The sequence below is a fragment of the Dactylosporangium sp. NPDC049525 genome (assembly GCF_040676755.1).
GTDB lineage: Bacteria > Actinomycetota > Actinomycetes > Mycobacteriales > Micromonosporaceae > Dactylosporangium.
This window is the reverse complement of record NZ_JBFAPO010000012.1, coordinates 169,992-217,246: the sequence shown is the minus strand read 5'-3', so window position 1 is coordinate 217,246 and position 47,255 is coordinate 169,992. Positions and strand designations below refer to the sequence as shown.

Below are 47,255 nucleotides of genomic sequence, written 5' to 3'. Positions count from 1 at the left end.
GTGAACGCCGCGGCGAGGCGCAGCGCCGCCTGCCGGGTCGCGTTGGCCTCGGCCGCGGCGGCGGTGCCGGCAGCGCGGGCGCGGTCCAGGACGTCGAGGAGATCGACGGCCTCGTCGCAGAACGCGACCTCGGCGCGCAGCCGCGGCTGCCGGGCGAGGCGTTCGCGGGTGCCGCGCAGGATCGTGGCGACCTTCGTCGCCGACGTCGGTTCGGTGACCAGGCTCAGCAGGTACTGCACGAAGTCGTCGGACGTCTTGAACTTGAAGTGGTGCTCGATGCCGCCCTCGGCGGCGTTGATCCGCAGGATGGCGGTGAACAGGCCCGGGTCGAGGCCGCGGTCGTGCAGCGCCTGCGCCCACCGGTCCTGTTTCGTGGTGACGAGGGCCTCGGCGGTGGCGGGCAGCGCCTCGACGGCGCGGACGAACTCCTTGAAGTCGGCGCCGGCGAACGGGAGGCTCTCCACGTCGGGGCCGGGGGTGAACGCGTACCAGCTCTGCTTCAGCCGGTCGTGTCCGGCGGTCGGGTCGGCGGGCTGGACGCGGTCGGTCCACTCGTAGACGGCGCCGGTGACGAGCCGCCGGCCGGTCGGGTCGGTCCACTCCACGACGACGTGGCCAGTGTCGGCGCCGAGGATGCAGTCCTCCAGGTGCCGGCCGGTCGTCGCGGTGGCGAGGAAGTCCCGCCGGTCCGGCCGGATCAGGGCGCAGACCAGGGCGATCAGCGTCGACTTGCCGCCGCCGTTGCGCATCCACAGGATCGTGTCGAGGGGTTTGCCGTCCCGGCCGGTGAGGTCGAGCCACACGTCGCGGAACCGCGCCGCGGGCGAGCCGACCCGGTCGAGGTAGATGCGGCGGATCTGCCACAGCCGAGCGGGCGCCACCATCAGCCCACCTCCACAGACCGGCGCACCGCGCGCAGTGCCTCCAGTGCTTCACCACCGGCCACGTCCGCGACCAGCAGCCGGAAACGGTCGGTGAGCTGGTACGACGTCGCCCCCATCTGCGGTAGCTGCCGGGCCGCGCCGCGCTCGACCAGCCAGCCGAGGACCTCGAGGACGGCGAACTGGGTGCAGCCGCGGGCCGGGCCCGGCAGGCGGTCCTTGGGTTTGAACGCGGCGGTGCGCCGGTACACCTCGGCGGCCTTGCGAGCCTGCCCGTCGACGGTGTCGGGGTCGCCGGGCAGGGCGAGGACCCGGTCGATCGCGTCGCGGATGAACCGGTCCAGCGCCGCGACCTCGACGAGTTTCACGTCGGTGCCGTCGAGGTCGACGTCGTGCGGGAACGCATACGCGGCGATGCCGAGCACGACGAGGCCGGCGATGAGCTTGTCGTCGGCGGCCATGCTGCCGCCGCGCAGGTCCGCCATCCGCAACGCGAAGACGCTGCCCGGCTGGGTGCTCAGGACCAGGCCGGTGCGGGCCGGCGCGCCGAGCACGACAAGGCCGAGGCCGCCGGCGACGGTGTCGACGGCGTCGCGGAAGCCGGTGTTGGTCCGGTACCGCTCCAGCAGCTGCCCGTAGGCGTTGCCGTCGGTCGGCCGGGCGCCGGTGCGCAGCCCGAACGCGACCAGCTCGGCGGCCGCCCACACGTCCTCGATCGGGACCGTCACGCCTCGTGCCCTCCTTCGTAGCTGACCAGCAGGTCGTCGCCCCACGCGAGGGGATGCTCGAGGCGGCCGCCGGAGCGCTCCGCCGACAGCGCCGACACCAGGGCGGTGAGGTCGGCGCCGCCGTCCGTGTCGGGTTCCTTGTCTGGTTCTTTGTCTGGTTCTTTGTCTGGTTCCTTGTCGGGGTCGGCGACGTCCGGCGCGTAGGACCACAGGGCGGTCAGCAGCACCAGCTCCCGCAGGTCGTCGCCGCCGTGCACGGTGGCGCCCAGCAGGTCGGACAGCGCCACCGGCCCGTCCGATGCGCGGCGCAGGATGCGGGTCGCCTCGGCCACCACCGCCGGTGGGTACGCCTGCAGGTCCACGCCCTCGACCTCGCCGGGCGTCTCGGGCTCCACGTCGTCGGGTTCGGCCGCGCGGGGCGGGGCGAGCAGCATGTCGACCAGCGAGTCCAGCTGCAGCAGCCGCGGTACCCGCAGGCCGAGCACCCTGTCACCGAACGCCTCGGCGACGACCCGGGCGTCGTCGGCGGGCGCGTCGAGCACCGGGTGGAACAGCTCCGGCTCGATGTTGAGCAGCCGCAGGTGGACCCGGCGGGCGAACACCTGGCTGAGCTGCGCCTGCAGGAACACGCCCCGGGCGCCGGCGACCCGCTCGGCGAGGTCCAGGTGCACCCGGCGGATGCGGCGCAGGGTCTCCACCAGGTCGCCGGATGCCTGCCGCACGGCGCTGTCGGTCTCGGTGTCGATGCCGGCCGCGACGTGGTTGAGCACCTCGGCGTCGGCGGCGATGCGGGCCTCGACGTGGTCGCGGGCACGGGCGAGGCGGTGCGGTACATCGGTGATCCAGTCGAACGCGCGCACGTCGCGGCGGGTGGCGTCGAGGACGTCGGCGAGCGAGGCGGACATCGCCACGGACACCCGCTCCGCCTGGGTCGCGGTCCGGGCCGCGGCCTCGAAACGCCGGTCCCGCAGCTGCCGCTGCAGCACCACCGAGAACGCGGCCTCGGCGTCGTCGACGTCCAGGTCGAGGCCGTTGAGATACAGCATCACCGCCTGGTGCGAGGCGAGCACGACCGCGCCGTCGGGGCCGTCCTGCAGCTGCAGCAGCTTGAACGCGTACTCCTCGCGGCGCGGCGGTGACTGCAGCGCGTCGACGAACGCGTAGACGAACGCACCCTGGTTGTCCGTGTCGTTGAGCAGCCCTTTGACGACCCAGCGGGCCGCGTCCTGGTGGTCGTCGCCGGTACCGTCGGGATGCATGACAGCGGCAAGCTCCGCGGTCGACTCGATCAGCTCGGCGAGGGTGACCTGCCGGGCGAACCCCATCGACGCGACCGCGATGTCGACCGCGGCGAGGGCCAGCTGGCGCAGGTCATATGCCTGGTGGACGCCGGTGTGGGCGGCGTTGCGGACCAGCCGCGCGACCGGGTCGGTGAGGATCAGCGCCCGCCAGCGGGCCCGCATCGACGCGTCGGCGGCGGGCGAGCGGACCTCCGGCTGCGCGGAGCTGCCGGCCGGGCCGCTGTCGAACAGGTCCGGCTGCCATTCCTGCGCCACGCTGTGCTGCTCCCCCGGGTCTGTTCCGCTGCGGTCCGCTCCGCCACGGTCCGCTTCGTTGCGGTCCGCTTCGCTGTGATCGGCAAGGATATCGGCCGAAACCGGTGGTCGTCACATCGTGGCCCGGTCCCGGCACGTCCGGGGGACGGCGCGCGTAGCCTGCGGGGTGTGCTCGCCGTCCTGTTCATCGCCGTGGCATACACGGTGCTGATCGCCCTGCACGCGTGGATGATCCGGCACCACCGCGTCGAGGGCGCCTACGAGCCGCGGGCCGCCCGGTGGCTCGCGTCCCGGTTCGGCCCGCTGCCGCCGCCGCGCCCGGCGGGCACCTTTCTGGCCCGCCAGGAGGCGAAGGCGTTCGACCGGTTGCTGACCGGCGACCTGGACCCGGCCGACTACCGGGCGCTGATGGCGGCCGTCGCCGCCCAGGACGCGCTCGAGCGGCCGCTGCGGGTCCCGTTCCCGCGCCGCTGACTCAGCCCGGCGGTCCGAGCTGGATCGCGCCCTGACCGACGTCTGTGGTCGCAGTCACAGTGCCGTCGGGGCGCAGGGTGAGGACCTTGCCGTCCTGCGGGGCCAGCAGCGCACTGTCGCTGATCCACACCGCGTCGTGCGGGAACGGCTGGCTCTGCCCGGTGGCGACGTCGTAGAGCCGCCCGGTCGGCGCCCCGCCGGGCGGGCCCGCGATGACGTGACGCCCGTCGGGAGACCAGGAGTACGGGCCGAACGGCACCGCGGTGACCGGCAGCGACCGGGTCGGTGCGCCGGTCTCGACGTTGAAGAACTGCAGCCGGCTGACCCGCTCCTCCGCCTCGCCGCCGGAACGGTCGGCAATGGGCACGGACACCTCCCGCCCGTCCCGCGTCCAGGTGAAGATGCACTCGCTGCAGTCGTACCGGTCGACGTCGATCCAGTGCTTGCCGATCGTGCCGGTGTGCGCGTCGATGACGGCGAACCCGACCTTGAACGGCTCCTTCTGGGTGATCCCGGCGGCCAGCCGGTCCCCGGCCGGTGACCAGCTGTAGAAGCCGATGATGCCGTCGGGGTCCACGGTCACCGGGTTCGTGCCGCGCACGTCGGTGATCTGTACCGAGGACGGCCCGTCGAGGATCAGGACCCGGTTGCCGGCCGGCGCCGGCGTCACCGGCTGCTGCATGCTGATGTATTCGCCGGTCGCCCGGTCGAGGACCTGGTCGCCGATGCCGGTGACGACCCAGCCGCCGGGCAGCCCGGGCGTCGCCGTGGAACTGGGGGGCATTGATCTGGGGGCGGAGGCGGCCGGAGGGCCGGAGGCGGCAGGCATCGGGGACGGTGCCGTGCCGCCCGGCCAAGACAGCACGACCCACGGCAGGGCGACGGCCACCACCGCCAGGACCGCGCCGGCGGCGACGCCGAGCCGGCGGGTCCGGCGGATGCGCCGGCCCTTGGCCATGCTCCGCGCGGCGAGCCCGGCCGACGGGCCTCGCAGCTCACCGGCCATCTCGTCGATCGTCTCGTGGAGCAACTGCTCGAAGCGCATCAGTGCCGTCCTTCCACGAGCTCGGGTGACCAGTCGAGCTGCGGCACCAGCTCCCGTAGTTTCGCCAGGCCCCGGGATGCCTGGCTGGCGACAGTGCCCTGGCGGCAGGACAGCACCGCGGCGGTCTCCTCGACGCTCATGTCCTCGAAGTACCGCAGGATCAGCACGGCCCGCTGGCGCGGTGGCAGCGCCTTCAGTGCGTCGCGCAGCAGCAGCCGCAGCGCGGTGTCGGCCTCCATGTACGGGTGGCCGGCCCGCTCCGGTGGCTCCGCCACGGTGACCTCGGCCTGCCGGCGCCGGCTGCGCCACCCCGACGCGAACTCGTTGTAGATCATCCTGCGGAGGTAGGGCTCCGGCTCGTCGATGCGCCGCCACCGGGCGAACGCCTTGGCCAGGGCGGTCTGCACCAGGTCCTCGGCGGCGTGCCGGTCCCCCGTCAGCGCGTACGCGGTCTTGAGCAGCGCATGCGCACGCTGCTCGACGAAGGCCGAGAACTCGGCCTCCTCGGGTGTCTGCACGGCGGGCACCTCCTTCACCCTCCCTGACGCCGAGGGCGGCGGAAACTTTGCACGCCGTTCAGAGGTCGGTGGTGCGGACCCACTCGGGCAGCGGCTCCCGGTGGGTGAGCCAGGCCGGCGGGATCGCGGCGCGACCCGCCGCCGCGGCGACCACGCCGCCGACGATCGCGGCGGTGGTGTCGATGTCGCCGCCCGCCTCCACGCAGGCGAGGATCGCGGCGCGGTAGTCGGCCAGGTGGGTCGCGGCGGCCCACAGCGCGAACGGGACCGTGTCCTGGGCGAGGACCTGCGAGCCGTTGCCGAGCGTGTAGGCGGCCTCGGCCACACTCGCGCCGAGCAGGTCCCGGGCCCGTTCCAGGCCGGTCTTCACCTGGCTGTCGACCTGGTAGGCGAGGACCGCGTCGAACAGCTCGACCGGCTCCAGCGGCGCCTCCACGAGCCGGGCCCAGCCTGCCTCGGCGGCCGCGACGGCGACGGCGACCGCGCCAAGGATGCCCTCGCTGTGCGCGTGGGTGACCTCGGCGGTCCGCATCGCGTCGAGCGCGGCGCTGCGGGAGTCCCCGGCGTGGAACGCGCCGAGCGGGGCGACCCGCATCGCGGCGCCGTTGCCCATCGAGCCGAGCCCGTCGAACACGGCACGGGCCGCCTCCCGCCACGGCACGCCGTCGCGGATCTGGTGCAGGATGACCACGGCGCCGCCGCCGTAGCCACGGTAGGGCTCGCAGCGGCGGGCGAACGCGGCGGCGAGGCGGTCCCGGTCGATGCGGCCGTGGACGGCGAGCTCGTCGACGATCGAGCAGGCCATCTCGGTGTCGTCGGTCCACGGCCAGGCGCCGGGCGGCTCGCCCGCTTCGGTGATGTGGGAGACGGTGGTGCCCGGCACGAAGAACTGGGCGCCGACCGCGTCGCCGACGGACAACCCGTCAAGGCTTTCGCAACAGAGGTCGAGTGAGGTCATGTCGACCGCCATGATGCCACTGCTGTACCCGCTGTGACAGGGTGGTCCGATGTCCGAGGTCACCGCCGACGGCCGTCCCGTCGGTCTGTACGCGGTGCTGCCTGCCACCGGCGAGCCCGCGTTCGTGCACGCCAACGTCCCGGCGGGCGCGACGATCCTGGACCTGAGCGGCTGCGGCGGCCGGTTCGCGGACCCGCTCGTCGAGCTCGGCCATCCGGTCGTCGTCGCGGACGACGCCGCCGCGATCCTCGCCCAGGTGCGCGGCGCGCGGACCGTGCTCGCCGACCTCTCGACGCTCGACCTGGGCGAGCGTTTTGCGGTGGTGCTGGTCGCGAGCACCCGGGTCAACGCGGCCGATGTCGCGGTGCGGACGACACTGCTCGATGCGTGCCGGCGCCATGTGACCGCGGACGGCCAGGTCGTCATGCACTGGCTGCCGCCGTCGTGGTTTGCCAGGGCAGCGTCGTACACGGGCCGGGCCTGGCCGGTCGAGGTCACGTTCGAGGTCGAGTCCTTCGACGGGACGGTGCTGCACAGCCGCGGGACCTACCGCACGGACAGCGCGAGCTGGGAGCAGCGCGCGTCGGTGCGCCGCCTGAGCCGCGCCGACCTGCACGCCGCTCTGGCCGGTGCCGGGCTGCGCTTCGACCGGCACCTGCGGGGCGGCCGACAGTTCTTCTCCGCGGTGCCGGTCGGCCCGTAGCGGCGTGTGCGGTCTCAGCGTCCCGCAAGCGGCTTGAGCGTTCGCACGACGGTGGCGGCGTCGGTACCCCCGCTGTGCGAAGACTAAATCGCAATCGGCGGCGCCGGGAAGAGTTTCAGCGTCTCCACGGCGAGCCGGCTCAGCACCTCGTCCTGCTGGTGCTCGGTCAGGCCGGTGAGCGGCTGCGAGGCGTCGTTGAACGCCTGGAATTGGGCGAGCTCCGGAATCTGCGCGAACACGCTCGGACCGACGATCACCGGCCAGATCCGGCAGCCGTCGGCGCGGGCCGCGGCGAGCAGCTTCGGCAGCTCGACCTCGGTGATGAACGTCGAGGCCAGGAAGTGCTTCGTGATCAGCAGGATCGCCGCGCCGGCCCGCTCGAGCGCCGCCTCGATCTCGTCGCGCCACAGGTCACCGGGGTTGAGGTTGGTGTCGGCCCACACGTCGACGAACTGGCGGGTCTCCAGCGGGGTGAGCTGCAGGCGCAGCCGCCGCAGCCATTCGGCGTCGGCGTGGCTGTAGCTGACGAAGATCTGCGACCGGCTCATGACCTCACGCTTCCCGGACGCCTCGATGAGCTCCTCACGCCGCCGCTGGCGCAGGTAGAACAGGAACAGCGGGTCCTCCACGACGAGCTGGCGGGCCTGCACGTCCAGGAACAGGTGCTGCTGCAGCCGCTGGCCGACGTCACCGTCGAACCCGTCAGGGAACGCGTCGAGCAGGCAGCTCTTGATGTCCCGGCCCAGGAGCCGGTCGGTGCGTTCGACTGCGTCCAGCGACAGCGCGCCGTCGGTCTTCGCCAGGTGCAGCAGCAGGTCGATGCAGACCCGCCGCTTGGCGCCGTCGAGGCTGCAGAAGGTCCGGACGACCTCCTTGTGCGTGGAGCTGAGCGTGTTGTCGACGTAGACCAGCGCCCGCTCGATCCCCTCGGCGATGACCGTGGGCTGCTCGGCGGTCCGGTCGACCTTGCTGAGGAACGCCATGTGCAGGCAGAGCATCTGGGCGATGTTGAGGCTGCCGGCGGCCTCCCGCACGATCGCGTCGGCCTGCGCGAACGAGACGTTGAGCGCCTGCTCCCCCTGCCGGATCATGCGCAGCACCAGCTCGTCGCTCACCTTGGGAATCCGGAAGATCCGGATGCGGGTGGCGAGGTCGTAGCTGAAGCGGACCAGGTTCCGCCCCGTCTCCGGGATGCCGATGATGATCAGCCGCCGGTCCTCGGCGGCGCGGTCCGCCAGGTGCTTGAGGTAGTCGGTGAGCCTGTCGCGCAGGTCCCGGGGCAGCCGGTGGAAGTCGTCGACGGTGACGATGCCCGTGTGGTCGCCCGCGAGGATCTCCCGCAGCCGCGGATGGTCGTCGTCGCCGCGCCCGGACAGCTGCTCGACCTGATGCCCCTCCCGCCGCGCCTCGTCGAGGCACCTGGCGACCAGCGTCGTCTTGCCGATGCCGGTCGGCCCCTCGATCACGATGCCAAGGCCCGGCTGCCGCAATGCCATCTGCAGCAGCGCGTAGTCGGGCGGCTCGACGAAGGTGTACGTGGGCACCCCGTTCTGCCGGAACACCGTGCCCAGCTGGTACTCCGGCGTGTCGACCCGCAGCGGCGGCGGGCCCCGTACCACGTCGGGCTCCGGCTCGATGTCCGGCAGCCGGTCCGGGTCGGCGCCGGGCAGCCAGGTCAGCGCCTGCCCGGCGATGCGCCGCACGAGCAGGTCGGGCGCGCCGGCGGCCAGGTCGGCGACGACGGCCAGGATCGCCTCGTCGTGCGCCGCCACCGCGCACAGCGCCCGGATCGCCGCCTCCCGCACCTCGCTGTGCACGTCGCGGACGTTGTCGGTCAGCACCCGCAGCACCTCGGGGTCCCCGGCGTGCCGGGCCACCAGCCTGGTCGCCGCGCTGCGCACCGCGGCGACGGCGTCGCCGCGCGCGAGCCAGACGACGGCGGCATGCGCGTCGGTGCCGGCCGCCCACCACTCGTCGAGCAGGCGGCCGGCGGCGATCCGAACGGCCGGGTTGGCGTGCCCGGCGTGCCCGATCAGGATGACCTGGAGCTGGCTGCCCGCACCGAACGTGCGGGCGACCGTCGCGCCGACGGCACTGATCACCGCGGCGCGCGAGTCCTTGCGCAGCACGTCGAGCAGGAGGTCGAGGGTCGCACGCTCGGCGGACAGCGACACCAGCAGCGTCGCCGCCGCCGCCCTGATACCGGCCGGGCGGTCGTCGGTCAGGTGACGGCGGACCGCGTCGGCCGGGGGCAGGTCGCCGCGCAGCTCCGCGGGCAGGCCGACCATGGCGTCCACGATCAGGGCGAAGACCGTCGGGTCGGATTCGACGCCGAGCCGGTCGGCGAGGAGCGGGACCAGCTCGGGCCAGCCGTCGGCGTGCTCTATGAGAATCCGCAGCGCCACCGCGCGGATCGGGGCGTCCCGGTCGTGCATGGCCCGGGCGACCAGCAACCGGCGGACGGCCCCGGTGCCGCCGTGCGCCCGGAATGCCTCGACCGCGGCGAGCCTGACCGCGGCGACGGTGTCCGTGGCGGCCGCCCGGTCGAGCAGGTCGTGCACCCGCGCGTCGGTGCCGAGACGAGGACCCACGCCCTTGACCACGGCCAGGCGCACCAGCGGGTCGCTGTCGTCCCGCGCCGCGGCGGCCAGCACCGGCAGCGTCGCGTCCGGGTCGTGCCAGGTCTGGGTGAGGCGGTCGGCGGCGGCCAGCCGGACCTCGGCGGGAGCGTACTGGAGGCAGTACTCCAGCAGCGTCCGGACCTCCGCGTCGGCGGGAAAGAGCTCGTCGGCCACCGTGATCGCGGCTCGCCGCACGGCCGGGGACTCGTCCTGGGATCGGGCCCGGGCGGCGAGCACCTCGCGGACCGCCGGGACGGCACGTTCGTGCAGCATCCGTGCCACGGCGGCGACGATCCCGGCATCGGTGTCCGTGCGGAGCTGGTCGAGCAGGACCTCCTGGAGGTTCACGGCACTGCCACCGCCGTCCCGGCGAGGGCCGTCAGGGCGGCCAGCCGGACCCGGCCGACGGGTTCACCGGCGAGCCGTTCGAGCAGCAGGCGATCGAGGTGCCCGCCGGCCATCAGGGGGCGCAGCGCCGTGGCGGCGGCCGCCATGACCTCCGCGCTGGGGTCGTGGGTGATCCGCTCGGTGAGCAATGCCTGGATCTCGTCCCGGTCGATGCTCGGGTCGAGCGCGGCGACGGCGGCAGTTCGTACACCGGGATCCAAGTCACCGGTGATGACCTGCATGAGCAGGCGGCGGGCCGGCAGGTCCGCGGCGAACCGCGCGCCCAGCACCCGAACGGCCGCCGCTCGCACCGCCGCGGCACCGTCGCTGTGCGCGGTCGCGACCAGCACGTCGCGGAGCTGGGCGCTGCCACCGGCGGCGGTGCCGAGCGCCTCGACCGCCGCCAGCCGGACCGCGGCGCGTTCGTCGAGGCGGGCCAGCGCGTACAGCCGGGCCCGGGTCCGCGCCGGCAGGCCGCTGTCGGTCGGGAAGCTGCCGGTCCGGCCCACCGCCGCGGCGAGCTCGGCCAGCCCGCTGACCGCGGCCAGCGCCGCGTCGGTGTCGTCGCCGGTCACCTCGAACAGCTCCTCGACCGTCTCGGAGCGGGTCGCGAGGATCGCGGCGAGCCGGGCCGCCGGCGCGGCGACCGGAGCCCAGCTGAGGTGCCGGCCGCGGCGGCGGTACCAGCGCAGGTAGGTCTCGGCTCCTGGCCAGCCGGGACCGATCTCCCGGGCAGCGGGCAACATCTCCTGCTCGATCAGGGCGACGGTGTCGTCGTCGTCGATGGACACGCAGTGCTCGATCAGCAGGATGACCTGACGGAGCAGTTCCTGCGCCACCTTCTGATCGCCCCTGCGGATGTCGCCGAGGCACTGCACCGCGAGCACGAGGTTCCGCGGCGGCTTGTCGAACGCACCGGACGGCCATGGACGGTTGACACCGGTCGCCAGCAGTTCGATGAGGTCGTCGGCATGCCGATAGGCCAGCATGCCGACGACCAGCCGGAGCACCTCGTGCCACGAGACGTCATTTCCGTGCCTGGTGAACAGCTCGGTGAGGTCGGTCTCTGCAAACGTCCGCTGCGTGAGCCGACGGACGATTGCGGTGGCGGCGAAGTACTCCAGAAACACCCGATGGACGAATCCGTAGAGATCGGGACCGAACCTGCTGAGGATGAAGTTGCGCTCCCGGAACTGGCTGATGATCGCCCGGGCAGCAGTAGTCGCCGTTTGCCGGTCCAGCCCGAACTGCTCGGTCAGATAGCCTTCGACGACGTCGTGCAGGGCGTCGGCTGGGATGAAGTTGGCGAGTCCGAACGGGCTGTTCTGCATCGACTGAGCGACCAGCTCGAGTATCTCCAGCTTGTCGGCCACATCGATGTTGGGCAGGACGCCGGAGAGGGTCTCCACCATGTGCCGATTGACGTCCCACCGCTCGACCAGCACCTGCACGGTGTGCTGGTAGAGCCGCGCGCGGGACCTCGGGAGGTCCTGCCGTCTTCCGATGAGCGCCAGCACCGTCAGCAGCATCGGGTTGCCGGCCAGCTCGCGTAACGATGGAGTGGTCGTCGTCGCCTGCAGCAGCCGCCTCCGGCGGACGGAGGCACCAGCCGGGTCGTCGTGCATGGCGAGGGCATACCAGCCGGTGACGAACGCGTCGATCTGACGGTCGTCGAAGTCCTGGAGCACGACGTGGACAAATCCGGCCGACCTGAGCGCCTGGGGCGAATATCCGACGATCCTCGACGTGACGACGGCCCTCACCCGCGGGAACTCGGCCGAGAACGCCGCTATCTGCTCGGTGATCTCGCTGCGCCGTCGCGGGTCGAACACCTCGTCAAGACCGTCGAAGATGACCAGGGCGGAGTTCGCGGACGCCAGGTAGGCCAGCAGCGTGGCCCGCTCGAACCCGAGCCCGTCGACGCGGGCGAGGTGGTCGAAGTAGTCGACGAAGGTGTTGCACCTGCCGCCGGCGCGCAGTTCCGCGTAGGTGCGCAGCTCCACCAGCAGCGGCAGGTGACCGTCGAGCGCAGCAAGCCGGTCGTCAGCCGGGGCGCCGTCGTAGGCGAGGGACAACGCCACGTACCGCGCCAACGTCGACTTGCCCGAGCCGGGATCCCCGAGCACGACCACCGCCCTGTTGCCGGCGGCCGTGAGCACGTCGAAGAGGCCGGCCGTGCCAGTGTCGCCCTCGCGCCGGATCCTCGGCTCGACGAAGACCGACCCGAGCCGCAACGCGGGCACGGCCGCGTCGTCCAGCGGCGCGAGCACCTCCAGGTCCAGGCCGCTGTAGCGCTGGTGGAGCCGGTCGTAGTAGCCCTGCCGCGTGTCCGGGCTCAACGCGGCGCTGGGGCCGGTCGACCGGCTCATGTCTACGAGGGTGTTCGCGACCGCGGCGGTGACGAGCCCGCCCAGATCACTCGGTCCGCTGAAGAAGGAACATACGTGCCGGTCGGCCAGCTCGGCGCGGAACGCATCGATGCGCATCGCATCGTCGTCCCGGTCGAAGAACCTCCGCGGCCACGGCGCATCCTCGTCCAGCAGGAAGATCAGGCAGGGTTTGCCGGCCGCCACCGCGGCGCGGTATTCAAGTTCGGTGTTCGAGCGGTCCTGCCCGGGCGCCACCACTCCGTATCTCCAGGCGAAGATGCCGATGTAGAGATCGGACTCCGCCGCTTCACGCACACCGTGCTCGAGCGCAGCAGGATCTTGCGGGGCGAATTGCTCGAGCATGACGGCGTTCACGTGCAGCCGGCGCAGTGCGAGCAGCACCGCCGACCGGCATTCCACAAGATCCTCGTACGTTGACGAGACGTAGGCTGTGGTCACTGCATTCCCGCCGACGCAGTATCTGGGGACACCGGAATAGTAACTACGCGGTGACTTCCAGCGTCGCCTTGGCAGCGTGTTTGCTGGTGAGACCGGCCAGTTCGACGGTGGTGGTGCCGCGCTTGAGGGTGCCGGTCGGCACGGCCCACTCGACCGTGCCGCCGGCGACAGTCTGGCCAAGGGCCGCCGGCATGACCGAGGGCCGGCCTGATCGTGGCGGGTGCCGACGAGTTTGTCAGTTGGGGCGAATCAGGCTCATGCCTCCGTTGGTGACCAGCGATGCGTGCACGTCGACGACGTCGACGCGGGTGGTCCCGGACGCGATTTCGAATCCGACACGTTGGGGGAAGTGGCCGTAGAGCCGGAAGCAGAGTTCCAGCGGCCGCCAGGGGGCAGTGAGTGAAGCACCTTTGCTGCTGCTGGCGGTGCTCTGTCCGAGCTGTCTTGCGGTCATGGTGACGCTGCTGGAGGCGGTGTGCGCCGAGACCCGGGCGCTGACGCACACATCGGTATCGTTCGGCAGTTCGATGCTCTGATATACGGCGCCTCCGACGCCGGACACGGCGCCGGACTGGCCGCCCTCATATGCGGCGCTGCCAGTAACGAGGCCGAGGAAGGCCGGCGCGGCAGTGTTCCAGAGGTGGGTGGCGCCGTTCATGCCGGACTGCGCGTCCAGCACCGGATGAAGGTCGACTGCATCGACGAGCAGCGGAGGTGTACCGGCCGCCGGAACGATCTCGACGCGCACCTTGTCGTACAGCTTCACGCTGCTCGCACAGGCCTCGACCTGGGTCCAGTTGTTCCCGCCGGGCAGCGACGTGAAGTCCTTCTGGCTCGTCGTGACGATCGGGAACGGGAAGTGGTTGGTAATCAGCGAGACGACCAGCGATCCGCCGGCGCCGGTGCTGTTGCCGTACGAGGCGACGTATGCCGAGGCGCAGTAGTCCTCGAACCCCGAAGGGCTGACCGTGAACTCCTGGTACACCGGTGCGCCGGTGACCGCGCCGAATCTGGCCCCCTCGAACGGATCGTTGCCGGTGACCCCGGCTCCGTAGGTGGTCAGGGTGCCGCCGGTGCCGACCGACCAGTCGGTGCCGCCGATATTGAACCCGCCGTTCTTCGCCTTGCTGGCGTGCATGTCCACCGCGTCGATTCCCATGGCTGGACCATTGACGCCGGGATAGAACTGCGTGCGCACCGTTGTGTGTGCACCGGTCGCCGTGACGCAGGCGCTGATCGGGGTCCAGCCGTTGTTGCCGGGGACGCCTACGAGTTGCTTGCTGGAGCTTTCGGTGACACCGCCGATGAGATGGACCGTCAGCGTGATGGAGCCGTTGCCGGCACCTGCGGTAACGACCTCGGCGCTCGCACAGAACGTGTCTCCAGCCGCGACAGCGACAGCCTTGTCCTGATAGATCCCGCCGCCGCTGAGGGTGGTGCTGATGGAACCGTACGTGGGGCCCTCGTACGCGGTGGTGGCTGTTTCGCCGTTGCCGTACTGGTAGGCGGTGGTCCCGGGCATCTGCTGCCAGTACGCGATCCCTGGCCACGCCGCGGTCGCAAGGGACGGTGTCGCCACGGCGACGGCCGCGGTGACCGTGACCATGAGCGCCGGTAGCACGGCCTTGCGCTGCCATGTTCCGCTGCGACCGCGGTCGCGTTGAGCCTCTGCTGTTCTTGGCACGACTCCCCCTTTGCACTGGAACCTGCGGTTCAGGTACGGAAAAGGTCTTTCCACCGTCCGTGGAATCGGCGATCTCTTTCCGGCTGCCGGGAGGATGCTCTGATTCTCAGAACAGGCATGATCGACGCGCGCACGGCGGCGCGTCCAGGACGATGGGGCTCGACTCCGCTCAATTCGCGGCGTTCGACTCGCATGAATTGTTTGCGGCGGCCGAAAGCGTCGTCAAGGACGTCGACGCATACACTTCTGTATAGGGAGGCAACCGAGTGGACCCAGGCGTCGACGATCCCGATCCGCGCGATGCGACGTGGGCGCTGGAACACCTCCGGTCGCCGGAGCGGCACCGAGCGGATCCGTTGACTCAAGGCCTGCTTGTCGCGGGCCTGCAAGCCATTTCAGCGACGCTCAAGACTCGGCATGCGGACCGTGAGACCCCGCTGCTGGACGTCGTCTGGCCGAGCCGCGACAGCATCATCGCCTGCTACAACGCGCGCAGGCCGGCAGCAGAGCACGTCACCTACGCCGTGCTCGCATATCGGTGGCGGACAATGGCGGACTTCTACGCCGACCTGTTCGCGTGGGCACTGCACCCCGCTCAGTACCTGGGTCACCGCAGCATTGCGCAAGTTTCGGCGCCCTCGGTCATGACGTCCGGCGACCTGTCGTCGACGGCCGCGGCGGTCGCCTATGAGGAGATCACCGGTATCCTGCGCGGACCGGTTTTCAGGATGAAGTTGTTGATCAGCCTCATGGACCCGGTCAGCCCTGTTTTCCATGGTGCGCTGGAGCGGTACTACACCGCGGCGACCGACTGGTGGAGCACGACCTATCGGGCGATCCTGGCCGCGGCGGGCCTGGAGTTGCGAGCCGACATGCCGCTGTCGGCCTTCTCGGCACTGATGACCGCTATGGCCGAAGGACTGGCACTGCGATTTGTGGCGCGCCCGCAGGAGTTCGATCACCAGCTGGAGAGCGTGGCACGGACGCTTGCTGTCGGTGCGATGGCCCTGATACACGGATCGACCGCTGAGCCTGGCGACGGCAGAAGTCTCGCGGAGTACTTTCAGCAACGGTTCGCCTCCTGAGAAGCTGGCCTGAACTTTCGTCTCACGCGGCATCGAGCAGGCGACACAGTCCACGCGGACCGGAGGGTCAGTGGCGGTCTGCACCAGCTCGACGATGCCGGCGGCCCTCGTGAGCTTCCTGCGATAAGTCAGACCATTGATCACCACAGAATTCCCTACACCAGCGGGAGCTGGCGCCGATCAGCTGAACAGGGTTCCCGAGTGAGGGTGGCGGTTATGGGAACGAAATCGATCGACGCGGCATTCGACAATCGCTCGCTGTCGAGCAAGATCGCAACGGCGGTGCTCGTGGCTACGCTGGCGGGGCTTGTCGTCGGGGTCGTTGCCGTGCGGGCCATGAGCACGATGAGCACGGAGTCCGCGCACGCGCAGCACACGACCATCGAGTCGCTGAGCGAGTCGGGGCGCTTCGCCAAGAACATCGAGGCGTACAGCGGCGGACTGTCCGCGCTGAGGTTGTATCCGGCCATCGCGGACCGGATCAAGCAGGGCCTGGTGACGAACAAGCAGGCGGTTGACGAGTCGCTGAAGAGCCTCGCCACGGACCTTGCCGGCACGCCGGGCGGTCCCGCGATCGTGGCCAAGGCGGAGAAGGACTGGAACGCCTACATCGCCTTCCTGGCGGTCGATCGCTCCACCGCCGCGCCCGCGGACCTCAACGCCGCGGTCCAGGAGTACGACGCGCTCTACGGCGCGCTCATCGCCGACCAGACCGCGCTGCAGAAGCTCGCCACAACGCAGGCCGAGGCGAGCATCAAGGACGGCAAGGACAGCTCCAGCACCGCGACCCGGACCGTCGTCATCGTGCTCGCCATCGGCATCCTGCTGAGCCTGCTGCTTGGATTGCGGGTCGCCCGCCGGGTACGCCGTGCCGTTCAAGGTGTGCTGCACGTCGCCGACGGTCTGGCCGACGGTGACCTGACCCGCTCCTCGGGCGTCACGACCCGCGACGAGGTCGGGCTGATGGCCGCCTCACTCGACCGGGGCATCGCCCGGCTGCGCGAGGACCTGGTGCAGCTGGCCGGCAACGCCACCACGTTGCAGACCGCGGCGACGCAGCTGAAGACCGCATCCCAGACCGTCGACGCCAACGCCGCCGAGGCGTCCGCGCAAGCCGGTACCGTCGCTGCCGCCGCGAGCGTCGTGTCGGACAACCTGCAGATCGTCTCGACCGGCTCGGAGGAGATGGGCGCCTCGATCCGGGAGATCAGCACCTCGACCTCCGAGGCGACCACCGTCGCCGCGCAGGCGGTCAACGTGGCCGCCACGACCAACGCGACCGTGGCCCGGCTCGGCGAGTCGTCGACCGAGATCGCCACCGTGGTCAAGGTCATCACCGCGATCGCCGAACAGACCAACCTGCTGGCCCTCAACGCGACCATCGAGGCCGCCCGCGCCGGCGAGGCCGGCAAGGGCTTCGCCGTCGTCGCCAGCGAAGTCAAGGACCTCGCCCAGGAGACGGCCAAGGCCACTGAGGACATCGTCGCGCGGGTCGAGACCATCCAGTCCGACACCGACAGCGCAGTCACCGCGATCGGTGAAATCACCACGATCATCGAGCGGATCAACAGCATCCAGCTCGCGATCGCCTCCGCCGTCGAGGAGCAGTCGGCTACCACACACGAGATGAACCGCACCCTCACCCACGCGGCCGAGGGCGCCGGCAACATCGCCGCCACGATCTCCGGAGTATCCGACGCCGCCCGACGGACCACCGACACGGTCGGCGACACCCGCAACGCCGCCGACGAACTGGCCGGGATGGCCTCCCAGATGCAACTCCTGGTGTCGCGGTTCCGCTACTGACAACCGCACATCAGGCGGCCTTCGACCCCGAACTCTCCAAACGGCGGCGTACCGTGCAGCGGCGACGGCGGCGTTTGGAAGGATGGCCACGTGGCCGAGCTCTTCATCAGTTACGCCCGCGCCGACGCGCCATACGTACAACGGTTGGCGTCGACCCTCGCGGCGGCCGGGTTCGACGTGTGGCACGACGCGGATCTGCGTCCGGCCGACAGTTGGTCGTCGATGATCCGTGAACAGCTCGACGCCTGCACCGCGGTGCTCGTCGTCATGTCGCCGGACGGCGAGGCGTCGAAATGGGTCGAGCGGGAGCTCAACTACGCCGAGAAGCGGGGAAAGCCGATCGTTCCGCTGCTGCTGGCCGGCGATGTGTACTTCCGGCTCAGCGACCTCCACTTCGAGGACGTCCGGGACGGTGGGCCGCCGTCGGCGAAGCTGGTGGACCGGCTGCGCCGCCTCCTCCCAGGCTCCACGGCGCCGCTGGACGTAGGGTTGGTCCACGCTCTGCCCGGGCACACGAGCCGGATACGCTCGGTCGCCTACTCGCCCGACGGGCGGTTCCTCGCCACCGCGAGCGCCGATGGGACCATCCGGATCTGGGAGTCCGGCACGGGTAGGCACCGACGGACGCTCGAAGGCAACCGGGGACCGGTATTCGGCGTCGCCTACAGCCCTGACGGCGGGCAGCTGGTCAGCGGCGGCGACGACCACACCGTCCGGCTCTGGGATCCGGCCACCGGCAAGCAGCAACGGTCGGAGTCCTGTGGCTCGCCCGTGGTGTCGGTGGCGTGGGATCCGGTGCAACCATTGATTGCGGCTGCCTCCGATTCGGCGGCGGTCAGCGTCCTGCACTCGTCGGACCTGTCGAGATACCGCTCGCTGACCGGCCACACCGACTGGGCCCGCGCGGTCGCCTTCTCGCCCAAGGGTGATCTGTTGGCCACCGGCGGAGACGACGGAACCGTGCGTACCTGGCACGCCCGCGGCGGGGACCACCTGTCCACGCACACCAGCCACACGGGATCGGTGCGGGCACTGGCCTTCTCGGTGTCCGGTGACGCCATCGCCTCAGCCGGCTACGACCGCACCATCCGGATCTTGCACGCCCGGATGGGATCGGTACTGCGCACCCTGGACGGACACTCGGCGCTGATCCGGTCCCTGTCGTTCGCGCCTGACGGGATCCACCTGGCCAGTGCGGGCGAGGACGGCGAGCTGCGGATCTGGAACCTCCAGACCGGACTGTGCCGGGCCGTCGTCAACGCACAGCAGCGGCTCTACGCCGTCGCGTTCGCCCCCGGCGGCGACCATCTCGCCACCGGTGGACTGGACATGACCGTGCGGATCTGGCGGATGGCGGTCGACGCCCGCCGGTGAGCGGCACCGACCTCAGAGGAGTTTGTCCAGGGTCAGCGGGAGGTCGCGGATACGCCGGCCGGTGGCGTGGAACACGGCGTTGGCGATCGCCGGAGCCACACCGATGAGGCCGACCTCGCCGACGCCCTTGACGCCGACCGGGTTGAAGCGGTCGGGCGCGCCGACGAAGGTCACGTCGAGGTCGGGTACGTCGGCGTTGACGGCGATGAGGTAGTCGCCGAAGGTGGCGTTGGCGATCCGGCCCGTCGCCGGGTCGGTGACGGTCTCCTCCAGCAGGGCCATGCCGATGCCGCCGACCGTGCCGCCGATGATCTGGCTGCGGGCCGTCTTGGCGTTGAGGATGCGGCCGGCGTCGACGACTGAGACGAGCCGGGCCACGTGGATGCGTCCGAGGTCGGCGTCGACGTGGACCTCGGCGAACCGGGCGGCGAACGGGCCGGCCGGGGCCAGGCCGAGCTCCTCCGGCTTGGCCGGCACCGCCGATCCGTCCGCCGTCAGGTCGGGCCGGTCGTGGCGTTCGAGGATCTGGCCGTACGACTCGGAGATGGAAGGATCGTCGCGGCGCTGCAGCCGCCCGTCCACGGCGACCACGTCGGCTGCGGTGAGGCCGCGCAGCGGCGAGGCGATGTCGTCGGCAACGAGGTCGAGGAACGCCTGGATGAGGTTGATGGCGGCGGCGTGGATCGCGCTGCCGAGCGAGGCGGTCATGCCGGAGCCGCCCTGCGGCGGCGCCGCCGGCAGGTCCGTGTCGCCGAGGCCCATGCGGACCTGGTCGACCCGCAGCCCGAGGCGTTCCGCCGACAGCTGGGTCATCACGGTGTACGTGCCGGTGCCGATGTCGGTGGCGGCGCTACGCACGAAGGCGCGGCCGTCCCGGTCGATGGTGGCGCGGGCGTCGCATGGCTGCTGGAACCAGAAGAAGCTGACGCCGGCCATGCCGTAGCCGATCAGCGTGTCGCCGCGGCGTGCGGAGCGGGGTGTGGGGTCGCGGTTCCACCAGCCGAACCGTTCGGCGCCGAGTTCGTAGCACTCCCGCAGTGCCTTGCTCGACCACGGCAGCCGCAGCTGTGGATGCTCGTCGGCGTGGTTGCGCAGCCGCAGCTCCAGCGGGTCGACGCCGAGGGAGTAGGCGAGTTCGTCGAGGGCGCATTCGAGAGCGAAGTGGCCCTGCGCGTCGCCGGGGCCACGCATCGACGACGGTACCGGGATGTTGAGCCGGCGCAGCGAGTCGCGGGTGGTGACGTTCGGGCAGGCGTAGCCGACCGCGGAGACGGCGGTGACGGGCTCGGGGAGGTTGTCGTCGTCGACGGCTGCGGTCTGCACCGAGTGGTGCTCGATGGCGGTGAGCGTGCCGTCGCGGCGGGCGCCGATGCGGACCCGCTGCACCGTCGCCGTTCGGTGGCCGATGCCGGTGAACATCTGTGGGCGGGTCAGCACGAGCTTCACCGGGCGGCCGACGACGCGGGCGGCCATGGCGGTCAGGACGACGTGCGGCCAGACACGCAGGCCGGCACCGAACCCGCCGCCCACGAACGGGGCGAGGACCCGCACGTCGCGCTCCGGCACGCTGAACGCGGCGGCGAGGGTCGCGCGGGTCGAGTCGGGCCACTGGGTCGCGTCGTGGACGGTGAGCCGGTCGCCGTCCCACGCGGCGACGGTCGCGAACAGGCCCATCGGGTTGTTCGTCTCGTCGGGCGTGGTGTACTCGGCGTCGACGATCACGTCGGCGGCGGTGAGGCCGGCGGCCGAGTCGCCGCGGGTCTGGTCGGTGCCGTAGGGGTTCTCGACGGTGACGGCGCGCGGGTCGTCGAGGTCCAGCACGGCGTCGGCGCGCTCGTAGGTGACGTCGACCAGGCGGGCCGCCGCGGTCGCCTGTTCGGCCGTGTCGGCGACGACCAGTGCGACGTACTGTCCATGGTGGACGATCGTCCGGTGTTGCAGCGGCTGGGGCGGCTGCGACCAGAGGCCGGTGTCCGGCCCGCGCTGGACGCGCGGCGCGTTGTCAGGCGTGACGACGGCGACGACGCCGGGCTCCGCCTCGGCCCGGGACGTGTCGATCCCGGTGATGCGGCCCGCCGCGATGGTGCTGCGGACCAGGACGGCGTGGGCGAGACCCGGATAGGTGACGTCGTTGGAATACTGCGCCCGGCCGGACACCTTCTGCCAGCCGTCGACCCGGTCGATGCCGGCGCCGACGGCGGCGCGTTCGATGGTGGTCACGTCGCCGCTCCCGAGGTCTGGATCAACGCCCGGACGAGGGTCCGCTTGGCCAGCTCGACCTTGAACTCGGTGCCGGGCACGGTGAACGGCCGCTGGACCGCGGCGTCGGCGGCGGCGCGGAAGGTCGCCTCGCCGATCGGTGCGTCGCGCAGGACGTCCTCGGCGTCCCACGCTCGCCAGGGCACGGTGCCGACGCCGCCGAGGGCGATGCGGGCCGAGACGACGAGCCCGTCCTCGACGACGGTCGCGACCGCGGCCGAGGTGAGTGCGAACTCGTACGAGGCGCGGTCGCGGACCTTGAGGTACGTGGTACGGGCCCGCTCCGGCAGCAGCGGGATCTCGACCTCCGCGATCAACTCGCCGTGCTGCAGCACGTTCTCGCGGTCCGGCGTCTCCCCCGGCTGGCGGTACAGCTCGGTGATCGGCACGGTCCGCGGGCCCTGCGCCGAGCGCAGGTGCACGATGGCCCCGAGGGCCGTCAGCGGCACGGCCAGGTCCGATGCGTGCAGCGCGATGCACGACGGCGACGCGCCGAGAATGGCGTGCATGCGGGCGACGCCCTCCACGGCGGCGCAGCCGCTGCCCGGCATCCGCTTGTTGCAGTGCTCGACGGCGAGGTCCCGGAAGTACCGGCACCGGGTGCGCTGCAGCAGGTTCCCGCCGATCGTGGCCATGTTGCGCAGCTGCGGCGAGGCGCCGAGCAGCAGCGCGTCGCGCACCATCGGCAGCAGCCGGCCGACGCTGGCGTCGGCGGCCATCTGCGCCATGGTCGTGGTCGCGCCGACCCACAACGCGCCGCCGTCGACGCGTATACCGGACAGCGGCAGGCGGCTGATGTCGACCAGCCGGCGGGGCGAGACGACGCCGTCCTTGAGCACCAGGTCGAGCTGGGTCGTGCCGCCGGCGAGGTAGGCGGCCTCGGGATCGGCGCTGACCTCTGCGATCGCGGCCGTCGGGTCGGCCGCGAGCGTGTACGCGAACGTCATCGGTCGGCCATCTCCCGGATCGCGGCGACGATGTTGGGGTAGGCGCCGCAGCGGCACAGGTTGCCGCTCATGAACTCCCGGATCTCCTCATCGGTGCCGGCCCGGCCCTCGTCCAGCAGGGCGAGGGCGGACATCACCTGCCCGGGTGTGCAGTATCCGCACTGGAACGCATCGTGGCGCACGAACGCCTCCTGCATCGGGTGTCCGCCGCCGAGCCCCTCGACGGTGAGGACCTCCCGCTCGCTGGCCTGCGCGGCGAGGGTCAGGCAGGACAGCACCCGCCGTCCGTCGACGAGGACCGTGCACGCCCCGCAGGTGCCCTGGTCGCAGCCTTTTTTCGGCCCGGTCAGCCCGAGCCGGTCCCGCAGCGCGTCGAGCAGCGTGACCCCGGCGTCGAGTCGTAGCTGCTCGGGCCGCCCGTTGATGGTGGCGTCCACCGTGATCTCGTTCAGCACCGGGCGGGGCTACCCGGGGCCGTTCCCGGTAAACGCCCGGGTGTGGGTCACCGGCCGGCAGCCGCGGGGGCGACGCATGTCGGCAGCGACCGTGCCATCGACACCGGACTCCAGGCAAGCGCTTCCTGGAGTGTTGCGCCGTGGAACCTACGCGGTCAGCGCTATGTACTTCTCCTCGAGGTACTCCAGGATGCCTTCGGAGCCGCCCTCGCGGCCGAGACCGCTCTGCTTGACGCCGCCGAACGGCGCGGCCGGGTCGCTGACGACGCCCCGGTTGACGGCGATCATGCCGGCCTCCAGACGGCGGGCCACCCGGATCGCCTCGCGTTCCTCGCCGAAGACGTACGCCATCAGCCCGTACTCGGAGTCGTTCGCCATCCGCACGGCCTCGTCCACGTCGTCGAAGCGCACCACCGCCGCGACCGGGCCGAAGATCTCGGTCGTGTTGACCGTCGAGCCGTGCTGCACGCCGGTCAGCAGGGTGGCGTCGTAGAAGGCGCCGTGCTGCGACGCCCGGCCGCCGCGCAGCAGCGTCGCGCCCTCCGCCACCGCGGTCTCGACGAGGGCCGCCACCTTGTCGCGCTCCTGCACCGAGACCAGGGCGCCGAGGTCGTGTGAGCGGTCGAGCCCGGGTCCGAGCGAGATGGCGCCCAACGCGGCGTCGAGGCGCGCGACGAACTCGTCGTGGACGGAGCCGTGCACATACAGGCGGTTGGCCGCCGTGCAGGCCGCGCCGCCGTTGCGCATCTTGGCCTGCAGCGTGCCCTCGACCGCCGCGGTCACGTCGGCGCCGGGCAGCACGATCAGCGGTGCGTTGCCGCCGAGTTCCATCGACGTGCTGACGACCCGGTCGGCGCAGGCGTGCAGCAGTTGGCGGCCGACCTCGGTGGAGCCGGTGAAGGACACCTTCCGGACCTCGGGGCGGTCGATCATCTGTTGCACCAGTGCGCCGGTCGGCACGGGTGTGACCAGGTTGACGACACCGCGCGGCACGCCGGCGCGGGACAGCACGTCCACGACGTACGCCGCGGTGAGGGGCGTTTCGCGGGCCGGTTTGAGGATGGTGGTGCAGCCCGCCGCGAGGGCCGGGGCGAGTTTGCGGGTCGCCATCGCGGCGGGAAAGTTCCACGGCGTGATGAGCAGCGACACCCCGATCGGCTGGCGGTCCACGATGATCCGCTTGTCGCCGGCGGGTGAGAGCCGGTAGTCGCCGGGTACCCGTACCGCCTCCTCGGCGAACCAGCGGAAGAACTCCTTCGCATAGTTCGCCTCACCCACGGCGTCCGCCCAGGACTTGCCGTTCTCGCGCACGACGACCTCGGCGAGGTCGACGACTTCGGCGCTGAGCAGCTCGTACGCGGCGCGCAGCACCTCACTGCGTTCCCGCGGTGCGGTGGCCGCCCAGGCGGCCTGCGCGGCGGCGGCCGCGTCGACGGCGTCCATGCAGTCCTGCCCGCTCGCGGCCGCGAAGCGCGCGACGGTGGACAGGTCGGCGGGGTCGACGACGTCGAAGCGGCGGCCGTCGGATCCGGGCCGCCACTGCCCGTCGATGAACAGGTCGGCGTGCATGTTCATCCTGAAACCCTCCGCGGCGAGAATGACGACGACAGGCCGGTCACGCTTGAGCATCTTGTCGTACCGTCATACAATTTTGCAATGCCTGACGATGACGTGCCGAGCGCCGGTCTCGCGGCGGCCCAGCCCGACGGCTTCGACCGCCTGTTGCGCGGGGCGATCGACCTCCACGTCCACGGCCGGCCCGATCTGTCGCCCGGTCTGCCCAACCGCGGCAACGACCTCGACGTGGCCCGGCTGGCCCGGGCGTACGGGATGTCGGGCTGGGTCCTGAAGTCGCATCTGTGGGCGACGACGGACCGGGCCCGGTCGCTGCGGGAGTCGATGGCCGGCACCGGGTTCACCGTGCACGGCAGCATCACCCTCAATCCTCCGGCCGGCGGCCTGGAACCCGCCGTCGTCGAGCTCGCGGCCGCGCACGGCGCCCGAGTGGTGTTCCTGCCGACCTGGGGTTCCGCCGCCGACCTCGGCCGCGGCGGATACATCCCCACGCTGCTGGGCCGGATCGCGCCGTCCTTCGGCGAGTACGCCGCCCGGACGCCCATCGCCCTCTGCGAGCCGGACGGGAGCCTGTCCGGCCGCACGCGGGCGGTGATCGACGCCTGCCGGGCGCTCGGTCTCGCGCTGGCGACCGGGCACGCCTCGGTCGAGGAGAGCCGGGCGGTCGCGGCGTACTGTGCCGAGGTCGGGCAGCGGCTGCTCGTCACCCACCCGCTGCACTACACGACGGACCCCGCCGTGCTGCGGGAGCTCGCCGACACGGGCGCCTACCTTGAGTTCTGCAACGCGCCGCTGGTGCATCCGGACGGGCACCTGACCGTCCGGGACGTGCACGAGGCGCTGTCCGCGGTCGGCCCCGAACGGGCGGTCCTCACCACGGACGTGTTCTCACGATGGGTGCCGCCCGAGCCGGAGTGCCTGCGCATGTTCGTCGAACAGCTCGCCTATCTCGGCTGGACCGCCGAGCAGATCGGCACCATGGTGTCCGTCAACCCCCGCTCCTTCCTGGGAGAGCCCGCATGAGAATCGACGACGTCGACCCCGCGACCATGACCGGCGAGCAGCGGGAGCTGTACGACATCTACACCACCGGGGTCCGGGTGGCGCCGGGGAGCCCGTTCACCCTCGTGGACACCGCCGGCCGGCTCCTGGGCCCGCCCGCGATCTGGATCATCAATCCGGTGTTCGGCAAGGCGCTCCAGCAGATCGGCAGCGCCGTCCGGTTCGGCTCACAGCTGCCGGCCCGGGCCCGCGAGATCGCGATCCTGCTCGTCGGTCACCACCACGACAGCGCCTTCGAGCTGTACGCGCACGAGCGCGCCGGTGCGGCCGCCGGCCTGACCGAGGCCGATCTGGCCGCCCTGGCCGAGCGGAAGGAGCCGGCCGGGCTGTCCGAGATGGAGGCGTGCGTCCTGCGGACGACCGTGCGCATCCTGGACGCCGGCACGCTGGACGACGACGAGTTCCGCGCCGCGGCCACCACGCTCGGCGAGCCGGGGCTGCTCGAACTGACCACGATCGTGGGCTACTACAACATGGTCGCGTGGCAGCTCGCGATCTTCGACGTCCAACCGCCGGCATCCGCGTGAGCTACTCGATCTGGATCCTCGAGTACGGCTACGTCGAGCGGTTCCCGGCGAGCAACCTGTTCGCCGCGCAGCCCAACGAGGGGCACCGGCGGATGCCGTACTGCTTCGGGCTGGTGCGGTCGGCGGATCGGTGCATCCTGGTGGACACCGGCTTCGCCGACCCGGCCGTCCAGGAGCGGCTCACCGCCAAATACGGGGAGACCCGGTGGTGCACGCCGGTGGACGCGCTCGCCCGCGTGGGCGTGCGGGCCGAGCAGGTCGACACGATCCTGCTGACCCACAACCACTTCGACCACGCCGGCTGCGTCGACGCCTTCCCCGGCGCGCACGTCCACATTCAGCGGCGCGAGATCGAGTCGTACGTCGCGGCGGCCGCCCGGCCCGCTCGCTTCGAGTTCCTGACCAGGTCGTGCCAGGCCGATCTGCCGCAGCAGCTGGCGGCCCGCCGGGCGACGCTGGTCGACGGGTTCGCCGAGGTCGCGCCGGGCATCGAGCTGCGGCCGGCCCACGACACCCACACCGCCGGCTCCCAGGTCGTCGCGGTCACCAACGCCGATGACGGCACCTGGGTGTTCGCCGGCGACAACGTCTACAGCTACGAGAACCTCGACGGCCTGCGCGGCGACGGTGTGCTCGCGCCGATCGCGATGACCACCGGCAGCGCGGCGACCTGGCTCGACTTCACCGACGGGATGCTCGCCGGCGTCGGCGGGGACAGCCGGCGGATCCTGCCCTTCCACGAGGCGGGCGTCTGGGACCGGTTCCCCTCCGCGACGTGGGACGACGGGCTGCACGTCGCGGAGGTGTCACTGGCCGGCGGGCACGTCAGCGCTGTGTCCGCAGACCGAACCGGGCGGTGAACCGGGTCGCCAGCGCATAGGCGAGGTGACCGGCCGGCCACTGCGTCACGTTGTGCCCGGCCGGGTCGTGGTAGTAGTTGTGGCAGCCGGAGTTCATCGCCGACGCGCTGGTCGCCAGCCGCCGGTCGACCCACTCGACGAACCGGCGGGCCGCCGCCGGCACCGTGTCGATGCTGCGCCGGCGGGTGCGTTCCATCCGGCGCACGGCCCGCACGACGACCTCGGCCTGCCGTTCGAGCTGCGCGATCACCGAGACGCCGCCGTTGGTGTTCGGGCCGTACAGGATGAAGAAGTTGGGGAAGCCGGGCACGGTGATGCCCAGGAACGCGCTGGCACGCTCGCGCCAGACGTCGTGGATGCTGCGCCCGTCGCGGCCCTTGACGTCGAGGCTCGCGAGGAACCGGGTGGGCTGGAAGCCGGTGCTGAGGATCAGCACGTCGACGTCGCGCACGGTCCCGGTCGCGTCGACCACGCCGGTCGGGGTCACCTCGCGTACCGCATGCGGCACCAGTTCCACGTTGGCACGGTTCAGCGTGGGATAGAACGTGGAGGACAGGACCGGCCGCTTGCAGCCCCAGGGGTAGTCCGGCGTCACCGCGGCGCGGGTCGCCGGGTCGGTGATGCTGCCGGCGATGAACGCTTCGCACAGGGCCCGCATCCGCCGCTGGCGCGAGGATCCGACGTCGTAGCCGCTGAAGCGCCGGTTGCCCTTGTGGAAGATCCAGGCGCGGTGCAGGCGCTGGGCGAGCGGCACGTTGCGGAACAGCCACCGCTCGCGCGGGCTGTACTCGCGCTCGTGCTTGGGCTCGACCCAGCCGGGCTCACGCTGGAAGACATGCACGCGGCCGGCGGTGGGCGCGATCGACGGGACGATCTGCACCGCGGTCGACCCGGTGCCGACCACCGCCACGGACTTGCCGGACAGGTCGTGGTCCTCCCAGCGCGAGGTGTGGAAGCAGGGACCCGAGAACGTCTCCAGGCCGGGCCAGTCCGGGTAGCGCGGCACGCTGAGCAGGCCGAGCGCGGAGATGACGACGTCGTACTCCTCGATGTCGCCGTTGCCGGTCGACAGCCGGTACGTGCTGGTCGTCTCCTCCCACACCAGGTCGGTGACGCGGGTCTTCAGGCGCAGGTGCGGCGTCAGCCCGAAACGTTCGACGACGTGCTCGGCGTACTCAAGCAGCTCTGCCTGCGTCGCGTGGGTGCGTTTCCAGTCGTACTTGAGGAAGGAGAACGAGTAGGCGTGGGAGTGCACGTCGACCTCGCATCCCGGGTACCGGTTGTCGAACCAGGTGCCGCCGACCCCGGCCGACTGCTCGAAGATGACGACATCGGCCGGCGTGCTCCGGCGGAGCTTGACCGCCGCCGCGATGCCACCCACCCCGGCGCCGATGATGGCGACCCGGAGGCGCTTGCGTGTCATCGGCCCTCCTGCGCCGGGTAGTCGGCGGCGTTGAACACCCAACCCTGCATCGCGGAGAAGTCGGCGCGCGGCGGGCAGAACACGTCGATGAGGTGGTTGCTGCCCGGGCTGACGGCCTCGCTGGTGTGCAGCGAGGGCGGCGGGATCACGGTGACCGACGGCGCGACGACCCGCTGGTGCTCGTCCTCGCGCCAGTTGGCCTTGTTCGTCGTCCACGGCCAGCGGATGTGGTGGATGTACTCTCCCGCCAGCACGATCGAGCACTGTTCGAAGTCGTCGTGCTTGTGCGGCGACAGCTTCGACGGGTCGCGTGGCCCCTGCTTCGGGTCGATGAAGTTCACCATGAAGGTGGTGCAACGGTAGAGCCGGAACGGGGGGTTCGGCAGCGCCGGGACGGTCAGGTCGTAGGTGCGGACCCGGTAGCCGCCGACCGGCTCGGGCCAGGGCTGCAACGGTGGGATGTTCTCGTGCGGCTCGATGTACGAGGCGGCGTTCGCGGCCAGGTCGGCGATGTCGGCGGACCGCGTGGTCAGCAGCCGCAGGACCCGGCCGTGGCCGGTGACGGTGACGGTGCTGTCGCCGGGCGGCACGACGATCATCGTCTGGCCGGATGCGGAGACCTCTTCCCCGGGCGCCTGGACGGTCGCGGTCAGCCCGTCGTCGGCCAGCAGCACCACGTACTCATCGGGCTGTGCGCTGCGGGCGAAGGTGGCCGTGCCGTCGAGGTCGGAGTAGCCGATGACGAAGTTCTGGCCGCGGGCGTACCAGGTCACGACGTCGCCGGTCTTGTCCGCCGGCGGGAAGTCACGGAACTGGACGTGCTCGGAACCGGAGAACTGTTCGGGGGTCGGCGGCGTCGCCGCATCCGACGGCAGGGTGGAACGCAGATCGCCTTTGTCGTACGCCATCGGGGTTCTCCTTTCGTTACGGGAGCCGGCCGCGGAAGCCTGCGACGGCGGATGCCGCCGCGGACCTCAGCAGGCTGGTGTCGTTGCTGACCATCACGTACGAATAGCCGCGGTCGGCCGCCTCACGTGCCTGTTCGGGGGTCTGCACGGCGGTGCCGGCCGGCACCGCGCGCGCCCGCGCTGCGGCCAGCAGCCGGTCGACGAGCTTCTGCAGTTCCGGGTCGGACTGCGGCAGGCCGGAGGACAGCTGGAGGTCGCCCATGCCGAGGAACACGCCGTTGAGGCCGGGGATGTCGAGGATCTCCTCGACCCGTTCGATCGCGGCACGCTCCTCCAACTGGACCGCGCGCATGACCTCCTCGTCGCCGAAGCGCAGGTACTCCTCGCGGGGCGTGCCGCCCCAGCGCCCGGCCCGGGAGGTGATGCCGATGCCCCGGTCGCCGCCGGGTGAGAAGAGCATCTGCCGGACCACCGCGGACGCCTCCTCGACGGAGACCACCCGCGGCACCAGAATGCCGTCCACGCCGGCGTCCAGCAGCCGCTGGAGATGACTGCCGCTGCGGTCGGGGACACGGACCAGGACCGACATACCGGCGCCCTGCGCCACCACGGTCGCCTGGTAGGCGAACTCGAGGGTGAGGGGGGCGTGTTCCTGGTCGATGACGATGTAGTCGAAGCCGGCGTCGGCCAGGATCTCCACCGGCTCCAGCGCCGGGATCTTGAGCCAGGTGCCGATCAGGGTACGGTCGGCCGAGGCCAGACGACGAGCGAAACCCAACCGCGCCATCATGCTCCTCACGAGGGGTTTTGGGTTTCGAGATTGTAGCATCGTCATACGATTTGAAACAACGACGAGCCCGGCCTCCACGGCTGGGTACGATGTCAGGCAATCGCGCACAAGGAGGACCGGTGACACGAGCCAATGTGTTACGCATCGAGCGGAGCCCCGCACTCATCCGCTCGCAGGTCCTGGAAACCCTGCGGCAGGCCATCCTCGACCGCCGGCTCGCGCCGGGCCAGCGCCTGATCGAGCGGGAACTGGTCGAGCTCACCGGCGTCTCCCGCACCAGCGTCCGCGAGGCGCTGCGGGAGCTCGCGGCCGAGGGCCTGGTGACCGCGATCCCCAACCGGGGCACGGTCGTCACCAGCGTCAGCGCCGAGGAGGCGCGACAGCTCTACGAGGTGCGCTCGGCGCTGGAGGCCCTCGCCGGCCGGCTGTTCGTCGAGCACGCGAGCCCGGCCCAGCGCAAGGCGCTCGCCCGCGCGCTGGAGCGGGTCGAGAAGCTGGTCGCCAAGGGCCAGCCGATCCTCGCGGCGAAGGACGCCTTCTATGACGTCCTGTTCGACGGCGGCGGCAACGAGGCGCTGAAGTCGGTCGCCGGCAGCCTGCACGCCCGGGTGAGCGTGCTGCGGTCGCTGTCGATGACGGTCCCGGGCCGGCTCGAGCACAGCGTCGCGGAGCTGCGCGCGATCGTCGCGGCCGTCGACGCCGGCGACGCCGAGGCCGCCGCGGCCGCCTGTGCGCGGCACGTCGAGGAGGCCGGCCGGGCCGGTCAGCTCGCGCTCTCCCAGCAGGACAGGGCCTGACGCCTTCCACAGATTGTATGATCGTCGTACGCTGTCTCTGCCCATCGGCACAGACAGGAGCGGTCCATGAGTGTTGACGAAGGCCGGCTTGAACGCGGCAACCGGGTACGACGTGAGGTCCTCGGGGACGCCCACGTCGACCGGTCGATGCTGCGGGCGACGGAGTTCACGCGGGTCGTGCAGGAGTACGTCACGGCGAGCTGCTGGGGCGACGTCTGGTCCCGGCCGGGGCTCGACCGGCGCACCCGGAGCCTGCTGAACCTGGCGATGCTCACCGCGCTGAACCGTCCGCACGAGTTCTCGGTGCACGTGCGCGGCGCCCTGAACAACGGCTGCACCGAGGCCGACATCCAGGAGGTCCTCCTGCAGACCGCGGCGTACTGCGGCGCACCGGCCGCCCTCGAGGCGTTCCGGCTCGCCGAACGGGCCATCGTGGAGTGGCACCAGGAGTCCGAGCCGGCCGGAGTCGTCGCCGGATGACCCGGCGGACCGGCGCCCGTGTCGTCGCGGACATGCTCGGCGGCTACGGCGTCACCCACGTCTTCCTGGTCCCGGCGATCCTGCGCCGTACCCTCGCCGAGCTGGAGCTGCACCACCCGCACATCGAGCGGGTCGTCACCCACGGCGAGAAGGCGGCCGCCTACATGGCCGACGGTTACGCCCGCGTCTCGGGCCGCCCCGGCATCGCGGCGGCGCAGGTGGTCGGCGCTCTGAACCTCGCCGCCGGCCTGCGGGAGCCATTCCTCGCGGGCTCCCCCGTGATCGCCCTGACCGGCGGCCGGTCGCCCGCGACCAAGTTCCGGCAGGTCTACCAGGAGATCGACGACATGCCGGCGTTCGAGCCGGTGACCAAGTTCAACGCGACCGTCGATGACGCCGGCCGCTTCCCCGACATGCTGCGGCACGCCTTCCGGGTCGCCACCACGGGCTTCCCCGGACCGGTCCACCTGCAGATCCAGGGCAACGAGGGCCAGCTCGACACCGACGAGACCGACGCGGAGCCGCTCGTGGAGCCGGCGTTCGCGACCGTACCGCCGGTGCGCCCGGCGCCGGACGACCAGAGCGTGACGGCGGTGCTGCAACTCCTGGCGTCCTCGGCGCGGCCGGTGATCGTGGCCGGCGGCGGCGTGCGGTGGTCGGGCGCGGGCGCCGAGCTCGTGGCGCTGGCCGAGGCGCTGCAGATCCCGGTGGCGACCTCGGCGAACGGCAAGGACACCTTCCCGGGTACGCATCCGCTGTCCCTCGGCGTGGTCGGGACGTACTCGCGGGAGTGCGCGAACCATGCGGTCGCCCGTGCCGATCTGGTCTGCTTCATCGGCACGCAGGCCGGCAGCATGACCACGCACTTCTGGGCCGTGCCACCGGAGGGGACCCCGGCGGTCCAGATCGACATCGAGCCGTCGCATCTCGGGCGCAACTATCCGTTGCGGGCCTCCGTCGCCGCCGACGCCCGCACGGCGCTGGCCCGGATGCTGACACTGGCGGCGCGCGAGCCGCAGCCGGCTCGGTCGGCCTGGCTGGCCGAGGTCGAGCGGCTGCGGGCCGACTGGCGGTCCCGCTACCGCGAGGTGCTGGCCAGCGACGCGGTGCCGATCCGGCCGGAGCGGATCGCCGCCGAGCTCACCAGCGGCCTGCCCGGCGACGCCGTCCTGGTGGCCGACACCGGCCACGCGGGGATGTGGATGGCCCAGTTCCACGACGTCACCTCGCCGGATCAGGGCTATCTGCGCAGCGCCGGACATCTCGGGTGGGCGTTCTCGGCGGGTGTGGGCGCCAAGTGCGCGGCGCCCGACCGGCCGGTCGTGGTCTTCACCGGGGACGCGGGCCTCTATTACCACCTCGGGGAGATCGAGACCGCCGTACGCCGCAGGGTCAACCTGGTCACCGTGGTGAACAACAACCATGGCGGCAACCAGAGCAAGCGCGGCTTCGACCGGGCGTACGGCGGAGCGCCCACCGAGCAGTCCCGGGAGCTGTGGACGTACGAGGAGGTGGATTTCGCCCGGATCGCCGCGGAGATGGGCGCGCTGGGCCTGCGGGTGGACAAGCCGGGCGAGCTGGCGCCGGCGCTCGATCGCGCGCTCTGCGCCGGCCGCCCGGTCGTCATCGACGTGCACACCGACATCGGCGTGGTCGCCCCGCTGCCGGTCAGTTTTTAGGGGCTGTATCGACGTGGAGGTCGGGCTGCGGCGTCTGAGTCCGCCTCAGCCCGGCCATCCACTTCGATACAGCCCCTAAGCGCCGTAGAGGGCTTCGTCGTGCGCGGCGAAGTCCCACGCGCCGGCCCCGCCGGACGGCCGGACCGTGCTGACGATGCTCGCGCCGCCGTCCACCGAGACGACCTCGCCGGTCATGTAGGCGGCGTCGTCGCTGAGGAGGAAGGCGACCACCCCGGCGACGTCGTCGCCCGTGCCGGCCCGGCGCAACGGCGTGCTGCTCGCCCGGCGGGACATGTCGTCCTTGCCGCCGGCCACGTCGGGCGTCGCGGCGAACAGGTCGGTGGGCACGATGCCCGGGGCGACCGCGTTCACCCGGATGCCCAGGGGGCCGCCGTACATCGCGGCGCCGTGCAGGATGCCGAGCACGGCGTGCTTGGAGGTCTGGTACGCCAGCAGGTCCGCGCTGCCGCGCAGGCTGCCGATCGAGCCGGTGATCACGATGTTCCCCGGGGTGCCCTGCGCCGCGTACTGGCGGAAGGCGGCGCGGACGCCGAGGAAGACGCCGCGGACGTTCACGGCCATGACCTTGTCGAACTCCGCCACGGTGAGCTCGGGCAGCGTGGCGAACGATCCGGGGATGCCGGCGTTGAGGTGGTGCAGGTCGACGCGGCCGAAGCGCTCGACGGCCGCCCGCAGGTATCCGGCCACGCCGTCCTCCGTGGACACGTCGGCGCGGACCCAGAGGCTGTCGGCCGGCAGCGACTCCGCGGCCTTGCGCAGGCGTTCCTCGTCGAGGTCGACGGCGACCACGTGCACACCCTCCTCGGCGAGCCGCCGGGCGGTGGCCGCGCCGATCCCGCCCGCGGCGCCGGTCACCACTGCGACCCTGCCTGTCAGTCCGCGCATCTGCCGTACCTCCGAATCGCCTGTTCACACTGGCCAGGATTGTAGGTCAGTCATACAATCTTGTCACCGCCACGATTTAACTTGGCAGTAGCAGACAGGAAATCTCTCCCGGACCTTGACATGCGGCGGGATGGATCACCTACATTCCTCTGTACCGGATACACGGACGGCCACCCCGCAATGCGGGACAACGTCGGAACGCAAGGGGGCCACCATGACCAGCACCTCTCGGGGTCCGCGCGCCGCGGCCGACGGGCTGGAGATCGCCAGCGGCGACCTCCAGGTGGTGTCGCGGGTGGTGCAGCTCCTGCGGCTGCTCGCGGCCAGCGACACCATCGACCTGGTGTCGGCCGCCGAGGAACTGGGCGTCGGCAAGTCCACCGCCCACCGCTACCTGGCGTCGATGGAGAACCACGGTCTCCTGCAGCGCCGCGACCGCAATCAGTACGAGTTCGGCGTCCTGCTCGCCGAGCTGGGCACGATGGCCCTGTCCCGGCTCGGTGTCCTCGATCTCGCCGGCCCGGTGATGAACGACATCAGCATGCGCGTCCGGCTCACGATCGTGCTCAGCGTGTGGAACGGCACCAGTCCCGTGGTGGCCCAGGTGCGCGAGGACACCAGCCGCACGGCGCACGTCTCGATAGCGGTCGGCAGCCACCTCGGGCCGGACGCGGCACAGACGGTGGCCTTCTGGGCCTTCCGTGACGAGTCCTACTACCGGTTCCGCGACGGCGCGCCGCGCGTCAACGCGACCGAGGCGGAGCTCGCGGAGGTCCGCCGCACCGGGATCGCGTTCCGCAAAAGCCCGGAGAACGGCATCAGTGCCGTGGCGACCGTGATCCGCGACCCGTCCGGCCAGGTCGTGGCGACGCTGGCCGCCGTCGACATCGCCCAGTTCGTACCAGACGGCACCGACACCGAGGTGGCCCGTGCCCTCCTGTCGGGCGCCGAGACGATCAGCCGCCGCATGGTCAGCCCGCTCGACACCCCAGCGGACTGACAGCGCCCGGGTCCAAGGCCCGGACGGTTCACCGGACGGATTGCCGTCCCCCGATTCACCGTGCGCGAGAACGGGTGAAGAGCCCGATCGAGAAAAGGCGATACATATGAAGACGTACCGATTTCTCACGACGATAGCGGTAGGCGCCCTCGTGCTCTCGGGCTGCGGCGTCGGCGGTGACTCCGGCGGCGCCGGCTCCGACGAGAAGGCGCTGACGTGGGCCAGCACCGGCGGGCAGTTCCAGGAGGACGAGAAGACGGCGCTCCAGGTGCCGTTCACCACCAAGACCGGGACGAAGTTCACCAACATCAGCCCGGCGGAGCAGGCCCAGGTGCGGACCATGGTGGCGTCCGGCAAGACCATCTGGGATCTGGCGAACATGAGCTGGATCTATGCCGGCGCCTACTGCGGCGAACTGTTCGAGAAGCTGGACAACCCCGCACTTGACCGCAGCAAGTTCCCCAAGGGCACGACCGGCGACTGCTTCGTGCCGACCTACCGCTACGCCAACATCTTCAGCTACAACGCCGACATGTTCCCGGGCGAGAAGCCCACGAAGATCAACGACTTCTTCGACGTCAAGCGCTTCCCGGGCAAGCGGATCGTCTACGACTACCCGAAGGCCGGCCTGTTCGAGGCCGCACTGGTCGCCGATGGGGTGCCGCCGGAGCAGGTCTACCCGATCGACCTCGACCGGGCCTTCAAGAAGATCGACACGATCAAGGACTCGCTGGTCTTCGCGCCCAGCTACGGCGCGATCCAGCAGGCGATGGTCGACAAGCAGGCCAGCATGGTGCTCACCGTGACGGCCCGCACGATCGTCTCGGCGCAGAGCGGCGCGAACCTGGTGCCGGTCTGGGACTTCAACACCACCGACATCGGCGCCCTGGTCATCCCGAAGGGCGCACCGCACAAGGCACTCGCCCAGGAGATGCTCGTGTTCGTCACCGAGCCCGCGCAGTCCATCGCGTACGCCAAGCTGACCGGCACCGCTCCCGCCCGGCCCGACGTCGACCTCAACTCGGTCGGCTACACCGACGAGCAGAAGAAGTTCAACGCCTTCCTGCCCGACCGCGGCCGCACGCTCGAGCAGGACAAGCAGTGGTGGATCGACAACACCGACGCCCTGGTCAAGCGCTGGACCGCCTGGAAGGTCAGCTGATCATGGCTGTCTCCACCGCCACCCCGGAGGCGCCCGTGACCGGGCGCCCCGGGCGCCCCGGGCCGGCGCGGGCGGGCCGGGCACGCCCGTCCGGCTGGCTCCTGCTCGCCCCGGCCCTGATCGCCCTGGCACTGCTGTTCGTCCTGCCGCTGGCGACCCTGGTGGTGGACAGCTTCACCGAGCCGGAGACCGGGCTGGGCAACTATGCCTCGCTGTTCACGGACGGCTACACGATCCGGGTGCTCGGCCGGACACTGCTCATCGCGCTGATCGTGTCGGTGATCGGGCTGCTGCTGGCCTACCCGTACGCATACGCGATGACCCTGGTCGGCCCGACCATGCGCGGCGTGCTGATCACCGTCGTGCTCGTGCCCTTCTGGACGAGCATGCTGGCCCGCAACTTCGCGTGGCTGGTGCTCCTGCAGGACGGCGGCGTGGTGCAGGACATCCTGCGGCCGTTCGGGCTCGGCGAGGTACGCCTGCTGGGCACCTCAACGGCCGTCGGCATCTCGATGACCCAGGTGCTGCTGCCCTTCCTGGTGCTGCCGCTGTACAGCGCCATGTCGCAGATCGACGGCAGCCTGGTCGCCGCCGGGCAGAGCCTCGGCGCCCCCCGGGCACGGGCCTTCCGCCGCATCTATCTCCCGCTGTCCACCCCGGGCATCGTCGCCGGCATGTCGCTGGTCTTCGTGCTGTCGCTGGGCTTCTACGTCACGCCGGCCCTGCTCGGCTCGAACCGCAACGCGATGATCGCCCAGGTCATCAACGTGCGCGCCAAGGAGCTGCTCGACTTCGGCGGCGCCGGCGCGATGGGCATGCTCCTGCTCGTCGTCACCCTCGTCGTGCTCGGCCTGAGCCGCCGCCTGGCGGGGCAGACCGTGGCGGTGACCGCGGCCGGCGGCCAGCCCGCGCGCACCGCCTCCACCTCGGACCGGGCGGCTCCCGTACGCCCGTGGCTGAGGGTCCACACCACGGTCGTGGCGATCATCCTGGTCGCGCCGACACTGGTGGTCATCCCGATGAGCTTCTCGTCGGCCACGACGTTCCGGTTCCCGCCGGACGGCTGGTCGCTGCGCTGGTACGAGAACCTGTTCACCTCACCGGAGTGGACCGCCGCGATCCTCAACACGCTGCAGGTCGGCGCATACACCGCGGTGATCGCGACCGTGCTCGGCACGATGGCCGCGTTCGGCCTGGCCCGCCTGCGCCCGCGATGGCGTGGCACGGTCAACGGTTTCCTGCTGTCACCGATGATCGTCCCGCACATCCTCGTGGCACTGGTGGTCTTCTCCGCGTTCCTGCGTCTCAGCCTGAACGGGACCCTGATCGGCATCATCCTGGCCCACACCGCCATGGCGCTGCCGTTCGTGGTGATCGCGGTGACGGCCCGGTTGCAGGGCATGGACGGCCGGCTGCCCGGTGTCGCGGCGAGCCTCGGCGCCGGCCCGGTCTCGACGTTCCGGCGGGTGACCCTCCCGCTGGTCCTGCCCGGCATCCTCTCCGGCGCCGTCCTGGCATTCGTGACCTCCCTCGACGAGGTCGTCATCGCCCTGTTCCTGCAGGCGCCCGGGGCCGTCACGCTGCCGGTCCAGATGTTCAACAGCGTCACCATCCAGATCGATCCGACGATCTCCGCCGCGTCGAGCCTGATGGTCGTGCTGGTCAGTGTTCCCATCCTGCTCGCCCAGATCGTCGGCGTGCGACGCGGAAAGAGAGGCACCCGATGAGTACCCCGACGGCGCCCACCATCGGCGCCCGCGGCGCCCGGGTCCATCTGGTCGAGCTCTGCAAGCGGTACGGCACTGCCGAGCCGCCCGCCGTCGACCATGTGGATCTCGACATCCAGCCGGGCGAGTTCCTCACCCTGCTCGGGCCGAGCGGCTCGGGCAAGACCACGACGCTCAACATGATCGTCGGCTTCACCGAGCCGACGTCCGGACGGATCGAGCTCAACGGCAAGGACATCAGCCGTACCCCGGCGCACAAGCGCAACTTCGGCATGGTGTTCCAGAACTACGCGCTCTTCCCCCACCTCACCGTGGCCCAGAACGTGGCGTTCCCGCTGCGCGAGCGCAAGGTGCCGGCCGCCGAGACGGCCAAGCTGGTCGGCGAGGCGCTCGACCTGGTCGACCTGGGCGGCATGGGCGGGCGGCGCCCGCACGAGCTCTCCGGCGGCCAGCAGCAGCGCGTCGCGCTGGCCCGCGCGGTGGTCTTCTCCCCCAGCGTGCTGCTGCTCGACGAGCCGCTGAGCGCGCTGGACCGCAAGCTGCGCCAGTCGTTGCAGCGCGAGATCAAGCGCCTGCACCAGGAGCTGGGCCTGACCTTCGTCTTCGTCACGCACGACCAGGACGAGGCGATGACCCTGTCGGACCGCGTCGCCATCTTCGACCACGGCAGGATCGTCGCCGTCGGCACCCCGGTCGACCTGTACCACCGGCCCACGACCCGGTTCGTGGCCCGGTTCCTGGGCGAGTCCAATGTCTTCGGCGGCCGGTACCGCTCGGCAGACGTCTACGAGTGGCACGACCGCAAGTGGACGGTCGGTGAGCCGGGCGACGACAGCGAGCAGCAGTGGCTGATCGTGCGGCCGGAGCGCATGCGGATCGCCCCCGACGAGGAATCGGTGCCGGCCGGCAGCAACGTCGCCCCGGCCACGGTCACCGACATCTCCTTCTACGGCACGTACTACCGCATCGAGCTGGCCTTCGGCGACGACTCCGTCGGCAGCGCGGTGCTGCCCGTCGGCGCGCCGGTGGCGGTCGGCCCGGGTGCCCGGGTCGTCGCCCACTGGCGGCCCGAAGACCAAGTCCTGGTGTCCGAGTGACGGTGAGGAAACAGATCATGATGACAGTCGACTACGCGTTCGACCCCGATGCCGACGAGGACCGCAAGGTGCCGGACGAGCAGGCCGACAGCCTCCTGGTCGGCGCGGTGGACCTGCACCAGCACCCGGGCCCGAGCCCGTTCCCGCGCCGGATGAGCATCCTCGACGCGGCACGCGACGCGTCGAACGCGGGATTCCGGGCGATCGTGGCGAAGTCCCACCACCACAGCATGGTCACCGACATCCTGGCGCTGCGCTCGGCGGGGCTGGCCGAACTGCCGACGCAGGTGCACGGCGGGGTCGCGCTCAACCGGACGGTGGGTGGCCTCAACCCGTATGCGGTGGAGCTCGCGCTTCGCATGGGCGGGCGCATGGTGTGGTTCCCGACGCTCTCCTCCGCCGCCCACGTCAGGCACCACGAGCACCACGACACCGGCTTCCCGACGTCCGAGGTGGAGCTGCGGCCCAACGAGATCATCTCGATCCTCGACGACCGGGGTGGCGTGCTCCCCGAGGTCCGCGACATCCTGTCGGTGATCGCCGCCGAGGACGCCGTGCTGACCTGCGGCCACCTGGGGGTCGAGGAGTCCCAGGCGCTGATCGACGCCGCGCTCGAGGCCGGCATCGGCCGTATCGTGGTCAACCACCCCATCTTCGTCGTCGGTGCCTCGGTCGATCAGGCGGTGGCGTGGGCGCGGCAGGGCGTCACCATCGAGCACTGCATCGTCATGTACTTCGGCCGCGAGGAGCGCCGGCGCGACCTGGACGAGTTGCTGACCTTCATCAAGGAGGTCGGCGTCGAGCGGACCATCCTGTCGTCGGACTCGGGCCAGAAGAACAACCCTCTGCCGGTGACGCTGTTCCGCCGGGCCGCCCGCGGGCTGCTCGACGCCGGCATCGCCGAGGACGACATCAGGCGGCTGGTGGGGACGAACGCCGGGCAGCTGCTCCTGTCATGACGGTCGCGCCCGGCTCGGACCAGTACCAGGTGACCATCGTCAAGTACGGGACCCGGCAGACCGTACGCAGCGACGTCTACCTCAATTACCACCTCTACGGCGAGCCGGACGGCCCGATCGGGATGGACTACTTCTTCTGGGTCGTCCGCAACGCGCACCACACGATCGTCGTGGACACCGGGTTCTCGGCCACCGGCGGCGCCAACCGTAAGCGCACCACGCTGATCGAGCCGGCGGCCGCGTTCGACGCCCTCGGGGTCGACCGAGCCGCCGGGCCGCCGGTCGTGGTCACCCACGCGCACTACGACCACATCGGCAACCTCGGCCTGTTCCCCGGGTCGGCGCTGATCGTCGCCGCCGCGGAATACGACTTCTGGACCGGGCCGTACGCGAACCGGACGCTGGTGCACCACTCCGTGGAGGACGAGGAGATCGGCCAGCTCCGGCAGGCCGCGCGGGACGGTCGGCTGCGGACCTTCGACGACGAGGTCGCACCGGCTCCGGGCGTCCGCGTGATCCGGGTCGGCGGGCACACACCGGGACAGAGCATCGTCCTCGTGAACACCAGCCAGGGTGTCGTCCTGCTCGCCTCGGACTCGGTGCACTACTACGAGGAGTACGAGCGGAACATGCCGTTCACACAGGTCGCCAACCTCATCGACATGTATGCGGGCTTCGACCGCATCCGCGCCATGCGGGCCGACCACCTCGTCGCCGGCCACGACCCCGGCACGCTCGGCCGGTTCACCCCCTGCGATCTCGCGGGCGTCACCGGTCTCGCCGCCACCATCGGAGAGGAGCCATGATGAGGATCGGTTTTGTCGGCCTCGGCAACATGGGCGGCCGCATGTGCGCCTGTGTCGTGCGCGGCGGCCACGACGTGCTCGGTTACGACGTCCGCGAGGCGAACGTCACCGCGGCCGGTGCCAAGCCGGCGGCGTCGGTCGGCGAGGTGACCGACGGCTCCGACATCCTGCTGCTGTCGCTGCCCGACAGCCACGTCGTCGAGGCGGTGGTGCTCGGCGACGACGGCGTCCTCGCCCACGCCCGTCCCGGCCTGATCGTGGTCGACCTGTCGACCGCCGCGCCCGACTCGACCACCCGGCTGCACGGGATGCTCGCCGAGCGCGGTGCGGCATACCTGGACGCCGGCATCTCCGGTGGCGCCGCCGCGGCCGACAAGGGCGCGCTGACCCTGATGGTGGGCGGCGAGGCGGGCGTGCTCGACCGGGCCCGCCCGGTGCTGGACCTGTTCGCCGCCAATATCTTCCATTGTGGACCGAGCGGGGCCGGTCACACCGTCAAGCTGCTGAACAACTTTCTCAATGCGATCGCGCTCTCGGCCACCGCCGAGGTGATGGTCGCCGCGAAGAAGGCGGACCTCGACCTCGAAACCGTCCTCGCCGTGCTGAACGCCGGCTCCGGTGTCAACTTCGCCACCCGGAACCGCTTCCCCAGCATCATTCACGGTGACTACCTCAAGGGTGGGCTCACCAACACGCTGATGCTCAAGGACGTGAACCTGTACGTCGAACTGGTCGCCCGGTTGGGGGTGGCGAGCCCCAACTCGGCCGGCCCGCTGGCCAGCTTCGGCCTGGCCCGCGCCCTCGGCTACGCCGACGAGATCAGCAACACCGTCGTCGACGCCCTCGGTGACCTGTCGGGCGGCGTACGACTGCACACGAAGGAGGACCCCGCCGCATGAACATCGTCCACGGCCACGCGAAGCGCGGCCCGTCCGAGCACCGCGCGACGGTCACCGGCCAGGCCTGGTTCGAATCGGTGCTGCCCGCGACCGACGGCACCACGATCGCCACGGTGACCTTCGCCCCGGGTGCGCGCACGTACTGGCACAGCCATGAGCACGGCCAGATCCTCCAGGTGATCTCCGGACGAGGGCTGGTCTGCTCCGAGGGCGGCCGGCCCGAGGCGATCCAGGCCGGGGACACCGTCTGGGTGCCGGCCGGCGAGCGGCACTGGCACGGCGCCGCCCACGACGCACTGATGACCCACACCGCGATCTCGCTCGGCACCACCGTGTGGGCCGAGGAAGTCGCAGCGGCCGACCACCCGGCGCCGGTGCCCGAATGATCGGCTTCCTGGGTCTGGGCAACATGGGCGGACCGATGTCGGCCCTGCTGGTCCGCGCCGGCTACCGCGTCCAGGGTTACGACCCGGCCGCACCGGCCCGGCAGGCCCTCGCCGACGCGGGTGGTACCGCCGCCGCCGACCTGGCCGGCGCCGTCCGCGGCGCCACGGTCGTCGTGCTGATGCTGCCGAACTCCGACATCGTCGAAAGCACCGTCCGCGACGACCTGTTCCAGGTGGAGCGTGGCGCGACCGTCATCGACATGGGCTCGTCGGAACCGACGCGCACGCGGGCCCTGGCCGCCGAACTGGCCGACCGGGGCATCACGCTCCTCGACGCTCCCGTCTCCGGCGGGGTCGCCCGTGCCCGCACCGGAAAGCTGACCATCATGACCGGCGGCGAACCCGCCGATCTCGAACGCGTGGAACCGGTGCTCGCCTGCCTCGGCACGACCACACGGGCCGGCGGCGTCGGCAGCGGCCACGCCGTCAAGGCGCTCAACAACCTGCTCTCCGCGACCCACCTGCTGGTCACCTCCGAGGCGATCCTGGCCGGCGAGCGGTTCGGCCTGGACCCCGAGACCATGCTGTCCATCTTCAACAGTTCCAGCGGCCGCAGCGGCTCGACCGAGAACAAGTGGCCCAACTTCGTCCTGCCCGGCACGTACGACTCGGGTTTCGGTCTGCGCCTGATGCTCAAGGACATGCGCATCGCCACCGGCCTGGCCGACCAGGTGGGCGCCCCCGACCCGCTGGGCCACGCGGCGGTGGAGCTGTGGGCGCGAGCCGCCGAGGCGCTCGAGCCGTCCGCCGATCACACTGAAATCGTCGACTGGCTGCGAAGGACCGATCGCTGATGACGCTCACCGCCCGGCAGCAGGAGATCAAGGACGAGTTCATCCGCGTACGGGGAACCTGGAGCGAGACCTGGGAGGGAGTGCTCCGGCTGGACCCCGAGTTCCTGAAGGCGTACCTCGACTTCTCCGCCGTCCCGTGGCGTCACGGCGTGCTGGAGCCGAAGGTCAAGGAGTTCATCTACATCGCGGTCGACGCGAATGCCACCCACATGTACCTGCCGGGCGTACGCCAGCACATCAGGGCCGCCCTGGCGCTGGGTGCCACCCCGCAGGAGATCATGGAGGTTTTGGAGCTGTCGGCGACGCTGGGCATCCACGCGATGAACATCGGCGTGCCGGTCCTCGTCGAGGTGCTGCGGGAGAAGGGCCTGCGCACCGGCCCGGCGCCGCTCACCGACGAGCAGGAGCGGCTCAAGGCCGACTTCACCAGGACCCGCGGCTACTGGCATGCCTTCTGGGACGAGATGCTCGAACTGGACCCGGCGATGTTCGCCGCCTACACCGAGTTCTCCTCGGTGCCGTGGCGCACCGGGGTGCTGGAGCCGAAGGTCAAGGAGTTCGTCTACATCGCCTTCGACACCGCGGCCACCCACCTGTACGTCAAGGGCCTCAAACTGCACATCGAGAACGCCATCGGCCATGGCGCCACCGCCCGCGAGATCCTGGAGGTCATGGAGATCGCGTCGGTACTGGGCATCCACGGCGTGACCGCGGCGGCGCCGATCCTCCTGGAGGAGATGGAGGCTCACCGCGCCACGTAACCACCGTCCACGCTGAGGATAGTGCCGGTGATGCCGGCCGACTCCGGCGAGGCCAGGAACACGATCGCGCGGGCCACCTCGTCGGGCGTCGACATGCGCCCGATGGGGTGATTGCCCAGGGTGACGGCCAGGCTGGCGGCCGGATCCGGATCGGCGCTCCTGGCCTCGTCCATGAACCCGGTGTCGACGGCCCCCGGCGCGACGGCGTTGACCCGTACCCCGCGGGCCGCCCACTCGACAGCAAGCTGCCGGGTCAACTGCACGATCGCGCCCTTGGTCATCGCGTAGACGACCTGGTTGGGCACACCGACCAGCCCGGAAATCGACGCCGTGTTGACGATGCAGCCGCGGCTGCGCGCCAGATGCGGCAGAGCGGCCCGCGCAAACCGGAACACCGGCCGCACATTCGTGGCGAACAACGCGTCGAAGTCGTCATCGCTTGTCTCGAGAATGGGCCGTCGCAGGAACCGCGCCGCATTGTTGACCAGCAGATCAAGCCGCCCGAACTCGACCGTCGCCCGCTCGACCACCGCGCCCGGCGTCGCGTCCGCCGCGACGTCCGCGGTCATCGGCACCACCCAGCCGTCCTCCGCCAGATCAGCCACTGCGGGCGAGACGTCAACCGCCACCACCCGATAGCCCGCGCCCCGCAACCGGACCACGACATCCCGCCCGATCCCCCGCGCGGCCCCAGTGACTACAGCGCTCAGCTTCATACGTCGCCTTCCCTGCCTTGTCCGCCTCATTCAGATCGTACGACGATCATACATTTTCAGAGCGCGCGGAAAAGATGTTGGATGCCGCTGCGTTCACCCCGCTGACGGGGGCAGCGCTGGGCTGCCACCGGATCGCGACACGGTGCCGGCCATCGCACGGGCAGGGTTCACGACCGAAGTGCTGGGACCGCGCGGTGGGCGGCCTGTTCCTCAGCATCCACGCCACGCCGACCACCTGAGCGGGCGAATGCAGTGGGGGGAGCGTCCGCCGAGGTCGACGCGTCCGAAGGGAATCTGAAGGAAATCGTAAGCGGCCCTCGGCACAGTTCTCCCTGTCAGCAGCGACACCGCAACCCACCTGGGAGAACTTCCGATGCGCAAGCTCATCAACTCCACCTACCTCACCCTCGACGGCGTCATCGAGAACCCGATGTGGACGGCGCCCTACTTCGCCGAGGAGGCGGCCGAGGTGGCCGCCGAGCTCACCACCGGCGCCGACGCGCTGATCATGGGCCGGGCCACCTACGACGGCTTCTCGCAGGCCTGGCCGGCCATGGACGAGAACGACCCCAACACCGGTGCCGCCTTCTTCAACAACGTGAAGAAGTACGTGGCGTCGACGACGCTGAAGGACCCCTCATGGAAGAACACTGAGGTGCTGGAAGGGGATCTGGTCGAGGCCGTCGCGAAGCTCAAGGCCCAGGACGGCAAGGACATCGTTCAGTACGGGTACGGCGAGGTCACCGCGCAGCTCGTCAAGGCCGGCCTGGTCGACGAGGTGAAGTTCTGGATCCACCCGGTCATCGAGGGCGGCCCGAGCTTCACCAGTGTGCTGAGCGACGTGAAGGCCACGTTCGAGCTGATCGACACCCGGATCTTCAAGAACGGCGTCATCGTCGCCACCTACCGGCCGAAGGCCACCGCCTGATCGAGGGCGAGCTTGGCGCCCTCGGCCACCAGATCGTCGAAGCGTTCCTGGCCGAGCGAAGCCACCGCCCGTCGCGCCGCCCGGTCGAGCTCGTCCTGCTCGGCCGGGGCGGCCGGCGCCGCGTTGTGGTCGCGGGCGGTGGCTGCGGCGCCCAGTAGCCGGGCCGCCACGGCGGGCTCGGCCAGTGCGGCCATGCCCTCGACCGCGCCGATGCCGTCGCGGGTGGAGCCGATGGCGGCGTCGTACGCCTCCATGTGCAGTGCCCAGGCGGCCGACGGGTCGCCCTGGAGTTCGCGCGCGTAGCCCAGCTCGACCAGGATCATCGGCAGGTACGGCGGCGGCTGCGGCTCGATCCGGCCCTGGTCGGCGATCCGGGTCAGGTGGGTGACGGCCTGGTCGAGGCGGCCCGAGCGGCGGGCCGCGATGCCGAGGCTCATCTCGGCGAACACCACCGCGGTGGGCGTGCCCTGTTCGACGGCCAGCCGGTAGGCGCGTTCCGCCAGCTCCCGCCCGACCTCGTAGTCCCGGTCCCGTACGGCGAGCCAGGCCAGCCAGGACAGCTTGCTACCGACCTCGGGCCACAGCGAAAGCTCGGTCGCCCAGCGCAGCCCCTCCCGGTGCACGGCGGCGGCCCGCTCCTGCTGGCCGCGGAACTCCGCCAGACCGCCGAGCCAGTCGCTGGCCCGCAGTCGCCCCCACCGGTCGCCGAGCTCGGCGAAGAGGGCGTCGCTGCGGGTGGCGGCCGCTTCCAGCGCGGACAGATCACCGGCCGCGTGCGCGAGCATCGCCCGCGACGCCAGCACCGCCGCCTCGGTCCACGAGTCGTCGAACTCCTCGGGCAGCAGCGCGGCGGCGAGCGCCAGGTCACCCCGGTCCAGCACGGCATTGGCCACGAACCAGGCCGCCCGACCGGCCGGATCAAGCGCAAGCACATCCCGTACGTCCGCGGGTACCCGCTGGCCTTGCAGCAGAGCGAGACCGAGTCGCCAGGGCGTGGCGAGGCGCTCGTCCTCGGCCGTGCCGGTCAGCGCCAGGGCAGTGCGTGCCTCGCTGAGCCTGCCCCGCAGGACCCAGTACCAGGTAAGCGCGAGCGCCAGTCGCAGGCCACCGCCGTGCGTGAGCGCCACCTGCAGGTTGGCCCGCTCGGCGTCCAGGATCGCAAGCCACTGCTGCTGTTCGGGGCCGCGCAGCCGGGGATCGGCGCGTTCGGCGAGCGACCGGAAGTACGCGGCGTGCCGGCCGCGGATCGTGGCGGCGTCGGTGAGCTGCGCGGCGCCGAACTCCGCGACGGACTCCAGCAGCCGATACCGCGGCCCCGGCTCGGCGACCACGAGCGACCGCTCCACAAGCCGGTCCACGGCGTCCAGGCCGGCGTCGCATACCTGCTCGGCGGCCTCGGGCGTGCAGCCGTCGCGGAACACCGAGAGCCGCGCCAGCACCGCCCGGTCCTCCGGGTCCAGCAGATCCCAACTCCACGCGATCACCGCGGTCAGGGTGCGCTGCCGTTCCGGCACATCCCGCTGCCGTGTAGTAAGCAGCCGGAAGCGGTCGTCGAGGCGATCCACGACGCCCTGTACGCCGAGCGCACGCACCCGGGTCGCGGCCAGTTCCAGGGCCAGGGGCAGGCCGTCCAGCCGGCGGCAGAGCTGCGCCACCGCGGGCGCGGTCTGCTCGTCGAGCCGGAATCCGCGGTGCTGAGCGGCCGCGCGCGCCGTGAAGAGCCGGGCTGCGGCCGACCGTCGTACCGCGTCGACGTCGGCGGGATCGGACGGCAGCGCGAGCGGGCTCACCTCCCAGATCCGCTCGCCCGCCAGGAGGAGCGGCTCGCGGCTGGTGGCCAGCACGCGCACCCCGGGCGCATCGCGGAGCAGCTGCCCGACCAATGCTGCGGCCGCTGCGATCACGTGCTCGCAGTTGTCCAGCACGAGCAGCATCTCGCGGTGCCGCAGCGCTGACACCAGCCGATCGGTCGCAGACCCGGTCGTGCCGGGTGCCTCGTGCAGGCCGAGCACCCCCAGCACCTGCTCCGCCACTCGCGTGTCTGCCGGCGGAAGCGGTGCCAGCTCCACCAGATGTACGCCGTCCGGCTGCACCTGTTCGGCTGCGGCCGCCGCGGCGAGCCGGGTCTTGCCCACCCCGCCCGGCCCGACCAGGGTGAGCAGCCGACCGGCCGGGATCAGGGTGCGCAGCTCTGTCAGGGCCTCGGCGCGGCCGATCAGCTCGTCCAGCTGGGCGGGCAGGCTGTTGCGGACGATCGCGGCCTTGGGCGGGGCGCTGAGGCCCGGGTCCTGGTCGAGGATCTGCCGGTACAGGGCGGCCAGGTCGGGACCCGGGTCGAGGCCCAGTTCGTCGGCGAGCCGCTCGCGCAGCCCGGCGTAGCTCTCCAGGGCCTCGGCTTGCCGCCCCGCGGCGTACAGGGCGCGGATGTGCAGGGCGCGTAGGCCCTCCCGCAGCGGATGGCGCTCGACCAGCTCGGCCAGCTCCGCGGCGACCAGGTCGTGCTCGCCGCGGGCCAGCCGGGCCTTGGCCAGCCGCTCGTGGACGAGGAGGCGCTGCTCGGTGAGCCGAGTCGCCTCGGCGCGGGCGAACTCCTGGTCGGCCACGTCGGCGTACGCCTGGCCGCGCCACAGCGCGAGCGCCGCGC

Annotated in this window: 42 protein-coding genes (1 of these 42 only partly in view); 22 read left to right on the top strand and 20 right to left on the bottom strand. The window is 71.2% G+C overall.

Annotated elements, in window-relative coordinates; all coding sequences use genetic code 11:
• From AB0K00_RS20210 to AB0K00_RS20200, 3 genes are all read right to left on the bottom strand, one after another.
• Positions 1–884, bottom strand: an 884-nt coding sequence (locus tag AB0K00_RS20210; protein ID WP_363522782.1) for a hypothetical protein, incomplete at its 3' end; no start/stop codon positions are given.
• Entirely contained in the window at positions 884–1,609 is a 726-nt protein-coding gene (locus AB0K00_RS20205) for a hypothetical protein (RefSeq protein ID WP_363522780.1), read from the bottom strand. The genes AB0K00_RS20210 and AB0K00_RS20205, both read right to left, overlap by 1 nt.
• A complete protein-coding gene (locus AB0K00_RS20200) occupies positions 1,606–3,165 on the bottom strand; it encodes a hypothetical protein (protein ID WP_363522779.1) in 1,560 nt (519 codons plus the stop codon). The genes AB0K00_RS20205 and AB0K00_RS20200 overlap by 4 nt, the downstream gene beginning before the upstream one ends.
• Before the next feature lie 168 nt (positions 3,166–3,333).
• Here AB0K00_RS20200 and AB0K00_RS20195 point away from each other — a divergent pair, with 168 nt between their 5' ends.
• A complete protein-coding gene (locus AB0K00_RS20195) occupies positions 3,334–3,639 on the top strand; it encodes a hypothetical protein (protein WP_363522778.1) in 306 nt (101 codons plus the stop codon).
• Position 3,640: 1 nt separating this feature from the next.
• On the opposite strand, the gene AB0K00_RS20190 is transcribed toward AB0K00_RS20195, so the two are convergent.
• From AB0K00_RS20190 to AB0K00_RS20180, 3 genes are read right to left on the bottom strand one after another with little or no spacing between them, the layout of a single operon-like run.
• Positions 3,641–4,684 (bottom strand): hypothetical protein, encoded by a 1,044-nt coding sequence (locus tag AB0K00_RS20190; protein WP_363522776.1) that lies wholly within the window; start codon positions 4,682–4,684, stop codon positions 3,641–3,643.
• Positions 4,684–5,202 carry a SigE family RNA polymerase sigma factor gene (locus AB0K00_RS20185; RefSeq protein ID WP_363522775.1) on the bottom strand — a complete coding sequence of 173 codons (519 nt, stop codon included), beginning with the start codon at positions 5,200–5,202 and terminating at the stop codon, positions 4,684–4,686. The genes AB0K00_RS20190 and AB0K00_RS20185 overlap by 1 nt, the downstream gene beginning before the upstream one ends.
• 58 nt (positions 5,203–5,260) lie before the next feature.
• Positions 5,261–6,160 carry an ADP-ribosylglycohydrolase family protein gene (locus AB0K00_RS20180; protein ID WP_363522773.1) on the bottom strand — a complete coding sequence of 300 codons (900 nt, stop codon included), beginning with the start codon at positions 6,158–6,160 and terminating at the stop codon, positions 5,261–5,263.
• A 49-nt stretch (positions 6,161–6,209) separates the two neighbouring features.
• Between AB0K00_RS20180 and AB0K00_RS20175 the strand changes: the two genes are divergently transcribed.
• The gene (locus AB0K00_RS20175; protein WP_363522771.1) at positions 6,210–6,863 is read left to right on the top strand and encodes a hypothetical protein; all 654 of its coding nucleotides are present in this window, start codon (positions 6,210–6,212) and stop codon (positions 6,861–6,863) included.
• 83 nt (positions 6,864–6,946) lie between these two features.
• On the opposite strand, the gene AB0K00_RS20170 is transcribed toward AB0K00_RS20175, so the two are convergent.
• The 4 genes from AB0K00_RS20170 to AB0K00_RS20155 are packed head-to-tail and all read right to left on the bottom strand — an operon-like array spanning position 6,947 to position 14,221.
• Positions 6,947–9,832, bottom strand: coding sequence for a HEAT repeat domain-containing protein (locus AB0K00_RS20170; protein WP_363522769.1), 2,886 nt, complete (start codon positions 9,830–9,832; stop codon positions 6,947–6,949).
• Positions 9,829–12,699, bottom strand: a complete 2,871-nt coding sequence (locus tag AB0K00_RS20165) for a DUF4062 domain-containing protein (protein ID WP_363522768.1) — start codon at positions 12,697–12,699, stop codon at positions 9,829–9,831. The genes AB0K00_RS20170 and AB0K00_RS20165 overlap by 4 nt, the downstream gene beginning before the upstream one ends.
• Positions 12,700–12,742: 43 nt before the next feature.
• Positions 12,743–12,892 carry a hypothetical protein gene (locus AB0K00_RS20160; RefSeq protein ID WP_363522766.1) on the bottom strand — a complete coding sequence of 50 codons (150 nt, stop codon included), beginning with the start codon at positions 12,890–12,892 and terminating at the stop codon, positions 12,743–12,745.
• A 42-nt stretch (positions 12,893–12,934) separates the two neighbouring features.
• Entirely contained in the window at positions 12,935–14,221 is a 1,287-nt protein-coding gene (locus tag AB0K00_RS20155; RefSeq protein WP_363522764.1) for a hypothetical protein, read from the bottom strand.
• Between the two features lie 428 nt (positions 14,222–14,649).
• Here AB0K00_RS20155 and AB0K00_RS20150 point away from each other — a divergent pair, with 428 nt between their 5' ends.
• From AB0K00_RS20150 to AB0K00_RS20140, 3 genes are all read left to right on the top strand, one after another.
• Entirely contained in the window at positions 14,650–15,468 is an 819-nt protein-coding gene (locus AB0K00_RS20150) for a hypothetical protein (RefSeq protein WP_363522763.1), read from the top strand.
• A 216-nt stretch (positions 15,469–15,684) separates the two neighbouring features.
• Complete coding sequence (locus AB0K00_RS20145) at positions 15,685–17,274, top strand: methyl-accepting chemotaxis protein (protein ID WP_363522762.1); 1,590 nt, start codon at positions 15,685–15,687, stop codon at positions 17,272–17,274.
• Between the two features lie 90 nt (positions 17,275–17,364).
• Complete coding sequence (locus AB0K00_RS20140) at positions 17,365–18,648, top strand: TIR domain-containing protein (RefSeq protein WP_363522760.1); 1,284 nt, start codon at positions 17,365–17,367, stop codon at positions 18,646–18,648.
• A gap of 12 nt (positions 18,649–18,660) precedes the next feature.
• On the opposite strand, the gene AB0K00_RS20135 is transcribed toward AB0K00_RS20140, so the two are convergent.
• The 4 genes from AB0K00_RS20135 to AB0K00_RS20120 form a co-directional block, all read right to left on the bottom strand.
• On the bottom strand, positions 18,661–20,868 hold the full coding sequence (locus AB0K00_RS20135) for a xanthine dehydrogenase family protein molybdopterin-binding subunit (RefSeq protein ID WP_363522758.1): 2,208 nt from the start codon (positions 20,866–20,868) through the stop codon (positions 18,661–18,663).
• Positions 20,865–21,854 (bottom strand): xanthine dehydrogenase family protein subunit M, encoded by a 990-nt coding sequence (locus AB0K00_RS20130; protein WP_363522756.1) that lies wholly within the window; start codon positions 21,852–21,854, stop codon positions 20,865–20,867. The genes AB0K00_RS20135 and AB0K00_RS20130 overlap by 4 nt, the downstream gene beginning before the upstream one ends.
• Positions 21,851–22,309, bottom strand: a complete 459-nt coding sequence (locus AB0K00_RS20125) for a (2Fe-2S)-binding protein (protein ID WP_363522754.1) — start codon at positions 22,307–22,309, stop codon at positions 21,851–21,853. Before AB0K00_RS20125 ends, AB0K00_RS20130 begins: the two co-directional genes overlap by 4 nt.
• 147 nt (positions 22,310–22,456) lie before the next feature.
• On the bottom strand, positions 22,457–23,938 hold the full coding sequence (locus tag AB0K00_RS20120) for an NAD-dependent succinate-semialdehyde dehydrogenase (protein WP_363522752.1): 1,482 nt from the start codon (positions 23,936–23,938) through the stop codon (positions 22,457–22,459).
• Between the two features lie 27 nt (positions 23,939–23,965).
• On the opposite strand from AB0K00_RS20120, the gene AB0K00_RS20115 reads away from it, so the two are divergent.
• Genes AB0K00_RS20115 through AB0K00_RS20105 form a run of 3 tightly spaced genes read left to right on the top strand, consistent with a single transcriptional unit; the run spans position 23,966 to position 26,333 of the window.
• Positions 23,966–24,907 (top strand): DUF6282 family protein, encoded by a 942-nt coding sequence (locus AB0K00_RS20115; protein WP_363522750.1) that lies wholly within the window; start codon positions 23,966–23,968, stop codon positions 24,905–24,907.
• Complete coding sequence (locus tag AB0K00_RS20110) at positions 24,904–25,473, top strand: carboxymuconolactone decarboxylase family protein (protein ID WP_363522748.1); 570 nt, start codon at positions 24,904–24,906, stop codon at positions 25,471–25,473. Before AB0K00_RS20115 ends, AB0K00_RS20110 begins: the two co-directional genes overlap by 4 nt.
• Positions 25,470–26,333, top strand: a complete 864-nt coding sequence (locus tag AB0K00_RS20105) for an N-acyl homoserine lactonase family protein (protein ID WP_363522747.1) — start codon at positions 25,470–25,472, stop codon at positions 26,331–26,333. Before AB0K00_RS20110 ends, AB0K00_RS20105 begins: the two co-directional genes overlap by 4 nt.
• Here the strand turns inward: AB0K00_RS20105 and AB0K00_RS20100 are convergent.
• Genes AB0K00_RS20100 through AB0K00_RS20090 form a run of 3 tightly spaced genes read right to left on the bottom strand, consistent with a single transcriptional unit; the run spans position 26,299 to position 29,442 of the window.
• Positions 26,299–27,756 (bottom strand): NAD(P)/FAD-dependent oxidoreductase, encoded by a 1,458-nt coding sequence (locus AB0K00_RS20100; RefSeq protein WP_363522746.1) that lies wholly within the window; start codon positions 27,754–27,756, stop codon positions 26,299–26,301. The genes AB0K00_RS20105 and AB0K00_RS20100 overlap by 35 nt on opposite strands.
• Positions 27,753–28,664, bottom strand: coding sequence for a hypothetical protein (locus tag AB0K00_RS20095; protein ID WP_363522744.1), 912 nt, complete (start codon positions 28,662–28,664; stop codon positions 27,753–27,755). The genes AB0K00_RS20100 and AB0K00_RS20095 overlap by 4 nt, the downstream gene beginning before the upstream one ends.
• 16 nt (positions 28,665–28,680) lie before the next feature.
• A complete protein-coding gene (locus AB0K00_RS20090) occupies positions 28,681–29,442 on the bottom strand; it encodes an aldolase/citrate lyase family protein (protein WP_363522742.1) in 762 nt (253 codons plus the stop codon).
• Between the two features lie 131 nt (positions 29,443–29,573).
• On the opposite strand from AB0K00_RS20090, the gene AB0K00_RS20085 reads away from it, so the two are divergent.
• The 3 genes from AB0K00_RS20085 to AB0K00_RS20075 all read left to right on the top strand — a co-directional run bounded on the left by AB0K00_RS20085 (position 29,574) and on the right by AB0K00_RS20075 (position 32,410).
• Positions 29,574–30,251 (top strand): GntR family transcriptional regulator, encoded by a 678-nt coding sequence (locus AB0K00_RS20085; protein WP_363522741.1) that lies wholly within the window; start codon positions 29,574–29,576, stop codon positions 30,249–30,251.
• Positions 30,252–30,317: 66 nt separating this feature from the next.
• Complete coding sequence (locus tag AB0K00_RS20080; RefSeq protein ID WP_363522739.1) at positions 30,318–30,731, top strand: carboxymuconolactone decarboxylase family protein; 414 nt, start codon at positions 30,318–30,320, stop codon at positions 30,729–30,731.
• Positions 30,728–32,410, top strand: coding sequence for a thiamine pyrophosphate-binding protein (locus AB0K00_RS20075; RefSeq protein ID WP_363522737.1), 1,683 nt, complete (start codon positions 30,728–30,730; stop codon positions 32,408–32,410). Before AB0K00_RS20080 ends, AB0K00_RS20075 begins: the two co-directional genes overlap by 4 nt.
• A 75-nt stretch (positions 32,411–32,485) precedes the next feature.
• On the opposite strand, the gene AB0K00_RS20070 is transcribed toward AB0K00_RS20075, so the two are convergent.
• The gene (locus AB0K00_RS20070; RefSeq protein ID WP_363522736.1) at positions 32,486–33,316 is read right to left on the bottom strand and encodes an SDR family oxidoreductase; all 831 of its coding nucleotides are present in this window, start codon (positions 33,314–33,316) and stop codon (positions 32,486–32,488) included.
• Positions 33,317–33,530: 214 nt separating this feature from the next.
• Between AB0K00_RS20070 and AB0K00_RS20065 the strand changes: the two genes are divergently transcribed.
• The 10 genes from AB0K00_RS20065 (at position 33,531) to AB0K00_RS20020 (ending at position 42,967) form a co-directional block, all read left to right on the top strand.
• Positions 33,531–34,316 (top strand): helix-turn-helix domain-containing protein, encoded by a 786-nt coding sequence (locus tag AB0K00_RS20065; RefSeq protein WP_363522735.1) that lies wholly within the window; start codon positions 33,531–33,533, stop codon positions 34,314–34,316.
• A gap of 106 nt (positions 34,317–34,422) precedes the next feature.
• Positions 34,423–35,478 (top strand): extracellular solute-binding protein, encoded by a 1,056-nt coding sequence (locus AB0K00_RS20060; RefSeq protein ID WP_363522733.1) that lies wholly within the window; start codon positions 34,423–34,425, stop codon positions 35,476–35,478.
• A 2-nt stretch (positions 35,479–35,480) separates the two neighbouring features.
• On the top strand, positions 35,481–37,205 hold the full coding sequence (locus tag AB0K00_RS20055; protein ID WP_363522732.1) for an ABC transporter permease subunit: 1,725 nt from the start codon (positions 35,481–35,483) through the stop codon (positions 37,203–37,205).
• Complete coding sequence (locus AB0K00_RS20050) at positions 37,202–38,302, top strand: ABC transporter ATP-binding protein (RefSeq protein ID WP_363522731.1); 1,101 nt, start codon at positions 37,202–37,204, stop codon at positions 38,300–38,302. Before AB0K00_RS20055 ends, AB0K00_RS20050 begins: the two co-directional genes overlap by 4 nt.
• A 17-nt stretch (positions 38,303–38,319) precedes the next feature.
• Positions 38,320–39,261 (top strand): DUF6282 family protein, encoded by a 942-nt coding sequence (locus AB0K00_RS20045; RefSeq protein ID WP_363522729.1) that lies wholly within the window; start codon positions 38,320–38,322, stop codon positions 39,259–39,261.
• Complete coding sequence (locus tag AB0K00_RS20040; protein ID WP_363522727.1) at positions 39,258–40,067, top strand: N-acyl homoserine lactonase family protein; 810 nt, start codon at positions 39,258–39,260, stop codon at positions 40,065–40,067. The genes AB0K00_RS20045 and AB0K00_RS20040 overlap by 4 nt, the downstream gene beginning before the upstream one ends.
• A complete protein-coding gene (locus AB0K00_RS20035) occupies positions 40,067–40,966 on the top strand; it encodes an NAD(P)-dependent oxidoreductase (protein WP_363522725.1) in 900 nt (299 codons plus the stop codon). The genes AB0K00_RS20040 and AB0K00_RS20035 overlap by 1 nt, the downstream gene beginning before the upstream one ends.
• Positions 40,963–41,352, top strand: a complete 390-nt coding sequence (locus AB0K00_RS20030) for a cupin domain-containing protein (protein WP_363522723.1) — start codon at positions 40,963–40,965, stop codon at positions 41,350–41,352. The genes AB0K00_RS20035 and AB0K00_RS20030 overlap by 4 nt, the downstream gene beginning before the upstream one ends.
• Entirely contained in the window at positions 41,349–42,206 is an 858-nt protein-coding gene (locus tag AB0K00_RS20025) for an NAD(P)-dependent oxidoreductase (protein ID WP_363522722.1), read from the top strand. The genes AB0K00_RS20030 and AB0K00_RS20025 overlap by 4 nt, the downstream gene beginning before the upstream one ends.
• Positions 42,206–42,967, top strand: a complete 762-nt coding sequence (locus AB0K00_RS20020; protein ID WP_363522721.1) for a carboxymuconolactone decarboxylase family protein — start codon at positions 42,206–42,208, stop codon at positions 42,965–42,967. The genes AB0K00_RS20025 and AB0K00_RS20020 overlap by 1 nt, the downstream gene beginning before the upstream one ends.
• On the opposite strand, the gene AB0K00_RS20015 is transcribed toward AB0K00_RS20020, so the two are convergent.
• Complete coding sequence (locus AB0K00_RS20015) at positions 42,952–43,683, bottom strand: SDR family oxidoreductase (protein WP_363522719.1); 732 nt, start codon at positions 43,681–43,683, stop codon at positions 42,952–42,954. The two genes, AB0K00_RS20020 and AB0K00_RS20015, sit on opposite strands and share 16 nt — an antisense overlap.
• A 373-nt stretch (positions 43,684–44,056) precedes the next feature.
• On the opposite strand from AB0K00_RS20015, the gene AB0K00_RS20010 reads away from it, so the two are divergent.
• The gene (locus AB0K00_RS20010; RefSeq protein WP_363522717.1) at positions 44,057–44,611 is read left to right on the top strand and encodes a dihydrofolate reductase family protein; all 555 of its coding nucleotides are present in this window, start codon (positions 44,057–44,059) and stop codon (positions 44,609–44,611) included.
• Here the strand turns inward: AB0K00_RS20010 and AB0K00_RS20005 are convergent.
• Positions 44,587–47,255 carry the 3' portion of a BTAD domain-containing putative transcriptional regulator gene (locus AB0K00_RS20005; RefSeq protein ID WP_363522715.1) on the bottom strand. Its footprint extends 349 nt past the window's final position, so 2,669 of the gene's 3,018 nt are visible here — the last part of the coding sequence; its start codon lies off the right edge, out of view — the gene reads right to left on this strand; the stop codon is at positions 44,587–44,589. The genes AB0K00_RS20010 and AB0K00_RS20005 overlap by 25 nt on opposite strands.

What these genes read in the sequence shown, in the direction of transcription:
- AB0K00_RS20100 (WP_363522746.1), bottom strand. Translation starts at nt 27,756, where the DNA reads ATGACACGCAAGCGCCTCCGGGTCGCCATCATCGGCGCCGGGGTGGGT.
- AB0K00_RS20080 (WP_363522739.1), top strand. Translation starts at nt 30,318, where the DNA reads ATGAGTGTTGACGAAGGCCGGCTTGAACGCGGCAACCGGGTACGACGT.
- AB0K00_RS20070 (WP_363522736.1), bottom strand. Translation starts at nt 33,316, where the DNA reads ATGCGCGGACTGACAGGCAGGGTCGCAGTGGTGACCGGCGCCGCGGGC.
- AB0K00_RS20175 (WP_363522771.1), top strand. Translation starts at nt 6,210, where the DNA reads ATGTCCGAGGTCACCGCCGACGGCCGTCCCGTCGGTCTGTACGCGGTG.
- AB0K00_RS20115 (WP_363522750.1), top strand. Translation starts at nt 23,966, where the DNA reads ATGCCTGACGATGACGTGCCGAGCGCCGGTCTCGCGGCGGCCCAGCCC.
- AB0K00_RS20075 (WP_363522737.1), top strand. Translation starts at nt 30,728, where the DNA reads ATGACCCGGCGGACCGGCGCCCGTGTCGTCGCGGACATGCTCGGCGGC.
- AB0K00_RS20055 (WP_363522732.1), top strand. Translation starts at nt 35,481, where the DNA reads ATGGCTGTCTCCACCGCCACCCCGGAGGCGCCCGTGACCGGGCGCCCC.
- AB0K00_RS20110 (WP_363522748.1), top strand. Translation starts at nt 24,904, where the DNA reads ATGAGAATCGACGACGTCGACCCCGCGACCATGACCGGCGAGCAGCGG.
- AB0K00_RS20045 (WP_363522729.1), top strand. Translation starts at nt 38,320, where the DNA reads ATGATGACAGTCGACTACGCGTTCGACCCCGATGCCGACGAGGACCGC.
- AB0K00_RS20010 (WP_363522717.1), top strand. Translation starts at nt 44,057, where the DNA reads ATGCGCAAGCTCATCAACTCCACCTACCTCACCCTCGACGGCGTCATC.
- AB0K00_RS20155 (WP_363522764.1), bottom strand. Translation starts at nt 14,221, where the DNA reads ATGCCCGGGACCACCGCCTACCAGTACGGCAACGGCGAAACAGCCACC.
- AB0K00_RS20145 (WP_363522762.1), top strand. Translation starts at nt 15,685, where the DNA reads ATGGGAACGAAATCGATCGACGCGGCATTCGACAATCGCTCGCTGTCG.
- AB0K00_RS20040 (WP_363522727.1), top strand. Translation starts at nt 39,258, where the DNA reads ATGACGGTCGCGCCCGGCTCGGACCAGTACCAGGTGACCATCGTCAAG.
- AB0K00_RS20065 (WP_363522735.1), top strand. Translation starts at nt 33,531, where the DNA reads ATGACCAGCACCTCTCGGGGTCCGCGCGCCGCGGCCGACGGGCTGGAG.
- AB0K00_RS20050 (WP_363522731.1), top strand. Translation starts at nt 37,202, where the DNA reads ATGAGTACCCCGACGGCGCCCACCATCGGCGCCCGCGGCGCCCGGGTC.
- AB0K00_RS20025 (WP_363522722.1), top strand. Translation starts at nt 41,349, where the DNA reads ATGATCGGCTTCCTGGGTCTGGGCAACATGGGCGGACCGATGTCGGCC.
- AB0K00_RS20160 (WP_363522766.1), bottom strand. Translation starts at nt 12,892, where the DNA reads ATGCCGGCGGCCCTTGGCCAGACTGTCGCCGGCGGCACGGTCGAGTGG.
- AB0K00_RS20060 (WP_363522733.1), top strand. Translation starts at nt 34,423, where the DNA reads ATGAAGACGTACCGATTTCTCACGACGATAGCGGTAGGCGCCCTCGTG.
- AB0K00_RS20120 (WP_363522752.1), bottom strand. Translation starts at nt 23,938, where the DNA reads ATGCTCAAGCGTGACCGGCCTGTCGTCGTCATTCTCGCCGCGGAGGGT.
- AB0K00_RS20030 (WP_363522723.1), top strand. Translation starts at nt 40,963, where the DNA reads ATGAACATCGTCCACGGCCACGCGAAGCGCGGCCCGTCCGAGCACCGC.
- AB0K00_RS20180 (WP_363522773.1), bottom strand. Translation starts at nt 6,160, where the DNA reads ATGACCTCACTCGACCTCTGTTGCGAAAGCCTTGACGGGTTGTCCGTC.
- AB0K00_RS20020 (WP_363522721.1), top strand. Translation starts at nt 42,206, where the DNA reads ATGACGCTCACCGCCCGGCAGCAGGAGATCAAGGACGAGTTCATCCGC.
- AB0K00_RS20035 (WP_363522725.1), top strand. Translation starts at nt 40,067, where the DNA reads ATGAGGATCGGTTTTGTCGGCCTCGGCAACATGGGCGGCCGCATGTGC.
- AB0K00_RS20190 (WP_363522776.1), bottom strand. Translation starts at nt 4,684, where the DNA reads ATGCGCTTCGAGCAGTTGCTCCACGAGACGATCGACGAGATGGCCGGT.
- AB0K00_RS20095 (WP_363522744.1), bottom strand. Translation starts at nt 28,664, where the DNA reads ATGGCGTACGACAAAGGCGATCTGCGTTCCACCCTGCCGTCGGATGCG.
- AB0K00_RS20015 (WP_363522719.1), bottom strand. Translation starts at nt 43,683, where the DNA reads ATGAAGCTGAGCGCTGTAGTCACTGGGGCCGCGCGGGGGATCGGGCGG.
- AB0K00_RS20130 (WP_363522756.1), bottom strand. Translation starts at nt 21,854, where the DNA reads ATGACGTTCGCGTACACGCTCGCGGCCGACCCGACGGCCGCGATCGCA.